55 protein-coding genes (1 of these 55 cut by a window edge) are annotated in these 54,832 nt (G+C 71.6%); 23 read left to right on the top strand and 32 right to left on the bottom strand.

Annotated elements, in window-relative coordinates; translation table 11 throughout:
* Positions 1-90 precede the first annotated feature (90 nt).
* From ACWCPF_RS16385 to ACWCPF_RS16365, 5 genes are read right to left on the bottom strand one after another with little or no spacing between them, the layout of a single operon-like run.
* On the bottom strand, positions 91-888 hold the full coding sequence (locus ACWCPF_RS16385) for a type III pantothenate kinase (protein ID WP_451045685.1): 798 nt from the start codon (positions 886-888) through the stop codon (positions 91-93).
* Between the two features lie 16 nt (positions 889-904).
* Positions 905-1,897: a carboxylating nicotinate-nucleotide diphosphorylase gene (gene nadC / locus ACWCPF_RS16380; protein ID WP_451045684.1), complete on the bottom strand. Its 993-nt coding sequence runs from the start codon at positions 1,895-1,897 to the stop codon at positions 905-907.
* A 5-nt stretch (positions 1,898-1,902) separates the two neighbouring features.
* Complete coding sequence (locus ACWCPF_RS16375) at positions 1,903-3,618, bottom strand: L-aspartate oxidase (RefSeq protein WP_451045683.1); 1,716 nt, start codon at positions 3,616-3,618, stop codon at positions 1,903-1,905.
* Positions 3,615-4,607, bottom strand: coding sequence for a pantoate--beta-alanine ligase (gene panC / locus ACWCPF_RS16370; RefSeq protein ID WP_451045682.1), 993 nt, complete (start codon positions 4,605-4,607; stop codon positions 3,615-3,617). The genes ACWCPF_RS16375 and panC overlap by 4 nt, the downstream gene beginning before the upstream one ends.
* On the bottom strand, positions 4,604-5,569 hold the full coding sequence (locus ACWCPF_RS16365; RefSeq protein ID WP_451045681.1) for a Rossmann-like and DUF2520 domain-containing protein: 966 nt from the start codon (positions 5,567-5,569) through the stop codon (positions 4,604-4,606). Before ACWCPF_RS16365 ends, panC begins: the two co-directional genes overlap by 4 nt.
* Positions 5,570-5,755: 186 nt before the next feature.
* On the opposite strand from ACWCPF_RS16365, the gene ACWCPF_RS16360 reads away from it, so the two are divergent.
* Complete coding sequence (locus ACWCPF_RS16360) at positions 5,756-6,970, top strand: threonine aldolase family protein (protein ID WP_451045680.1); 1,215 nt, start codon at positions 5,756-5,758, stop codon at positions 6,968-6,970.
* A gap of 51 nt (positions 6,971-7,021) precedes the next feature.
* On the opposite strand, the gene ACWCPF_RS16355 is transcribed toward ACWCPF_RS16360, so the two are convergent.
* Entirely contained in the window at positions 7,022-7,237 is a 216-nt protein-coding gene (locus ACWCPF_RS16355) for a hypothetical protein (protein ID WP_451045679.1), read from the bottom strand.
* Between the two features lie 214 nt (positions 7,238-7,451).
* On the opposite strand from ACWCPF_RS16355, the gene ACWCPF_RS16350 reads away from it, so the two are divergent.
* Positions 7,452-8,558, top strand: a complete 1,107-nt coding sequence (locus ACWCPF_RS16350) for a DUF5937 family protein (RefSeq protein ID WP_451045678.1) — start codon at positions 7,452-7,454, stop codon at positions 8,556-8,558.
* A 172-nt stretch (positions 8,559-8,730) separates the two neighbouring features.
* On the opposite strand, the gene ACWCPF_RS16345 is transcribed toward ACWCPF_RS16350, so the two are convergent.
* The 3 genes from ACWCPF_RS16345 to ACWCPF_RS16335 form a co-directional block, all read right to left on the bottom strand.
* The gene (locus ACWCPF_RS16345) at positions 8,731-9,363 is read right to left on the bottom strand and encodes an AAA family ATPase (protein WP_451045677.1); all 633 of its coding nucleotides are present in this window, start codon (positions 9,361-9,363) and stop codon (positions 8,731-8,733) included.
* A gap of 96 nt (positions 9,364-9,459) precedes the next feature.
* Positions 9,460-10,128 carry a response regulator gene (locus tag ACWCPF_RS16340; RefSeq protein WP_451045676.1) on the bottom strand — a complete coding sequence of 223 codons (669 nt, stop codon included), beginning with the start codon at positions 10,126-10,128 and terminating at the stop codon, positions 9,460-9,462.
* Positions 10,129-10,238: 110 nt separating this feature from the next.
* On the bottom strand, positions 10,239-11,441 hold the full coding sequence (locus tag ACWCPF_RS16335; protein ID WP_451045675.1) for a DUF7134 domain-containing protein: 1,203 nt from the start codon (positions 11,439-11,441) through the stop codon (positions 10,239-10,241).
* A 130-nt stretch (positions 11,442-11,571) separates the two neighbouring features.
* Between ACWCPF_RS16335 and ACWCPF_RS16330 the strand changes: the two genes are divergently transcribed.
* Positions 11,572-12,726, top strand: coding sequence for an SAM-dependent methyltransferase (locus tag ACWCPF_RS16330; RefSeq protein ID WP_451045727.1), 1,155 nt, complete (start codon positions 11,572-11,574; stop codon positions 12,724-12,726).
* 3 nt (positions 12,727-12,729) lie between these two features.
* On the opposite strand, the gene ACWCPF_RS16325 is transcribed toward ACWCPF_RS16330, so the two are convergent.
* Positions 12,730-13,881, bottom strand: coding sequence for an NADH-quinone oxidoreductase subunit D (locus tag ACWCPF_RS16325; RefSeq protein WP_363172373.1), 1,152 nt, complete (start codon positions 13,879-13,881; stop codon positions 12,730-12,732).
* A gap of 32 nt (positions 13,882-13,913) precedes the next feature.
* On the opposite strand from ACWCPF_RS16325, the gene ACWCPF_RS16320 reads away from it, so the two are divergent.
* Both ACWCPF_RS16320 and ACWCPF_RS16315 read left to right on the top strand, forming a co-directional pair.
* Positions 13,914-14,417, top strand: coding sequence for a PH domain-containing protein (locus tag ACWCPF_RS16320; RefSeq protein WP_451045674.1), 504 nt, complete (start codon positions 13,914-13,916; stop codon positions 14,415-14,417).
* 158 nt (positions 14,418-14,575) lie between these two features.
* On the top strand, positions 14,576-15,868 hold the full coding sequence (locus ACWCPF_RS16315; protein ID WP_451045726.1) for a PH domain-containing protein: 1,293 nt from the start codon (positions 14,576-14,578) through the stop codon (positions 15,866-15,868).
* Positions 15,869-15,872: 4 nt separating this feature from the next.
* Here ACWCPF_RS16315 and ACWCPF_RS16310 read toward each other — a convergent pair whose 3' ends face one another.
* Both ACWCPF_RS16310 and ACWCPF_RS16305 read right to left on the bottom strand, forming a co-directional pair.
* A complete protein-coding gene (locus tag ACWCPF_RS16310; protein WP_451045673.1) occupies positions 15,873-17,327 on the bottom strand; it encodes a hypothetical protein in 1,455 nt (484 codons plus the stop codon).
* 163 nt (positions 17,328-17,490) lie between these two features.
* Complete coding sequence (locus ACWCPF_RS16305; RefSeq protein ID WP_451045672.1) at positions 17,491-18,615, bottom strand: alpha/beta hydrolase; 1,125 nt, start codon at positions 18,613-18,615, stop codon at positions 17,491-17,493.
* Positions 18,616-18,850: 235 nt separating this feature from the next.
* Here ACWCPF_RS16305 and ACWCPF_RS16300 point away from each other — a divergent pair, with 235 nt between their 5' ends.
* From ACWCPF_RS16300 to ACWCPF_RS16275, 6 genes are all read left to right on the top strand, one after another.
* Positions 18,851-20,662, top strand: coding sequence for a phosphatidylglycerol lysyltransferase domain-containing protein (locus ACWCPF_RS16300; protein ID WP_451045725.1), 1,812 nt, complete (start codon positions 18,851-18,853; stop codon positions 20,660-20,662).
* Positions 20,663-20,995: 333 nt separating this feature from the next.
* Positions 20,996-21,922 (top strand): dihydropteroate synthase, encoded by a 927-nt coding sequence (folP, locus tag ACWCPF_RS16295; protein ID WP_451045671.1) that lies wholly within the window; start codon positions 20,996-20,998, stop codon positions 21,920-21,922.
* Positions 21,919-22,431 (top strand): nuclear transport factor 2 family protein, encoded by a 513-nt coding sequence (locus ACWCPF_RS16290; RefSeq protein WP_451045670.1) that lies wholly within the window; start codon positions 21,919-21,921, stop codon positions 22,429-22,431. Before folP ends, ACWCPF_RS16290 begins: the two co-directional genes overlap by 4 nt.
* A gap of 237 nt (positions 22,432-22,668) precedes the next feature.
* On the top strand, positions 22,669-23,028 hold the full coding sequence (folB, locus tag ACWCPF_RS16285) for a dihydroneopterin aldolase (RefSeq protein WP_451045669.1): 360 nt from the start codon (positions 22,669-22,671) through the stop codon (positions 23,026-23,028).
* A complete protein-coding gene (folK, locus tag ACWCPF_RS16280; protein ID WP_451045668.1) occupies positions 23,025-23,636 on the top strand; it encodes a 2-amino-4-hydroxy-6-hydroxymethyldihydropteridine diphosphokinase in 612 nt (203 codons plus the stop codon). The genes folB and folK overlap by 4 nt, the downstream gene beginning before the upstream one ends.
* Before the next feature lie 97 nt (positions 23,637-23,733).
* Positions 23,734-24,222, top strand: coding sequence for a DUF3180 domain-containing protein (locus tag ACWCPF_RS16275; RefSeq protein ID WP_451045667.1), 489 nt, complete (start codon positions 23,734-23,736; stop codon positions 24,220-24,222).
* A 31-nt stretch (positions 24,223-24,253) separates the two neighbouring features.
* On the opposite strand, the gene folE is transcribed toward ACWCPF_RS16275, so the two are convergent.
* From folE to dacB, 6 genes are all read right to left on the bottom strand, one after another.
* The gene (gene folE, locus ACWCPF_RS16270; RefSeq protein WP_451045666.1) at positions 24,254-24,859 is read right to left on the bottom strand and encodes a GTP cyclohydrolase I FolE; all 606 of its coding nucleotides are present in this window, start codon (positions 24,857-24,859) and stop codon (positions 24,254-24,256) included.
* Positions 24,860-25,011: 152 nt separating this feature from the next.
* Positions 25,012-27,051: an ATP-dependent zinc metalloprotease FtsH gene (ftsH, locus tag ACWCPF_RS16265; protein WP_451045665.1), complete on the bottom strand. Its 2,040-nt coding sequence runs from the start codon at positions 27,049-27,051 to the stop codon at positions 25,012-25,014.
* A 186-nt stretch (positions 27,052-27,237) separates the two neighbouring features.
* Entirely contained in the window at positions 27,238-27,798 is a 561-nt protein-coding gene (hpt, locus tag ACWCPF_RS16260; protein ID WP_451045724.1) for a hypoxanthine phosphoribosyltransferase, read from the bottom strand.
* A 72-nt stretch (positions 27,799-27,870) separates the two neighbouring features.
* Positions 27,871-28,893 (bottom strand): tRNA lysidine(34) synthetase TilS, encoded by a 1,023-nt coding sequence (gene tilS, locus ACWCPF_RS16255; protein WP_451045664.1) that lies wholly within the window; start codon positions 28,891-28,893, stop codon positions 27,871-27,873.
* Between the two features lie 193 nt (positions 28,894-29,086).
* Positions 29,087-30,220, bottom strand: coding sequence for a zinc-dependent metalloprotease (locus ACWCPF_RS16250; RefSeq protein WP_451045663.1), 1,134 nt, complete (start codon positions 30,218-30,220; stop codon positions 29,087-29,089).
* Positions 30,221-30,327: 107 nt separating this feature from the next.
* The gene (gene dacB, locus ACWCPF_RS16245; protein ID WP_451045662.1) at positions 30,328-31,989 is read right to left on the bottom strand and encodes a D-alanyl-D-alanine carboxypeptidase/D-alanyl-D-alanine endopeptidase; all 1,662 of its coding nucleotides are present in this window, start codon (positions 31,987-31,989) and stop codon (positions 30,328-30,330) included.
* Between the two features lie 79 nt (positions 31,990-32,068).
* Here dacB and ACWCPF_RS16240 point away from each other — a divergent pair, with 79 nt between their 5' ends.
* Both ACWCPF_RS16240 and ACWCPF_RS16235 read left to right on the top strand, forming a co-directional pair.
* Entirely contained in the window at positions 32,069-32,560 is a 492-nt protein-coding gene (locus tag ACWCPF_RS16240; protein WP_363172377.1) for an inorganic diphosphatase, read from the top strand.
* A gap of 113 nt (positions 32,561-32,673) precedes the next feature.
* Positions 32,674-34,335 carry a threonine/serine ThrE exporter family protein gene (locus tag ACWCPF_RS16235; RefSeq protein ID WP_451045661.1) on the top strand — a complete coding sequence of 554 codons (1,662 nt, stop codon included), beginning with the start codon at positions 32,674-32,676 and terminating at the stop codon, positions 34,333-34,335.
* 28 nt (positions 34,336-34,363) lie between these two features.
* On the opposite strand, the gene ACWCPF_RS16230 is transcribed toward ACWCPF_RS16235, so the two are convergent.
* Positions 34,364-35,368 (bottom strand): DedA family protein, encoded by a 1,005-nt coding sequence (locus ACWCPF_RS16230; RefSeq protein WP_451045660.1) that lies wholly within the window; start codon positions 35,366-35,368, stop codon positions 34,364-34,366.
* 139 nt (positions 35,369-35,507) lie between these two features.
* On the opposite strand from ACWCPF_RS16230, the gene ACWCPF_RS16225 reads away from it, so the two are divergent.
* The gene (locus ACWCPF_RS16225) at positions 35,508-35,873 is read left to right on the top strand and encodes a YbjQ family protein (protein WP_451045659.1); all 366 of its coding nucleotides are present in this window, start codon (positions 35,508-35,510) and stop codon (positions 35,871-35,873) included.
* A gap of 51 nt (positions 35,874-35,924) precedes the next feature.
* Here the strand turns inward: ACWCPF_RS16225 and ACWCPF_RS16220 are convergent, their stop codons facing one another.
* Positions 35,925-36,686, bottom strand: coding sequence for a MerR family transcriptional regulator (locus tag ACWCPF_RS16220; protein WP_451045658.1), 762 nt, complete (start codon positions 36,684-36,686; stop codon positions 35,925-35,927).
* 201 nt (positions 36,687-36,887) lie between these two features.
* Between ACWCPF_RS16220 and ACWCPF_RS16215 the strand changes: the two genes are divergently transcribed.
* Together ACWCPF_RS16215 and ACWCPF_RS16210 are read left to right on the top strand one after the other, a co-directional pair.
* Positions 36,888-38,171 (top strand): ion channel protein, encoded by a 1,284-nt coding sequence (locus tag ACWCPF_RS16215; RefSeq protein WP_451045657.1) that lies wholly within the window; start codon positions 36,888-36,890, stop codon positions 38,169-38,171.
* Positions 38,172-38,262: 91 nt separating this feature from the next.
* Entirely contained in the window at positions 38,263-39,669 is a 1,407-nt protein-coding gene (locus ACWCPF_RS16210; protein ID WP_451045656.1) for a glutamate decarboxylase, read from the top strand.
* A 144-nt stretch (positions 39,670-39,813) separates the two neighbouring features.
* Here ACWCPF_RS16210 and ACWCPF_RS16205 read toward each other — a convergent pair whose 3' ends face one another.
* From ACWCPF_RS16205 to ACWCPF_RS16185, 5 genes are all read right to left on the bottom strand, one after another.
* Positions 39,814-40,575, bottom strand: coding sequence for an ABC transporter permease (locus ACWCPF_RS16205; RefSeq protein WP_451045655.1), 762 nt, complete (start codon positions 40,573-40,575; stop codon positions 39,814-39,816).
* Entirely contained in the window at positions 40,572-41,555 is a 984-nt protein-coding gene (locus tag ACWCPF_RS16200) for an ATP-binding cassette domain-containing protein (protein ID WP_451045654.1), read from the bottom strand. Before ACWCPF_RS16200 ends, ACWCPF_RS16205 begins: the two co-directional genes overlap by 4 nt.
* Positions 41,556-41,678: 123 nt before the next feature.
* A complete protein-coding gene (locus tag ACWCPF_RS16195; RefSeq protein ID WP_451045653.1) occupies positions 41,679-42,320 on the bottom strand; it encodes a PadR family transcriptional regulator in 642 nt (213 codons plus the stop codon).
* 72 nt (positions 42,321-42,392) lie between these two features.
* On the bottom strand, positions 42,393-43,853 hold the full coding sequence (locus ACWCPF_RS16190; protein ID WP_451045652.1) for an aldehyde dehydrogenase family protein: 1,461 nt from the start codon (positions 43,851-43,853) through the stop codon (positions 42,393-42,395).
* A 164-nt stretch (positions 43,854-44,017) separates the two neighbouring features.
* Positions 44,018-44,842, bottom strand: a complete 825-nt coding sequence (locus tag ACWCPF_RS16185; RefSeq protein WP_451045723.1) for a helix-turn-helix domain-containing protein — start codon at positions 44,840-44,842, stop codon at positions 44,018-44,020.
* Between the two features lie 373 nt (positions 44,843-45,215).
* Here ACWCPF_RS16185 and ACWCPF_RS16180 point away from each other — a divergent pair, with 373 nt between their 5' ends.
* Positions 45,216-45,761: an ATP-binding protein gene (locus tag ACWCPF_RS16180; RefSeq protein ID WP_451045651.1), complete on the top strand. Its 546-nt coding sequence runs from the start codon at positions 45,216-45,218 to the stop codon at positions 45,759-45,761.
* A 160-nt stretch (positions 45,762-45,921) separates the two neighbouring features.
* Here the strand turns inward: ACWCPF_RS16180 and ACWCPF_RS16175 are convergent, their stop codons facing one another.
* The 5 genes from ACWCPF_RS16175 to rpmG form a co-directional block, all read right to left on the bottom strand.
* Positions 45,922-46,140 carry a DUF397 domain-containing protein gene (locus ACWCPF_RS16175; RefSeq protein ID WP_052183895.1) on the bottom strand — a complete coding sequence of 73 codons (219 nt, stop codon included), beginning with the start codon at positions 46,138-46,140 and terminating at the stop codon, positions 45,922-45,924.
* Positions 46,141-47,009: 869 nt separating this feature from the next.
* Positions 47,010-47,252, bottom strand: a complete 243-nt coding sequence (rpsR, locus tag ACWCPF_RS16170) for a 30S ribosomal protein S18 (protein ID WP_451045650.1) — start codon at positions 47,250-47,252, stop codon at positions 47,010-47,012.
* Positions 47,253-47,257: 5 nt separating this feature from the next.
* Complete coding sequence (locus ACWCPF_RS16165; RefSeq protein WP_451045649.1) at positions 47,258-48,478, bottom strand: CobW family GTP-binding protein; 1,221 nt, start codon at positions 48,476-48,478, stop codon at positions 47,258-47,260.
* Positions 48,475-48,729, bottom strand: a complete 255-nt coding sequence (locus ACWCPF_RS16160) for a type B 50S ribosomal protein L31 (protein ID WP_451045648.1) — start codon at positions 48,727-48,729, stop codon at positions 48,475-48,477. The genes ACWCPF_RS16165 and ACWCPF_RS16160 overlap by 4 nt, the downstream gene beginning before the upstream one ends.
* A gap of 9 nt (positions 48,730-48,738) precedes the next feature.
* Positions 48,739-48,903 (bottom strand): 50S ribosomal protein L33, encoded by a 165-nt coding sequence (gene rpmG / locus ACWCPF_RS16155; RefSeq protein ID WP_351915463.1) that lies wholly within the window; start codon positions 48,901-48,903, stop codon positions 48,739-48,741.
* Between the two features lie 74 nt (positions 48,904-48,977).
* Here rpmG and rpmB point away from each other — a divergent pair, with 74 nt between their 5' ends.
* The 4 genes from rpmB (at position 48,978) to ACWCPF_RS16135 (ending at position 50,972) form a co-directional block, all read left to right on the top strand.
* Positions 48,978-49,214 (top strand): 50S ribosomal protein L28, encoded by a 237-nt coding sequence (rpmB, locus tag ACWCPF_RS16150; protein WP_451045647.1) that lies wholly within the window; start codon positions 48,978-48,980, stop codon positions 49,212-49,214.
* The gene (rpsN, locus tag ACWCPF_RS16145) at positions 49,214-49,519 is read left to right on the top strand and encodes a 30S ribosomal protein S14 (protein ID WP_451045646.1); all 306 of its coding nucleotides are present in this window, start codon (positions 49,214-49,216) and stop codon (positions 49,517-49,519) included. Before rpmB ends, rpsN begins: the two co-directional genes overlap by 1 nt.
* Positions 49,520-49,701: 182 nt before the next feature.
* On the top strand, positions 49,702-50,247 hold the full coding sequence (locus tag ACWCPF_RS16140; protein WP_451045645.1) for a hypothetical protein: 546 nt from the start codon (positions 49,702-49,704) through the stop codon (positions 50,245-50,247).
* A 161-nt stretch (positions 50,248-50,408) separates the two neighbouring features.
* Entirely contained in the window at positions 50,409-50,972 is a 564-nt protein-coding gene (locus tag ACWCPF_RS16135; protein ID WP_451045644.1) for a DUF4232 domain-containing protein, read from the top strand.
* A gap of 34 nt (positions 50,973-51,006) precedes the next feature.
* Here ACWCPF_RS16135 and ACWCPF_RS16130 read toward each other — a convergent pair whose 3' ends face one another.
* Entirely contained in the window at positions 51,007-52,143 is a 1,137-nt protein-coding gene (locus tag ACWCPF_RS16130; protein WP_451045643.1) for a DUF2786 domain-containing protein, read from the bottom strand.
* 79 nt (positions 52,144-52,222) lie between these two features.
* Here ACWCPF_RS16130 and ACWCPF_RS16125 point away from each other — a divergent pair, with 79 nt between their 5' ends.
* Entirely contained in the window at positions 52,223-52,981 is a 759-nt protein-coding gene (locus ACWCPF_RS16125) for a Clp protease N-terminal domain-containing protein (protein WP_451045642.1), read from the top strand.
* Positions 52,982-53,061: 80 nt separating this feature from the next.
* A complete protein-coding gene (locus tag ACWCPF_RS16120) occupies positions 53,062-54,765 on the top strand; it encodes a bifunctional 3'-5' exonuclease/DNA polymerase (RefSeq protein WP_451045641.1) in 1,704 nt (567 codons plus the stop codon).
* Here ACWCPF_RS16120 and ACWCPF_RS16115 read toward each other — a convergent pair whose 3' ends face one another.
* Positions 54,766-54,832 carry the end of a BTAD domain-containing putative transcriptional regulator gene (locus tag ACWCPF_RS16115; RefSeq protein WP_451045640.1) on the bottom strand. It continues 3,278 nt past the right edge of the window, so only the last 67 of its 3,345 coding nucleotides appear in the window; its start codon lies beyond the right edge, outside the window — the gene reads right to left on this strand; the stop codon is at positions 54,766-54,768.

The following is a 54,832-nucleotide window of genomic DNA, read 5'->3' as shown; positions in this document are numbered from 1 at the left end:
CCCGGATCCGCCCTGGTGGCCCCGTCGGCGGTCGGCCCCCGCCCGCCTCCGCCGGCCTCGGTCGGCCCCGTCCGCTTCAGGATTCCCCGGTCACATGCGTGACACGTTCCGCTCGTAGACCAGGCGCAGCCCGATCAGCGTCAGCCAGGGCTCGTGCTCGTCGATCACCGAGGACTCGCCGAGCACCATCGGCGCCAGTCCGCCCGTGGCGATGACCGTCACGTCCTCCGGCTCGTCCGCCAGTTCGCGGGCCATCCGGGTGACGACGCCGTCGACCTGGCCGGCGAAACCGTAGACGATCCCGGACTGCATCGCCTCGACCGTGTTCTTGCCGATCACGCTCCGGGGCCGGGCGACCTCGATCTTGCGGAGCATCGCGGCCCTGACGCCCAGTGCCTCGACCGAGATCTCGATGCCGGGGGCGATGACCCCGCCGACGTACTCCCCGCGCGCGGAGACCGCGTCGAACGTCGTCGCCGTGCCGAAGTCGACGACGATCGCCGGGCCGCCGTAGAGCTCGTTCGCCGCGACCGCGTTGATGATGCGGTCGGCGCCGACCTCCTTGGGGTTGTCGAACAGGATCGGCACGCCCGTCTTCACGCCGGGTTCGACGAGCACGGCGGGCACGTCGCCGTAGTAGCGCCGTGTCACCTCGCGCAGCTCGTGCAGCACGGAGGGCACGGTCGCGCAGATCGCGATCCCGTCGATGCCGTCGCCCAGTTCGTCCCCGAGGAGCGGGTGCATGCCCATGAGGCCGTGCAGCAGCACGGCCAGTTCGTCCGCGGTGCGGCGGGCGTCGGTGGAGATCCGCCAGTGCTCGACGATGTCCTCACCGTCGAACAGGCCGAGCACGGTGTGCGTGTTGCCCACGTCGATCGTCAGCAGCATGGCCGGTCCCCGTTCCCTACTCAGCCGCTCGCAGATCCAGACCGATGTCCAGGATCGGCGAGGAGTGGGTCAGGGCCCCCACGGCGAGGAAGTCCACGCCGGTGTCGGCGTACGCCTTGGCGTTCTCCAGCGTCAGCCGGCCCGACGCCTCCAGCAGGGCGCGTCCGCCGACGACGCCCACGGCCTCGGCGCACTCCCCGGGCGTGAAGTTGTCCAGCAGTATCAGGTCGGCGCCCGCGTCGAGGACCTCGCGCAGCTGGTGCAGAGTGTCGACCTCGACCTCGATCGGCACCTCCGGGAAGGTCTCCCGGACGGCCTCGAAGGCGCGGGCGACGCCGCCCGCGGCGACCACGTGGTTGTCCTTGACGAGGGCCGCGTCGGACAGCGACATCCGGTGGTTGACGCCGCCGCCGCAGCGGACGGCGAACTTCTCCAGGGAGCGCAGTCCCGGCGTCGTCTTGCGGGTGTCACGCACGCGTGCGTTCGTGCCCTCCAGGACGTCGGCCCACGCGCGCGTGGCGGTGGCGATGCCGGACAGCCGGCAGATCAGGTTGAGCGCGCTGCGCTCGGCGGTGAGGAGGTCACGCGTGCGCGTGGTGACCGACAGCAGCTTCTGTCCGGCCTCCACGCGGTCGCCGTCCTCCACGTGCCGCTCGACCTCGAACTCGTCCGTGCAGACGACCGAGACGACCGCCTCGGCGATCCTGAGGCCCGCGACCACGCCCGCCTCGCGCGCGGTGAAGTCGGCGGTGGCGACCGCGTCCTCGGGGATGGTCGCGACCGTCGTCACGTCGACGCCGTGGTCCAGGTCCTCCTGGATGGCGACGTTGGCGATGTCCTCGACCTCGACGGGGTCGAGGCCGGCGTCGATCAGGAGCTGGGCGAGCGCGGGGTCGAGCCCGCACTCCAGGTACTCCGCGTCGGTGAAGTCCGCGTCTGCGTCGGCGCCACAGGCACAGCCGTCGCCGCAGCCGCCGCTCTGGGCGAGGGGAAGGTCGGGGGTGCTCACGTCTGTCACTGCTCCTGGTGATGCTGCCGGGTAGGGGGGAAGTCTGCGGTATCGGTGGTGTGTACGGCGAGCGTGCGGTCCGGATTCAGCCTGACGACGATGTGGCGGCGCCAGTTCGCGTCGTCGCGGTCGGCGTGGTCCTCGCGCCAGTGGCAGCCGCGGGTCTCCTCGCGCTGCCGGGCGGCGGCGACCAGCACGCGCGCGACGCACAGGAGGTTGGTGGCCTCCCAGGTGTCGACGCCGGGCTCGGCCGTCTTGCCGTTCTCGTCCAGGGCGCCGCGGGCCTCGGTGTGCAGCCGTTGCAGCTGGTCGGCGGCCTTCTCCAGGGACTCGGCGGAGCGCAGGACGCCTGCGCCCTCCGTCATCACCCGCTGGATGGCGAACCGGGCCTCGGGGGCGAGGAGCGGGTGCGCGGGCCGCTCGGGGTGCTCGACGGGCGCGGGCACGCGCGCGTGGAGCCGGTCGTCCGCCCGGCTCGCGGCGATGTCGGCGACGATGCGCTCGGCGTAGACGAGGCCTTCCAGGAGCGAGTTCGACGCGAGCCGGTTCGCGCCGTGCACGCCGGTGCAGGCGACCTCCCCGCACGCGTACAGGCCCGGCACGGTCGTCCGGCCGCGGGAGTCGGTGCGCACGCCTCCGGAGGCGTAGTGGGCGGCCGGGGCGACCGGGACGGGCTCGGTGACCGGGTCGATGCCGTGGCTGCGGCAGGCGGCGAGGATCGTCGGGAAGCGGTGCGCCCACATGTGCGCGCCGAAGTGCCGGGCGTCGAGGAACATGTGCTCAGCGTCCTGCTCCTGCATGCGGCGCATGATGCCCTTGGCGACGATGTCCCGGGGCGCGAGCTCGGCCAGCTCGTGCTGGCCGACCATGAAGCGCACGCCGTCCGCGTCGACCAGGTGGGCGCCCTCGCCGCGCACGGCCTCGGAGACGAGGGGCTGCTGGCCCTCGGCGTCCGCGCCGAGGAACAGCACGGTCGGGTGGAACTGGACGAACTCCAGGTCGGAGACCTCCGCGCCGGCGCGCAGGGCTAGCGCCACGCCGTCGCCGGTGGACACGGACGGGTTGGTGGTGGCGGAGAACACCTGGCCCATGCCGCCGGTCGCCAGGACGACCGCGGGGGCGTGCACGGCGCCGACGCCGTCGTGCTGGCCCTCGCCCATGACGTGCAGGGTGACGCCGGCGGTGCGGCCGTCGGCGTCCGTGAGGAGGTCCAGGACGAGCGCGTTCTCGACCGTGCGCACGCCACGCGCGCGTACCGCCTCGACGAGCGCCCGGGAGATCTCCGCGCCGGTCGCGTCGCCGCCCGCGTGCGCAATCCGGCGGCGGTGGTGGCCGCCCTCGCGGGTCAGCTCCAGGCCGCCTTCCTCGGACTCGTCGAAGTGCGCGCCGGTCTCGATCAGGCGGCGCACCGCGTCGGGGCCCTCGGTGACGAGGATCCGTACCGCGTCCTCGTCGCACAGGCCCGCACCCGCCACCAGCGTGTCGTCCAGGTGCTGTTCCGGTGTGTCGCCCTCGCCCAGGGCCGCGGCTATGCCGCCCTGCGCCCAGCGGGTGGAGCCGTCGTCGAGGCGGGCCTTGGTGACGACGACGGTCTTCAGGCCGGCGGCCTCGCAGCGCAGGGCCGCGGTCAGACCGGCGACGCCGGAACCGACTACCACCACGTCCGCGGCGATGCTCCACCCGGGCGCGGGCGCGTGCAGTCGTATGCCTGTGCTGGTCACGAGGCGGCTCCGAAGGTGAGGGGGAGGTTGTCGATCAGCCGGGTCGTGCCGACCCGGGCGGCGACGGCGAGGACGGCCTCGCCGGTGAAGTCGTCGTCGATCTCGGTGAAGTCGGAGGGGTCGACGAGGGCGAGGTAGTCCAGCCGCAGCGGCGGGTCGTGGCGGACGGCCTCGTCCAGGACCAGACGGGCGGCCGCGCGGACGGCGGCGGGGTTGCCGGGGGCGGCCTTGGCGACGGCGTGCGCGTCGGCGGCGGCGCGGGACTCCCCTATGGCGCTGAGCGCCTCGGCACGCGCGCGCGTCGCGGGCACTTCACGCGCGCGTGCCCGCAGCGCCTCCTGAGCGGCATGCCGGTCGCGGCCCGCGAACAGCGCCTGGGAGAGCGCGAGCGCGGCATGCCGCTCCCGGGCGGACAGAAAGCGGTTGCGGCTGGACAGGGCCAGGCCGTCCTCCTCGCGCACCGTCGGCACGGCGACGATCTCCACGCCGAAGTTCAGGTCGCGGGTCATGCGGCGGATCAGGGCGAGCTGCTGTGCGTCCTTCTGCCCGAACAGGGCGGCGTCGGGCCGGGTGAGGTGCAGCAGCTTGGCGACGACGGTGAGCATGCCGTCGAAGTGCCCCGGGCGGGAGCTGCCCTCCAGGCGGCCGCCCATGGGGCCCGCGGTGATGCGCACCTGGGGCTCGCCGCCCGGGTAGACCTCGTCCACGGACGGGGCGAACACGACGTCCGCGCCGGCCTGCTCGGCGATCTTGAGGTCCGCGTCCAGGGTGCGCGGGTAGCGGTCGAGGTCCTCGCCCTCGCCGAACTGCAGCGGGTTGACGAAGACCGTGACGACGACCTCGCCGTCCGGCCCGGCGAGCTCGCGAGCGGTGCGGACGAGCGTGGCGTGACCCTCGTGGAGGGCGCCCATCGTCATCACGACGGTCCGGCGGCCGCCACGCGCGCGTGCGTGGAGTTCGTCGGCGGTGCGCAGCAGGGTGGTGGTCATCCGGCATCTCCTTCGGTGCCGTGCGTACCGGGCGTACCGGGGGCGCCAGGGGTGCCGCGGGTCTCCTCGGCGAGTACCCCGAGGAGGTCCTCGGCGAGTTCGGGCTTGAGGAGTCCGTGGGCGAGCGCGCGGTCGGCGGTCGCGCGGGCCATCGCCAGGTAGCCGGCGACGGCCTGGGGGGCGTGCTCGCGCAGCTGTGCGACGTGCGCGGCGACCGTGCCCGCGTCCCCGCGCGCGACGGGGCCCGTGAGCGCGCCGTCACCGGAGCGCAGCGCGTTGTCGAGAGCGGCGCCGAGCAGCGGGCCGAGCATCCGGTCGGGGGCCTCGACGCCGGCCGCGCGGAGCAGCTCCATGGACTGGGCGACCAGCGTGACCAGGTGGTTGGCTCCCAGGGCGAGGGCCGCGTGGTAGAGCGGGCGGCTCTCCTCGGCGATCCACTCCGGCTCGCCGCCCATCTCGATCACGAGGGCCTCGGCGGCCAGCCGCAGCTCGTCGGGCGCGGTGACGCCGAAGGCGCAGCCGGCCAGCCGCTGGACGTCCACGGGGGTGCCCGTGAAGGTCATCGCCGGGTGCAGGGCCAGCGGCAGCGCGCCCGCGCGCAGGGCGGGGTCGAGGACCTTCGCGCCGTACCGCCCGGACGTGTGCACCAGCAGCTGGCCCGGCCGCACGGCACCGGTCTCCGCGAGGCCCTCGACGAGACCGGGCAGGCTGTCGTCGGGGACGGTCAGCAGCACCAGGTCGGAACGCCGCAGGACCTCGGCGGGCGGGAGCAGGGGCACGTCGGGCAGCAGCAGCGCGGCGCGTCGCCTGGAGGCGTCGGAGACGCCGGAGACGGCGACCGGGCGGTGCCCGGCGAGTTGGAGGGACGCGGCCAGGGCCGGCCCGACCCGGCCCGCGCCGACGACGCCGACGGCGAGCCGCGCGGGGCGGTCCCTGGGGTCTGGCTGTTGGGCTGTACTCACGCGACGACGGCCTTCCGTTCCAGTCCGCTCCGGGTACCGGACGATTTCTCGTCATGTTAACGCGATTGGTTCGAGGGGAGTCCGGTCGTCCACAGGCTGTGGGCTTTCCCACGCACTCCCCGGGGGTGGCCCGGGGAGCTGAAATGCGCGTGCCCGCGCGAGTCGCCGCACGGCATCATCCGGAGCATGACGAACACGGCGGAGCAGGACGAGGAGAAGTCGACGCAGCAGCGCCTGCGGGAGCGGCGGGCGGCCGCCTCCCGGACGGCGGAACGCGTGCTCGCGCGCGGGGGGTTCCAAGGCACGCTGCGTGACCGGCTCACGCTGCTGCTCGAAGCGGCGCCCCCGGTCTACGACCTGGACGAACCCGCCGACATCTACGGCGACGGCGTCGTCGAGGCCCTGGAGAAGCGGGTCGCCGAGCTGCTGGGGACGGAGGCCTGCGCGTTCTTCCCGACCGGCACGATGGCCCAGCAGATCGCCCTGCGCTGCTGGGCGGGCCGCACCGGCAACCCGACGGTCGCGCTGCATGCGCTGAGCCACCCCGAGGTGTGGGAGCGGGGCGCGTTCACCACCGTCAGCGAGCTGCGCACGGTCCAGGTGACGCGCGAGCCCCGACCGCCCACGGCGGAGGAGGTGCGCGACTTCGAGGAGCCCTTCGGGGCGCTGATGCTGGAACTGCCCCTGAGGGACGCCGGTTTCGTGCTCCCCACCTGGGAGGAGCTGACCGAGGTCGTCGAGGCGGCACGCGAGCGCGATGCGGTCGTGCACTTCGACGGCGCACGCCTGTGGGAGACGACCCACCACTTCGGCCGCCCCCTGCGGGACATCGCGGCTCTGGCGGACAGCGTCTACGTATCGTTCTACAAGTCCCTCGACGGCTTCGGCGGCGCGGCGCTCGCCGGCCCGAGGACGCTGGTGGAGGAGGCGAAGACCTGGCGGCACCGCTACGGCGGAATGATCTTCCAGCAGTTCCCCACCGCGCTGTCGGCACTCGTCGGGCTGGAGCGGGAACTGCCCCGGCTGCCCGAATACGTGGCCCACGCGCACGTGGTGGCCGCCGCGCTGCGCGAGGGGTTCGCCGAGACGGACGTCCCCTGGGCGCGCGTGCACCCGGAGGTGCCGCACACGCACCAGTTCCAGGTCTGGCTGCCGTACGAGGCGGATCTGCTCGCCGAGGCGGCGGCGCTGCAGGCCGAGGAGACGGGCACCATGCTCTTCGCGGGCGCCTGGGCCCGCGGCGGGCCCGGGCTGGCCCTCACCGAGGTCACCGTCCGGGCCGCAGGCCTGACATGGACGGCGGACGACGTGAAGGCGGCGGTCGCGGACTTCGCGACCCGGCTGACCCGGCTGGCCCGGGTGACCGAGGCGGCCGGGGCGGCCAGGGCTGCCGAGGGGTAGAGGCGGCCCAGGGGTGGGGGCGGCAGCGGCGGTAGCGGCTCGCAGAGGCGGTCAGCAGGTAGGGCGGGGGCGCAGGTGCAGCCGACGGGCCAGCGCCCGCCACAACCGCCCGTGGGCGGGGCGGCCCGCGACCACCGCGCGGAACTGCTGGTAGTCGCGCAGTTCACGCATCACCTGCCAGTCGTGGGCGCCCGGCGCGGGAACGACGGGCTCGCCGTGCTGCCGGGCGCGGTAGGCGTCGAGGGCGTACTGCTGAGTGATGCTCATGGCCGATCCCTCTCGGAACGAACGTGATCAGGACATAGGTGATCAGGACATGGGAAGCGGTACGGGAAGCGGTACGGGAAGCGGTACGGGAAGGGGGCTCCGCGGCTGCCCCGGCCTCTTCAGACTGCGCCCGGCGGCCGCCCCGCGTCGCGTCGATTGACGGCGGCCGTCAATCGGCAATCGCGTTGTCAGTGGCGGAGTGCACCATGAGGACATGAGCCTGAGCATCGACATCGCGGGGCTGCGGCCGGAGAGGGTCGCCGTCGTGCCCTCGCCCCTGGCCGAGCTCGGCACGGCGCTGCACGCGCTGGCCGAGCCGGGGCACCATCCCGGCCTGCAGGGCTGGGTCACCGGCGTCACCGCTCGGCTCGACCCCTATCTGGCCGACCGGATGTGCGAGGCCGACTTCCTGTGGCGGACGACGTTCTCGGACGTCTTCCTGCCCTACGCGGGCCTTCCGGGCCGAGACACGCTCCCCGGGGCCACGCTCGCCGAGGAACTCGACCTCCTCGACAAGCTGACGGACGAACAGTTCGTCGACCTGTCCCTGGAGTTCACCTGTTCCTCCGGCTACGAACTGCCGAGCAACAACGTCCTCACCGACCCGGAGCTGCGCCGCCGCGCCTTCGAGCTGGCCGCCGCGCGCGGGCCACGCCAGTTGCGGTTCGCCCAACGGCTGCTCGACGACCCGCCACGCGTGCGTGCGTGGCTCAGGCAGTTCCTGGAGGACTGCGACGAGGCGTTCTTCGCCGACGTCTGGGCCCGGGTGCGCATCCCGCTCGCCGCCGACGCCCGTCACAAAACGGACCTGCTGCGCCACAAGGGGCTTGCGGAGACGCTCGCCGCCGTGTCGTCGGCGGTCACGCTCGACGAGGCCGGGGCGCGCATCAGGGTGGACAAGCTGGTCCAGGCCCGAACCACCACCGGGGACGGCGGCCTGCTGCTCGTGCCGACGAGCCTCGGCTGGCCCCACCTGATGGTGCTGTACCGGTACGGCTGGCAGCCCGTGCTGCACTACCCGGTCAGCTCTCCGGAGCTGGCCTCGCCGCCCTCGGTGGAGCAGCTGACGCTACGGATGACCGCGCTGTCCCATCCCGTCCGGATGCGGCTCTGCCGGCTGCTGGCCCGCAGCGCGTACACGACGACCGAGCTGGCCCAGGCCCAGGGCATGACGGCCCCCGAGATATCCCGGCACCTCGCCGTCCTGAAGAAGGCGGGCCTGCTCAGCACCCGCCGGCGCGGCCGGTACGTGCTGCACCAGCTCGACGTGACGGTCGTGGCCCGGCTGGGCAGCGACTTCCTGGAAGGGATACTCCGCTAGGCGCTCCGCTGGAAGTGCGCGATGTGCCGCAATGTGCCGCGATATGCCGTCCTTCCGCTGCGGCGCCGTCGTGGCTGGTCGCGCCCGCGCGGCGGAGCCGCATATGTCAGCGTCCCGCGCCCCTTCGGGGCGCTGCCGGCTTCGCCTGACCTGCTCCGGTCCGGTCGGTGGGTCAGTCGAAGCGGATGTGTTTGAGGCCGACGCCGGCCTGCCGCAGCCTCGTCCGCAACGGGCCCTCGGTGTTGGGCCTGAGCGTCAGCCCGGCGAGGACGGCGATGCGGTCGGCGGTCTTGGGCACGGTCGAGTGGTCCGTCCACAGGTGCTCGGCGAACTCGGGCTCGCTCAGTCGTTCGAGGCAGTGGTCGAGCTTCTGGACGGCCCAGCTCTCCCGGCGCAGCCCCGCGCGCTTTCCGGCGACGAACCGGAGGAGGTGTCCCAGGCCCCGCTCGCGCAGCCGCCTCAGCACCGTCTCGCGTTCGGCGAGGAGCGTGAAGTGGCGTACGTCGTGGCCGAGTTCGCGCAGCCTGCCGACGGTCTCCCCGAAGTACCCGGAGTCGGTCACGGTCATGGGCACGATCACCACGCCGTCGTGCTGGTCGAGCGCCAGGTCGAGGACCTCGACGACGCCCTGCCGCCAGGAGGTCAGGTCCTGGAAGTCCCCCCGAAGGCCGGGCGGCAGCATGCGGCGCAGGCCGAAGCCGGCGTGCTCGGGGTCGCAGACGACGCTGCCGGGCAGCCGGCGCCGTATCTCGTGTGCGGTCTGTGTCTTGCCGCCCCCGAAAGGGCCGTTGATCCACAGGAGCATGCGCAGACCCTAGTGGAGCGGCCGCAGCTCGGTGGCCGAACTCGGCGACCGAACTCGGCGACCGAACTCGGTGGCCGAAGTGGAGCGGCCCGCCGGTCAGTGGCCGCCCGCCCGCACCAGCCCGGTCTCGTACGCCAGAACCACCACCTGGACGCGGTCGCGCAGCCCCAGCTTGGTCAGGATGCGGCCCACATGAGTCTTGACGGTCGCCTCGGACAGCACCAGCCGGGCCGCGATCTCCCCGTTGGAGAGCCCCTGGGCGACCAGCACCATGACCTCGCGTTCCCGCTCCGTGAGCCGCTCCAGCTCCTTGTGCTGGGCCTCCTTGCCGGTGGCGGGCAGCATCGGCGCGAACCGGTCGAGGAGCCGGCGCGTGGTGGACGGGGCGACGACCGCGTCACCGCTGTGCACGGAGCGGATGGCGGCCAGCAGCTCGCCCGGCGGGACGTCCTTCAGCATGAAGCCGGAGGCGCCCGCCTTCAGGCCGGAGAACGCGTACTCGTCCAGGTCGAAGGTGGTCAGGATCAGCACCTTCGGCGCGTCGGGCTCCGCGCAGATGCGCCGGGTGGCCTCCACGCCGTCCAGCTTCGGCATACGGACGTCCATGAGCACGACGTCGACCTCCGTGGCGCGCACCACCTGCAGGGCCTCGACACCGTCGCCCGCCTCCGCCACGACCTCCATGTCCGGCTGGGCGGCGAGCACCATCCGGAACCCGGTGCGCAGCAGCACCTGGTCGTCGACGAGCATCACGCGGATCGCCATCGAGTCCTCTTCCGTTTCTTCTGTCCGTTGTCCGTCAGGTGGTTCAAGTGACTGTTCGGGGGGGGGTCTTAGGGGGCGTGACAGGTGTCAGTAGGGGGCGTGCGTCGGTGTCAATGCGCGGGTTTGAGCGGGAGCAGGGCGCTGATGCGGAATCCTCCGCCGGGTCGCGGGCCCGCGTCCAGGGTGCCGCCCACCATGCCGACCCGCTCGCGCATGCCGATCAGCCCGTGGCCCGCGCCGTCGGCGCCGCCCTCCTCGTACAGCTCGTGCGGGGCGCCCTTGCCGTCGTCCTCGACGAGCAGGCCGAGGCCGTCGTCGAAGTAGACCAGGCGCACGCTCGCGCCCGCGTTCGGTCCGCCGTGCTTGCGCGTGTTCGTGAGCGCCTCCTGCACGATGCGGTACGCCGTCAGCTCCACACCGCTGGGCAGCGGCCGCGCGGTGCCCTCGACCTTGAAGTCCACCGGCAGACCCGAGCCGCGGCACTGCTCTACAAGGTCCTCGATCTGCTCGACGTCCGGCTGCGGCACATACTCGCCGCCCTCTTGGTGCTCGCCCGTGCGCAGCACGCCCAGCAGGCGGCGCATCTCGGCGAGCGCCTGGCGGCCGGTGGACGAGATCGTCTCCAGGGCCTTCTTCGCCTGGTCGGGCGCGGCGTCGAGGACATAGGCGGCGCCGTCGGCCTGCACCACCATCACCGACACGTTGTGCGCGACGACGTCGTGCAGCTCCCGCGCGATCCGGGCGCGCTCGGCGGCGACCGCGACCTTCGCCTGCGCCTCGCGCTCCTTCTCCAGGCGGGCCGCACGCTCCTCCAACTGCGCGAAGTACGCGCGGCGGGTGCGAATGGAGTCGCCCAGCACCCAGGCGAGGGCGAACGGCACCGTCTGGAAGACGATGACCGCGACCTGGCCCGGCACGCTGGCGTTCTCGTGCGGCCAGCGCAGCTGCGCCAGGGTGGCCGCGCACAGGGCCATGACCAGTGCGAGCCGGGAGGCCCAGCGGGCGCCGGTCGCGGCGACGGTGTAGACGATCACCAGCAGGGCGAAGTCGGCCGCCGTGACGCCGACGTTCAGCACCAGCTGAGCCAGTCCGAGCCCGGCGGCGAGGACGAGCATCTGCTCGGGCATACGCCGACGCAAGGCGATGACCAGGCACAACAGGAACACCACCGGCACCAGCAGCGCCATGGAGTCGGTGCCGCCGCGGTCCTGCCCGGCGGTTCCGGCAGCCGCGGAGATCCCGAACAGGACGAGGGCCCAGAAGCCGTCGACCCCGGTCGGGTGTCTGCGGAGGAAGTCATAGAGGCGCTGCACGTAACCCAGCGTAGGGAAGCCGCATGTGTGCCCGGGTCAACCGGAGGACCGATCCGGTCCGGGCGCGTGTACTCCGCAAGGTGGATGCCGTGATCACCTGTACGCCTAATCTGGCCGAGTGGTGGACGAGATGCCCGGCTCGGGCGAATGGCGCGGCTGGCGGGCGGCGACCCAGTCCGCACTGTACGGAACGGACGGGACGGACGGCAGGGACGGCACCGCGGACAGTGCACGCGGCACAGGCGGCACACGCGGCACAGGCGGCTTCTATCGGCGGGCCGGGGGCCCGGCCGCACACTTCCGTACGTCCGTGCACGCCTCGCCGCTGTTCGCCGCGGCCGTGGCCCGGCTGCTGTGCCGGGTCGACGAGGCTCTGGGCCGGCCCGCGTCGCTCGACTTCGTCGACATGGCCGCCGGCCGGGGCGAGCTGGTCACCGCAGTCCTGGTCGCGCTCCCCGCCGACGTGGCCGCACGCACACGCGCGTGCGCCGTCGAGATCGCCGACCGCCCCGAGGGCCTCGCCCACCGGATCGAGTGGCTGCCCGAGCCTCCGCGAGAGATCACCGGGCTGTTGTTCGCCAACGAGTGGCTCGACAACGTCCCCGTCGACGTCGCGGAGGTCGACTCCGCGGGGGTGGCTCGGCTGCTGCTCGTCCGCGACGACGGGGCCGAGCGGCCCGGGGAGCCGGTGTCGGGCGCGCAGGCGCAGTGGCTCGCGCGGTGGTGGCCGCTGGCGGACGAGGAGGGGCTGCGGGCGGAGATCGGATTGCCCCGGGACACCGCGTGGGCGTCCATCGTGGCGTGCGTCGTACGGGGGCTCGCGGTCGCGGTGGACTACGCGCACTCGGCGGACGCGCGCCCCCCGTTCGGAACGCTCACCGGCTTCCGCGAGGGACGCGAGACGGCGCCGGTGCCGGACGGAACCTGCGACATCACGTCCCATGTCGCGCTGGACGCGTGCGCGGAGGCGGGTGAGACGGCGGTTGGTATGACGGCCGCGGGCAAGTCGGCGACGGGCGAAACCGAGGCGGGTGAGACGGCGGCGGGCCGGTCGGGCCTGCCCGCGTGCCTGCTCACGCAGCGCGCTGCCCTGCGCACCCTCGGCCTCACCGGCGCACGCCCCCCGCTCTCGCTCGCCTCCACCGACCCCGCCGGTTATGTGCGCGCCCTCGCGAGCGCCGGGGAGGCCGCCGAGCTCACCGCGCCGGGCGGACTGGGCGACTTCGGCTGGCTGCTCCAGCCGGTGGGCATCGCGAACCCGCTCGCCGACGCCGCCGTCCCGTGACGCCTACTTGTCGATGTCCCCGACCACGAAGAACATCGAGCCCAGGATCGCCACCATGTCCGCGACGAGCGTGCCCGGCAGCAGCTCGGTGAGCGCCTGGATGTTGTTGTACGACGCCGAGCGCAGCTTGAGCCGGTACGGCGTCTTCTCCCCCTTGCTGACGAGGTAGTAGCCGTTGATCCCGAGAGGATTCTCGGTCCACGCGTACGTGTGCCCCTCGGGCGCCTTGAGGACCTTCGGGAGCCGCTGGTTGATCGGGCCGGGCGGCAGGTCCGCGAGGCGGTCCAGGCAGGCGTCCGCGAGGTCGAGCGCGTTGTGCGTCTGCTCCAGGAGGCACTCGAAGCGGGCGAGGCAGTCGCCCTCGGTCCGGGTCACGACCTTCAGGGTGTCCTGGAGCTCCCCGTACGCGAGGTAGGGCTCGTCGCGGCGCAGGTCGAAGTCGACGCCCGAGCCGCGCGCGATCGGCCCGCTCACGCCGTACGCGTGGACGTGCTCCGGCGCGAGGGTGCCCACGTCCCGCGTGCGGCCCCGGAAGATCTCGTTGCCGAGCACGAGGTCGTCGAAGACGTCCATGCGGGAGCGCACGGCGGCGACGGCGGCACGCGCACGCGTGGACCATCCGGCCGGCAGGTCCTCCTTGAGGCCGCCGACGCGGTTGAACATGTAGTGCATGCGCCCGCCGGAGACCTCCTCCATGACGTTCTGGAGCACCTCGCGCTCACGGAAGGCGTAGAAGACCGGCGTGATGCCGCCCAGCTCCAGGGGGTAGGACCCCAGGAACATCAGGTGGTTGAGCACCCGGTTCAGCTCGGCGAGCAGCGTGCGCGTCCACACCGCGCGCGGGGGGACCTCCATGCCGAGCATCCGCTCCACCGCAAGGACCACGCCCAGCTCGTTGGAGAACGCCGACAGCCAGTCGTGACGGTTGGCCAGCATGACGATCTGGCGGTAGTCGCGCGCCTCGAACAACTTCTCCGCGCCGCGGTGCATATAGCCGATCACCGGCTCCGCGTGCCGGATGCGCTCGCCGTCCAGGACGAGCCGCAGCCGCAGCACGCCGTGCGTGGAGGGATGCTGGGGGCCGATGTTGAGCACCATGTCGGTGCTCTCCGCGGCACCGCCGATCCCGACCGTGGTCTCCGTCATAGGAGTCATGGGCAACAGTCTCTCCTACGTACGCTGGCCGTATGGAAACGGGGAGCCCGGCGGGCGCGCAGACGGCAGGGGCCGAACCGGTGTGGACGGGGCTGCCGCCAGGACTGCTGCGGATGCGGCGACTGCTGCTGGTGGTGTGGCTGGGGCTGGCGGCCGTCGGCGCCGGGCTGCTGCTCGGTCTGCTGGTCGGCCCCGCGTGGGCCGCGTTCGCGCTGCTGCCGCTGGCCGGCATCGGCTGGGGCTGGGTGCTGCTCGGCCGCAACTGGCACTCCTGGCGGTACGCCGAGCGCGCCGACGACCTGCTGATCAGCCGGGGCGTGCTGTGGCGCGAGGAGACCGTCGTGCCGTACGGGAGGATGCAGCTCGTCGAGGTCGCCTCCGGTCCCGTGGAGCGCCACTTCGGGCTGGCGAGCGTCCAGCTGCACACCGCGGCCGCCGCGACCGACGCGACCATCCCGGGCCTCGACCCGGCCGAGGCGGAACGGCTGCGCGACCGGCTCACCAAACTCGGCGAGGCCCGATCGGCGGGGCTGTGACCACGCCGGGCGTCGAGGACGGCGTAGACGGCGTACCGGACGTGCCTGACGCACTTCAACAGGCACCCGAAGACGCACCCGAAGACGCACGGGAGGACGTCCGGGAGGAGGACGTCCGGGAGGACGAGCCCGAGGCGTCCGCCGCCCGTTCGCAGCGGCTGGTCGCCGAGCGTCGGCTGCACCCCATAACGCCGTTCCGGCGGGCCTGGGCGCCCATCGCGGTCGTCGTCGGGTGGGCCGTCCACGATCCGAACCAGGCGCAGGAGCAGCTGACCCGGCTGACCACGACCACCCTGCTGATCGCGCTCGCCGTCGTCGTCCCCGCGGCCTCCCTCTACGGCTTCCTGACCTGGTGGTTCACCCACTTCGCCGTGACGGACAGCGAGCTGCGTATCCGGACCGGGCTGCTGTTCCGGCGCACCGCTCACATCCGCCTGGAACGCATCCAGGCGATCGACGTCAGTCAGCCGCTGCTGGCCCGGATCGCGGGCGTCGCCAAGCTGCGGCTAGACGTGGTCGGCGCCGAGAAGAAGGACGAACTCGCCTTCCTGGGCGAGGAAGAGGCCCGCTCACTGCGGGCGGAGCTGCTCGCGCGGGCGGCCGGTTTCGCTCCGGAGACGGCGCACGAAGTCGGCGAAGCACCCGCGCGCGAGCTGTTGCGGGTGCCGGCGGGCAAGCTCGCGCTCGCGTTGGTGCTGACCGGTGCGACCTGGGGCGCGCTCGCCGCCGCGCTCGTCGTGCCGCCCGTGCTGTGGCTGGCCACCCACAGCGTGTGGACGGTCCTCGCGACCGGGGTGCCGCTGCTCGGCGCGGCGGGCGCGAGCAGCGTGGGCCGGTTCGTCGCCGAGTACGACTGGACGGTGGGCGAGTCGCCGGACGGGCTGCGGATCGACCACGGGCTGCTGGACCGTACGCACGAGACGGTGCCGCCCGGCCGGGTGCAGACCGTGCGGATCGTCCAGCCGCTGCTGTGGCGCCGGCTCGGCTGGGTGCGCGTCGAGCTGGACGTCGCCGGCTCGGCGAACTCGGTTCTCGTGCCGGTCGCGCCGCGCGAGGCCGCGGAAGGCGTCGTCGCGCGCGTGCTGCCGGGAGTGACCGTCCCGGCCGAGTCCTCGCTGTCGCGTCCGCCGCGTGGGGCCGGTCGGTGTGTGCCGGTGTGGTGGCGGGGCTACGGAATCGCCGTCACAGACGCCGTGTTCGCCTCCCGGCACGGACTGCTGCGGCGGAGGCTGTCGCTCGTGCCGCACGCGAAGGTGCAGAGCGTACGGCTGACGCAGGGGCCCTGGCAGCGCCTCTGGCGCCTCGCGGACGTCCATGTGGACACGGGGGCCGGAAAGACCGTCACAGCCCGGCTGCGGGACGCACAGGAGGCCGCGGAGCTGCTCCGGGGCCAGGCGGAGCGGTCGAGGACCGGGCGCCTGGACGCCCGGCCCGACCGGTGGATGGCGTAGCGCGTCAGGAAGCGGCGCTGCGCAGCCCTTGGAGGTCGATGTGCTCGGTCTCGTCGTGGGCGGTCAGGTCGATGACCTGGCCCACCCCGCGCGAAGCCTCGTCCAGCGGCTTGAACTCCGCCTCGGACTCGGCCTTGTGCAGCGCGAGGGCCTCCTGGCCGACGACGTCGGCGAGGTCCTCGTTCTGCACCGCGTCCAGGGCCTCGGAGGTCGACGCGGCCTTCGTTCCGAAGAAGTCGAACCCGCCCTCTGTCGTCGGCCGCCGCACGGGCTGCGCGGCCGGCACGTAGGCGACGGCGGTCGGCACGGCGAAGTGGCCGGAGGGGCGCTGCACGGGACCGGCGGGACGGCGGACGATCGCCGCGGCCTGGGCGGGGACGGATGCGGGTGCCGGCACCGGGGCGCCACCGGGGCCGCGGTCCAGGGGCGGCTCGGGCCGCACGGTCTCGGCGTCGGCGTCGACGCCGTCCGTCTTCGCGGCGGCCGGGACCTCCTCCGGAACGTCCGCTTCCACGTCGTCCGCTTCCTCGCTGCCCGCTTCCACGTCTTCGGCCTCCGGAGCGGGGGCCTCGTTCGCCGGGTCCGTGTCCTCCGGGGTCTCGTCGTCCTCGGCGGCCTGGTGGGGGGCGGCCACGCGCGCGTGCTCGTCAGCCGCCTCGGGCTTCCCCCGTACCTCGTCCTCCTGCGCGGCCTCCGCGTCGGCGTCGGCGGGGTCGTCGCTCTTCGCCGCCTTGACGCCGTCCACGTCGAACCGCGCGAGGGCCGCCTGCGCCCGCAGGAACAGCTTGGACCCCTCGGGGGAGAAGGCCGCCGGAGCCTTCGGCTCCTCGTCAGCGGAATCGTCGGACTCGACGGCCTCGGCGGCGGACCCGTCGGACTCGTCGACGGACTCGGTCGAGTCGGTCGACTCGGCCGTCTCCTCAGCGTCGTCCGACACCTGGGTCTCGTCCGGCGCCTGGGCTTCGTCCTCCGCCGTGCGGGCGGCCGGGAGCGCCGGTGAGGGCGCCGCCTCTATCTCGAGGAGACGACGGCCCTCCAGGGCGGTGGCCCGCTCGGTCTCGGCGGTGGCGTAGCGGCGCAGCAGCGCGGCGTGCTCGTTGCGCAGGCCCGCCAGCTCGGCGCGCTTGGCCCTCAGCCGCTGCTCCAGCTTGACCCGCAGCTCACGCGATTCGTCGAGGTCGCTCTCCAGCTCGGCGACGCGTTCCTCGAAGCGCCACTCGTCACCGGCACGCGCGCGCGTGAGGTCGGCGACCTGTTTGCCTGCCTGAATGTCCCAGTGGCGCATCACGACCGCGCCGACGACAGCCGTCGCCGCGGCGGCCGCGGCCAGAACTCGGAGCAGTGTCTGCTCCGTGAACACCCAGGGGCCGAGGGCGCAGACAAGGGAAACTCCTGCGATCGCCGTGGGAGGCAGCAGCCTGTGCAAAGGCGGGGAATGGCGGTGACGTCCACGTGGCATGGCCAGAAACTTACCGCGCGTAGGCGATTGTTGGCGCCCCGCCCCGCAAAAACACAGTCATACCGAAGCCTTCACAGGGCATCAGGAAAGCGAGCGGTCGCCGAATTCGACAAGAGGCAAGATCATTTCCGGGCAGGGGCGCCGGCCGGGAGGACCGCGGCGCTCACCGGCCGCTCAGCCGCCCGCTGATCCACTCCAGCGTCGGCGGGATCTCCCGCCGCCAGGTGTTGAAGTTGTGCCCGCCGCTTTCCAGGATGATCGACGAGATCCTCGTCCGGCCCGTCTCCTTCGCCAGCCCGATGAACTTCAGCGTGGCCTTGTAGTTGGATTCGCCCTGCTTGCTGCTGGTGACGAGCAGCGAGGTCTTGGGGGCCGAACGGTTCTTCAGATACCAGAGGAGATCCGCCTCGTTGCGCAGCTCCTTGTTCCCGTGGAAGAGGTCCCCCGTCGTGGGGTCGATCGGTGCCTTGTAGTAAGCCGACAGACCCGCGCCCGCCGCATAGACCTCCGGGTGGTGCATCGCGAGCTTCAGCGCGCAGTAACCGCCCGTGGAGTCCCCGATGATGCCCCAGCTGCCGGGCTTCTTGCCCACCCGGTAATGGGCCGTCACGGCGTCCGGCAGATCCTTGGCGAAGAACGACTCGGTCTGCGGGCCGCCCGGGATGTCCACGCACTCCGTGTCCCGCGGCGGCGCCACGGTCGGCCGCATCATCACCAGGATCATCGGCTGCATGCGGCCGTCCTCGGCGAGCTGCCGCGCGGTGCGCGGGTAGTGCAGCTTGTCCACCAACGCCTCTGCCGTACCGGGGTAGCCCGTGAGGACTACGGCCGCCGGGAACGTGCGCGTGCGGTACTCCGGGGCGAAGTACTCGGGCGGCAGATACACGTACGCGGGCGTGGCGATGCGCGTCGTGCGCCCCTGGACGGCGATCTTCTGGATCTGACCGCCGATCCGCGGCTGCCCGCCACTGCCGTCCACGCGCCGCGTGTCGACCACCTGGAGCAGCCCCGCCGGGGCGCCGCCCGCCGCATGGTCGACGACCACGCCCTGGTCCGTCTCCTGACCGAACAGGTCCGCCCAGCTGGCGTAGAAGCCGAACGCCTGATTGGCGGAGAGGCCTATGGACGCGAAAAGCGCCAACTGGGTGGCGAGCAGCAGCCCGATCCGCCCGCTGACGGCCCGCCAGCCGCGCTTGGCCAGCCGCGGCCACAGCCACACCGTGCCGACGAACAGCAGTAAGGCGAACAGCACTGACAGCAGCAGCACTTTGTTGCTCGTGAGACCCATGCGTTGGTTTCCTGCCTGCTCTCCGTCCGGGACCACGCGCGCTCCCCCGGCTCCTGCGCGAGGGCTTGTCCCGGACTTTCCTTCGCCTTTTCAGTGGCTTTGAGGACCTGAGTGAACCTCACTCCCCAAGACACCGTCCTAGAGGGCGCAATGTCGCCGGATGCCCGAATCGGCACCGGATCCAAAGTCTCTCGCGGAACTACGGGATGCGATGTCTGTCACGGAAGATGCGGAAATGTCGGGCGGGGTTCCGCGCGGATCAAGCCGGGTGCGGCGGTTAGTACGAGGTCCGCGCCCTGAGTCCGTTCCCGCCCTGGTCGCCAGGGCCTGTGCCGTCGTGGGCCTGCTCGATGTCGCGGCGGGCGTCTTCCCCCGGTTCCGGCACAGCCGTATGCACACCGTCGCCGAGGTGCTGCCCGGTGCGTTCGGGCCGTTCGCGGCCGCGCTGTCGCTCAGCGCCGGCGTCCTGTTGCTGCTGCTGGCGCACGGCCTCCGGCGCGGCAAGCGGCGCGCGTGGCGGGCCGCCGTGGTGCTGCTCCCGGCGGGCGCGATGGCGCAGTTCGTGTACCGGCACTCGGTCGTGGGCGCGCTCATCTCGGTGGCGATCCTGGTGCCGCTGCTGGTGCACCGCGACCAGTTCGCCGCGCTGCCCGACCCGCGCAGCCGCTGGCGCGCGGTCGCCAACTTCGTCCTCATGGGCGCCGGTTCCCTCGGTCTCGGACTGGTCATCGTCAGCGTCCACCCGAACCGCGTGATCGGCGACCCGAGCCTGGCCGATCGCATTACGCACGTCCTGTACGGCCTCTTCGGCTTCGAGGGCCCGGTCGACTACGCGGGCAACACGTCGTGGACCGTCGCCTTCTCCCTGGGCGCGCTGGGCTGGATCACCGCGGTCACCACGATCTACCTCGCCTTCCGCCCCGAGCACCCGGCCGCCCGTCTCACCGAGGAGGACGAGACGCGTCTGCGCGCCCTGCTGGACAAGCACGGCCGCCGCGACTCCCTCGGCCACTTCGCGCTGCGCCGCGACAAGGCCGTCGTCTTCTCCCCCAGCGGCAAGGCGGCGGTGACCTACCGCGTCGTCTCCGGCGTGATGCTCGCCAGCGGCGACCCCATCGGCGACGTCGAGGCCTGGCCCGGCGCCATCGAGCGCTTCATGGACGAGGCCAAGGCCCACTCCTGGACGCCCGCCGTCATGGGCTGCTCGGAGACGGGCGGCGAGGTCTGGACCCGGGAGACCGGCCTGGACGCCCTCGAACTGGGCGACGAGGCGGTGGTGGACGTGGCGGATTTCTCCCTCGCCGGCCGCGCGATGCGCAATGTGCGCCAGATGGTCAAGCGCATCGAACGCGCCGGTTACGAGACCCGGGTGCGGCGCGTCCGTGACCTCGGCGACGCCGAACTGGAGCGCATCCGGCGGGCCGCGGAGGACTGGCGCGGCACCGACACCGAGCGCGGCTTCTCGATGGCCCTGGGCCGGGTCGGCGACGCCGCCGACGGCGACTGCCTCATCGCCACCGCCCACAAGGCCGACCCCGAGCCCGGCGAGTACGGCGATCTGAAGGCGATCCTGCACTTCGTGCCCTGGGGCCCGGACGGCGCCTCCCTGGACCTGATGCGCCGGGACCGCTCGGCCGACCCGGGCATGAACGAACTGCTGATCGTCGCCGCCCTCCAGGCGGCCCCGAAGTTCGGCATCGCGCGCGTGTCGCTGAACTTCGCCATGTTCCGCTCGGCGCTGGCCCGCGGCGAGAAGATCGGCGCCGGCCCGGTGCTGCGCGCCTGGCGCGGACTGCTCGTGTTCCTCTCGCGCTGGTTCCAGATCGAGTCGCTGTACAAGTTCAACGCCAAGTTCCAGCCCCGCTGGGAGCCCCGCTTCGTCGTCTACCGGGCCTCCGGCGACCTCCCCCGTATCGGCTTCGCCGCCATGCAGGCCGAGGGCTTCGTCAACCTCGCCGTGCCCATGCCCCGTTTCCTGCGCCGTCGCTCCAGGCCGGCACGCGTGTGTGCGCACGCGGTGGTGGAACACGGCGTACGGGCGGCCTGAGCGGGTCGGGCGAAGCCGGCTGCGGTGCGGCAGCGCCCCGAAGGGGCGCGGGGCACTGATATCCGCGGCTCCGCCTCCGCCGCGCGGGCGCAACCAGCCATGACGGCGGCGCACCGGAACAACGGCACAGCGCGACACATCGCAGCACCTTGCGGCGCATCGCAGCACATCGCGGCACCTCCAGCGGAGCGCCCAGCCGCAGCCGTCCCGGTCCGACAGGAATCGGGCCCGGCCCGCAGAGACCGGTCCGGGCGGAAGCCCAGCCCCCCAGCCCTGGGGCTTCCGCCCGGGCCGCACCACGGCTCGGCCCCGCGCGGGGCCTACGCTGAACGTATGAGCAAGCAGAGCGGACGCGGGCGTGTGGTCGGCCTTCCGGAATGGGACCGCTGCGCGGTCATGGGGGTCGTCAACGTGACCCCCGACTCCTTCTCCGACGGCGGCCGCTGGTTCGACACGACGGCCGCCGTCAAACACGGCCTTCAGCTCGTCGCCGAGGGCGCGGACCTGGTCGACGTCGGCGGGGAGTCCACCCGCCCCGGCGCCACCCGCGTCGACGAGGCCGAGGAGCTGCGCCGGGTCATCCCCGTCGTCCGCGGCCTGGCCTCCGAGGGCGTGGTGGTCTCCGTCGACACGATGCGCGCCTCTGTCGCCGCCCAGTCCCTCGCGGCCGGCGCCGCCCTCGTCAACGACGTCAGCGGCGGCCTCGCCGACCCGGCGATGATCCCGGCCGTCGCGGACTCGGGCGCCCCCTTCGTCGTCATGCACTGGCGCGGCTTCCTCGAAGGCGGCAACGTCAAGGGCGTCTACGCCGATGTGGTCGCCGAGGTCGTGGACGAACTGCACGCGCGCGTGGACGCCGTCCTGGCCGGCGGCATCTCCCCCGACCGCATCGTCGTCGACCCGGGCCTCGGCTTCAGCAAGGAGGCCGACCACGACCTCCATCTGCTGGCCCACCTCGACCGGCTGCACTCCCTCGGGCACCCCTTGCTCGTCGCCGCCTCCCGCAAGCGCTTTCTCGGCCGGGTTCTGGCCGACCCCAAGGGCGCACCGCCGCCCGCACGCGAGCGCGACGCCGCCACGGCCGCCGTCTCCGCCCTCGCGGCGCAGGCGGGCGCCTGGGCGGTCCGCGTGCACGAGGTCCGCGCGACGGCGGACGCGGTACGGGTCGCCCGCGCGGTCGAGTGGGCGCGCGAAGGGGCCGCCGGACCGGGCGACACGCGGATCGCGACCGAGACCCCCCGCGCGGAAGGAGCCCGGTGAGCGCCCCCCATACCGACGTCGAGCAGGTAGAGGCCGCCAACACGTCCTTCTACGAGGCACTGGAGCGGGGCGACTTCGAAGGGGTGTCCTCCCACTGGCTCACCCCGGCCGACCTGGGCGTGGACGAGACGTACCACGATCCGGCGGACGTCGGCGTGATCTCCTGCGTGCACCCCGGCTGGCCGGTGCTCACCGGCCGGGGCGAGGTCCTCAGGTCGTACGCGCTGATCATGGCGAACACCGACTACATCCAGTTCTTCCTCACCGACGTGCATGTCTCCGTCACCGGCGACACCGCGCTGGTGACCTGCACCGAGAACATCCTCAGCGGCGGCCCGGCGCCGGAGGACGGCGAGGAGCTCGGCCCGCTCGTCGGCCAGCTGGTGGTCGCCACGAACGTGTTCCGGCGCACCTCGGAGGGCTGGAAGCTGTGGTCGCACCACGCCTCCCCGGTGCTGACCGAAACCGATGAGCCCGAGGACGCCGAGGACGAGGACCCCGCGTCCTGAGCCCGCAGGAGCAAGAAGTGGTTGGAATCACGAACCCGTGGGTAGGGGCGGCTACCGACCCGTGGGCCGCCGGGTTCCCCAAGGGAAACACCTGGTGAAAATTCCCGGCTCCGGCCCGGGCCACCGCGGTCGGGGCCGGGGGCTGTCAGTGCTCGCAGGTAGATTCGTTCCAGGCCGGGGTGCCGTCCGCACCCGGTACGCACCGGCCGAAAACCGACGATTGCAGGAGTGATTCGCGTGGATCGTGTCGCGCTGCGCGGCCTCAAGGCCCGTGGGTACCACGGCGTGTTCCCCAAGGAACGCGAAGAGGGCCAGACCTTCATCGTGGACGTCGTCCTGGGCCTGGACACCCGACCGGCCGCGGCCGACGACGACCTGGCGAAGACCGTGCACTACGGCATCGTGGCGGAGGAGGTCGTCGCCGTCGTCCAGGGCGAGCCCGTCGACCTCATCGAGACGCTCGCCGAGCGCATCGCCCAGGCCTGTCTGAAGCACGAGGGGGTACAGGAGGTCGAGGTCTGCGTCCACAAGCCGGACGCACCGATCACCGTCCCCTTCGACGACGTGACCGTCACCATCACCCGGAGCCGAGTATGACCGCATTCTTCACCGAGGGTCAGAGCGACCCGACCGTACAGCCGGTACCCGCCTCCGTCGTCGAGAAGGTCGACGCCGCCGACACCACCCTGCACAACCCCCAGCGGGCCGTGATCGCCCTCGGCTCCAACCTCGGCAACCGTCTGGAGACCCTCCAGGGCGCCATCGACGCCCTGGAGGACACCCCCGGCGTCCGCATCAAGGCCGTCTCCCCGGTGTACGAGACCGAGCCGTGGGGCGTCGAGCCCGGCAGCCAGCCGTCGTACTTCAACGCGGTGGTCCTGTTGAAGACGACCCTGCCGCCGTCCTCCCTCCTGGAGCGCGCCCACGCCGTCGAGGAGGCCTTCCACCGGGTACGGGAGGAGCGCTGGGGCGCGCGCACGCTGGACGTCGACATCGTCGCCTACGCGGACGTCGTCGACGACGACCCGCACCTCACGCTCCCTCACCCCCGCGCGCACGAGCGCGCCTTCGTCCTGGCGCCCTGGCGCGACGTGGAGCCCGAGGCCCAACTGCCCGGCCGGGGCCCGGTCGCCGCCCTCCTCGACACCCTTCCCCAGGAAGGCGTCGCGGCCCGCCAGGACCTGGAACTCCACCTGCCCGACTAGTCGTTAAGGTCAGGAAGAAGGCCGGGAAGACCAGCCGAGAAGACCACTGCCCGCGTGAGGTTCGTGCCCGCGGGCTCGGGGGAGTTGAAGGGACACCGTGAGAGAGCTGCGCATCAGGGTGCTGGCCGGCGTGTTCGTCGTGGCCGCGATCCTGTCCTGGGCGGGGGCCCGCCTGTGGAACTCGGTCGGGACCCTCCCCAGCGTCCCGCTGGCCGCCCCCATCGTCCTCGCGCTGATCGCCGTGGTCCTGCTGGCGACGGCGCTCTCCTTGCGGGCCCGTCTCAAGGCCCAGCGCGAGCGCCGCCCCGAGGCCAAGGGCGTCGACCCCCTGATGGCCGCCCGCGCGGTCGTCTTCGGCCAGGCCAGCGCCCTGGTGGCCGCCCTCGTCTCCGGCATGTACGGAGGCACGGGCGTCTTCCTGCTGGAGTCCCTCGACATCCCCGCCCGCCGCGACCAGGCCATCTACGCCGGCTTCTCGGTCCTGGCGGGCATCGCGGTGATAGCGGCGGCGATCTTCCTGGAACGCGTGTGCAAGCTCCCGGAGGACGACAACAACCACGAGAACGGCGCGGCCTCGGCGGCCTGACGACCGCCCCTGCCGAGCGCCGCCACGCAGGTCAGCGGGCGAGTATCAGGCTCATCGCCTCGGCCCGGGTCGTGGCGTCCCGGAGCTGGCCGCGCACGGCCGACGTCGTGGTCTTGGCGCCGGGCTTGCGGATCCCCCGCACCGACATGCACATGTGCTCGGCCTCGATGACGACGATCACGCCCCGGGCCTCGAGGATCTGCATCAGGGAGTCCGCGATCTGCGTGGTGAGACGTTCCTGCACCTGCAGACGACGGGCGAACACTTCGACCAGCCGCGCGAGCTTCGACAGCCCCGTGATCTTGCCGTTGTCCGCCGGGATGTAGCCGACATGAGCCACACCGTGGAACGGCAGCATGTGATGCTCGCACAGACTGACGATCTCGATGTCCTTCACCAGGACCATCTCGTCATGGCCGAGATCGAACGTCGTCGTCAGGACGTCCTCGGGCTTCTGCGTCAGCCCCGCCAGGAGTTCCCGATACGCCCGCGCCACCCGCGCCGGAGTCTCCCGCAGGCCCTCGCGGTCCGGGTCCTCCCCGACCGCGATCAGCAACTCGCGTACGGCGTTCTCGGCGCGCTTCTCGTCGAACTCGCCGATAGAGCCCTCGCCGGCCAGCGTCACGGGGTCGGTCATCTGATGCCTCGTTCCTGTGCGGGTCGCGCGTATGGGTCACGCGCCTCATCTGCGGCATTAAAACCAGACATACGGAAATGCCGCGCCCCCCAGGCTAGAACCTTGGGGGGCGCGGCTTCCATTCCGGGCCGGTGGGGCCTACCGGAGCCGGGTCAGCTCTCGGGACGGTCCTCCGGGCTGGGCTCGGCCACCGGGCTGGGCTCCACCGCGGTGGACTTCGCGGTCGAGATCGCCGGCGTCGCGCCGTTGGCGCCGTTCGTCAGTGCGAGCTCCTTGGGGGAGAGCACCGGCGGACGGGTGGAGGGGGTGCGGCGCGAGGAGCCGGTCCAGGCGGGCCGGGCCGGGCGCTTGACGATCGCGGAGAAGACCTCGGCGATCTGCTCCTTGTTCAGCGTCTCCTTCTCGAGCAGCTGAAGCACCAGGTTGTCGAGGACGTCGCGGTTCTCGACCAGGATCTCCCAGGCCTCGTTGTGCGCGTTCTCGATGAGCTTCTTGACTTCCTCGTCCACCAGCGCGGCGACCTCTTCCGAGTAGTCGCGCTGGTGAGCCATCTCACGGCCGAGGAACGGCTCGGTGTTGTCGCCGCCGAACTTGATCGCGCCCAGCCGCTCGGTCATGCCGTACTGGGTGACCATCGCCCGCGCGGTCGCCGTGGCCTTCTCGATGTCGTTCGCCGCGCCGGTGGTCGGGTCGTGGAAGACCAGTTCCTCCGCCGCACGACCGCCCAGCATGTAGGCCAGCTGGTCGAGCATCTCGTTGCGGGTGGTCGAGTACTTGTCCTCGTCCGGGAGCACCATCGTGTAACCGAGCGCACGGCCGCGGGACAGGATGGTGATCTTGTGGACCGGGTCGGAGTTCGGAGACGCCGCCGCGACCAGGGCGTGACCGCCCTCGTGGTACGCGGTGATCTTCTTCTCCTTGTCCGACATGATCCGGGTCCGCTTCTGCGGGCCCGCGACCACACGGTCGATCGCCTCGTCCAGCATGTGGTTGTCGATCAGCTTCAGGTCCGAGCGGGCCGTCAGCAGAGCGGCCTCGTTCAGCACGTTGGAGAGATCGGCACCCGTGAAGCCGGGGGTGCGGCGGGCGACGGCGGACAGGTCGACGTCGGGCGCGACCGGCTTGCCCTTCTGGTGGACCTTGAGGATCTCCAGACGGCCCTGCATGTCCGGGCGGTCGACCGCGATCTGGCGGTCGAAGCGGCCGGGGCGCAGCAGCGCGGGGTCGAGGATGTCGGGGCGGTTCGTGGCGGCGATGAGGATCACGCCGCCCTTCACGTCGAAGCCGTCCATCTCGACGAGCAGCTGGTTCAGCGTCTGCTCGCGCTCGTCGTGACCGCCGCCGAGGCCGGCGCCGCGGTGGCGGCCGACCGCGTCGATCTCGTCGACGAAGACGATCGCCGGGGCGTTCGCCTTGGCCTGCTCGAACAGGTCACGGACTCGCGAGGCGCCGACGCCGACGAACATCTCGACGAAGTCGGACCCGGAGATCGAGTAGAAGGGGACGCCCGCCTCGCCGGCGACGGCGCGTGCGAGCAGGGTCTTGCCGGTGCCGGGCGGCCCGTACAGGAGCACACCCTTGGGGATCTTGGCGCCGACGGCCTGGAACTTCGCCGGCTCCTGCAGGAACTCCTTGATCTCGTGGAGTTCCTCGACGGCCTCGTCCGAACCGGCGACGTCGGCGAACGTCGTCTTCGGCGTGTCCTTGGTGATGAGCTTGGCCTTGGACTTCCCGAACTGCATGACTCGGGAGCCGCCGCCCTGCATCTGGTTCATCAGGAACAGGAAGACGACCACGATGAGGACGAAGGGGAGCAGGGACAGCAGGATCCCGACGAAGGCGTTCTGCTTCGTCGGCGAGACCGTGTACCCGTCCGGAATCTGCTTGTCCTGGTACTTGGTCTGCAGCGTGTTGGCAATGGTCACGCCCTGATCGCCGATGTAGCTCGCCTGGATCTTCGAGCTGCCCTCGATCTTTGTGCCGTCCTTGAGCGTCGCCTTGATGGTCTGCTCGTCACCGGTGGTGAGTTTGGCCGACTCGACCTTGTTGTCGTTGATCGCTGCAATGACCTGGCCGGTGTCCACCGTCTTGTAGCCGCCGGACGAGCCGACGACCTGCATCAACACGACCACGGCAAGGACGGCCAGCACGATCCACATGACCGGCCCACGGAAGTATCGCTTCACGTCCATCCATACGGAGCGGTGTCGCCCCGTCCCTCCTGCCATAGTGAGTTTGATAAAGACAGTTCTTCTGACGGTACCCCAGCTTTGTCGGGCGAAGCCGCACGGGACGGCTGGGGCACCCGTCTGCATGCTCCAACGGCGCGAGGCCCGTCGGGGTTCCCGATCTTCGTACGGAGCTTGAGCCCTTCGGGTTCAGCCGCCGTAGACGTGAGGCGCGAGCGTACCGACGAACGGGAGGTTGCGGTACTTCTCGGCGTAGTCGAGGCCGTAGCCGACGACGAACTCGTTGGGGATGTCGAAGCCGACCCACTCGACGTCGATGGCGACCTTCGCCGCGTCGGGCTTGCGCAGCAGCGTGCACACCTTGAGGGAGGCGGGCTCGCGCGAGCCGAGGTTGGAGAGCAGCCAGGACAGGGTCAGGCCGGAGTCGATGATGTCCTCGACGATGAGGACGTGCTTGCCCTTGATGTCGGTGTCGAGGTCCTTGAGGATCCGCACCACGCCGGAGGACTGGGTGCCCGCGCCGTAGGAGGACACGGCCATCCAGTCCATGGTGACGGGGGTGGACAGCGCTCGTGCGAGATCGGCCATGACCATCACGGCGCCCTTGAGGACGCCGACGATGAGCAGGTCCTTGCCCGCGTACTCCGCGTCGATCTTCGCGGCAAGCTCTACCAGCTTCGCGTCGATCTCTTCCTTGGTGATGAGCACCTCTTTGAGGTCGGTGCCCATGTCTTTCGCGTCCACCCGCATCACTTTCGGTTGTCCCACCGGCCACCGGAACCGCCCGGAGCCACGCTAACGGTCCTGCCGGAGGGCCCGGATTCAGCCTTGCCGAATCACCAGTCTGCCACCCTGGCGCTGAGCGACGACTTTGCCCGGGAGATTGATGACCCCCTGGCCGCGCCAGCCGGTGATCAGCCGGTCGACCTCCTCGATGTGCCGGGCGAAGAGGGAACCGGCCGGAGCGCCCGCCTCGATGGCGGCGCGGCGCAGGATCCGACGGCGTACAGCGGGCGGCAGGGCGTAGAGCTTGGCGCACTCCAGGAGGCCTGCGGCGTCCCGTACGGAGGACTCGGCCTGGCCGGCCCAGGCGTCGAGGGCGTCGGCGTCGTCGCGGGAGAGCTGGGCCGTGCGGGCGAGGGCTTCGACGACGCCCTTGCCGAGGGCTTTCTCCAGGGCGGGCAGACCCTCATGGCGCAGCCGGGAGCGGGTGTAGGCCGGGTCCGCGTTGTGCGGATCGTCCCAGACGGGCAGGGACTGGACCATGCAGGCCTTGCGGGCGGTCTGCCGGTCGAGCTGCAGGAAGGGGCGGCGGTAGCGGCCGTCGGCCCCCGAGACCGCGGCCATGCCCGACAGGGAGCGGATGCCGGAGCCGCGGGCGAGGCCGAGCAGGACTGTTTCGGCCTGGTCGTCCCGGGTGTGGCCGAGCAGGACGGCGGCGGCGCCGTGGCGGTCGGCCGCGGCGTCGAGGGCGGCGTAGCGCGCGTCACGGGCGGCGGCCTCGGGTCCGCCTTCGCGGCCGACGGTCACGGGGGCGGACTCGACGGGGTCGAGGCCGAGTTCGCGCAGGCGCAGGACGACTTCCGCGGCGCGCAGGTCGGAACCGCTCTGCAGGCCGTGGTCGACGGTGACGCCGCCGGCCCGGATGCCGAGCCGGGGGGCCTCGAACGCGAGGGCGGAGGCGAGCGCCATGGAGTCGGCGCCGCCGGAGCACGCCACGAGCACGAGCGGTGCCGGGGGGCGCTCGTGCGGGCTCGCTTCGGGGGTGTGGTGGTCGTTGAGGATGTCGTGAAGTACGCGGCGGACCGCCAGGCGTATCGCCGCGACCGCAGGATGGGGACCCATTGTCCGGTTCCCTTCATGAAGTTTTCGGGGGTGAGCCCGAGGTTCGGTCACTCAGAGTGTGTAGATGGTGACAGAACCGGGCCGTTCCCTGAGCATTGCACGCCTGCACGAGCCTCACGGTCCCTCGGACGGGTGATTGCGGGGGCGTTCGCCTGCCGACGGCCGGATTCGGTTCACCACCCTTGTCGGGCGTTCACGACTCGGCCTTGCGGTGCACCCTCGCGACCCAGTCCGCCGGTTTGGCGATCTCGGTCTTGGTCGGAAGTGTGTTCGGGGAGGTCCATACCCGGTTGAAGCCGTCCATGCCGACCTGGTCGACGACGGCCCGTACGAAGCGTTCGCCGTCCCGGTACTGCTTGAGTTTGGCGTCCAGGCCCAGCAACTTGCGCAGCGCGAGGTCCAGTCGGGAGGCTCCCTTGGCCCGGCGCTGCTGGAATTTCTCGCGGATCTCGGCGACGCTCGCGACGACTTCCGGTCCGACTCCGTCCATGACGAAGTCGGCGTGGCCCTCCAGGAGGGACATCACGGCGGTGAGGCGGGCGAGGATCTCGCGCTGTGCGGGCGTCTGCACGAGTTCGACCAGGGAGCGCCCGCCGTCGTCCTCCTCGCCCTCGGGGCGGCCGCCGGCGAGGGACTGGGCGGCTTCCCGGATCCGCTCCAGGAACGTCATGGGGTCGACGTCGGTCTCGCCCAAGAACGACTGGATTTCGCCCTCCAGGTGGTCGCGCAGCCAGGGCACGGCGGAGAACTGGGTGCGGTGCGTCTCCTCGTGGAGACACACCCACAGGCGGAAGTCGTGGGGCTCCACGTCGAGTTCGCGTTCCACGTGGACGATGTTCGGCGCGACGAGCAGCAGCCGGCCGCCGCCGTTGGCGCCGGCCGGGAGTTCGCGGGTGGCGGGGGCGAAGGTCTCGTACTGGCCGAGGACCCGGGAGGACAGGAACGAGAGCAGCATGCCGAGTTCGACGCCGGTGACCTTGCCGCCGACGGCGCCGAGGACCGCGCCGCCGGGGGTGCTCCCGCGGCGTTCCTGCATCTTGTCCAGAAGGGGTTTGAGGATCTCCCGGAAGCCCGCCACGTTCGCCCGCACCCAGCCCGGGCGGTCGACGACGAGGATCGGGGTGTCGTGGGTGTCGTCGCTGCCCATACGAGTGAAGCCCCGGACGTGTCCCTCCGAGGCTTTGGCGTGTCGGCGCAGTTCCGCGACGACGGCACGCGCCTCGTCACGGCTGACCTCGGGTCCCGGCCGTACGAGCCGGGTCGCGGTCGCCACCGCGAGATTCCAGTCGACCATCCCCGAAGAAGCAGCGCCACCGATGCTCGTCATGCGTCAACCGTACGTGAGCGCCGCCGTTGCGGGCAGGTCGCAGGCGGCCGGTCAGGGAGATGTCAGGGTCGGCGGTGGGGATGGCTCAGGGGTGGTGGGCCCGGCCCTCAGCGGCAGCCGCACGCCGCGAGCGCCGTGGCCGCCCGGTCCAGCGCCGCCTGGGCCGCCGCCGGGTCGGTCGTGTCGGCGGCCAGAAGGGCGAAGGCGAGGAGCCGGCCGTCCTGGTCGACGACCGTGCCGGCGAGGGCGTTCACCCCGGTCAGGGTGCCGGTCTTGGCGCGGACGACGCCGGCCGCGCCGTCGGCGTAGCGGCTGGTGAGGGTGCCGGTGAAGCCTGCGACGGGGAGGCCGGTGAGGACGGGGCGCAGGTCGGGGCGGGCGGGGTCGCTCGCCTTGACCAGCAGGGCGGTCAGCAGGTTCGCCGTCAGCCGGTTCGTGCGGTCGAGGCCGCTGCCGTCCTTGAACCGGGCTCCGGTCGTGGGCAGTCCGAGCTTCTTCAGCTGCGCCTGGACGGCCTTGCCGGCCCCGGAGAAGTCGGCGCGGACGCCGGTCGCGAGGGCGGTCTGGCGGGCGAGGGCCTCGGCGATGTCGTTGTCGCTGTTGGTCAGCATCCGTTCGACCAGGGTGGACAGCGGGGGCGAGGAGACCGTGGCGAGTCGCTGCGCGCGCGTGGTCGCCTTCGAGGGGCCGGGGGCCGTGGTCGTGATGCCGGCGGCCTTCAGGAACTTCGCGAACTTGACCGTGGCGTCGGCCGCCGGGTCGCTCACGCGGGTCGTCGGGCCGCTGGTGGAGTCGTCGGTGCGGCCCTCGTCGGCGGACAGCGCGGTGACGCGGGCGAGGTTGGGGTTGACCCCGATGGGGTGAACTTCGGTTCCGGCGTACAGGGTCGTGTCGTACGAGAGCGTCACCTTGGTGATGCCGCGCTTCTTCAGGGCGGCCGCGGTGGCGTCCGCGAGGGTGTGCAGGCTTGCCCAGCCCTCGGCGTCCTTGCGGGCCGTGAGGGTGGGGTCGCCGCCGCCGACGAGGACGAGCTCCTTGGTGTCGGGTTCCAGCACCGCGCGGGTGGTGAGACGGTGCTCGGCGCCCATGGCGGAGAGGGCGGCGACCGCGGTGGCGATCTTCGTGGTGGACGCCGGAGTCAGCGCGTCGCCGCCCCCCACGCCGTACAGGCGCTTTCCGGTGGCCACGTCGACGACCGCGGCGGTGTGCCGGGCACCCAGGGCCGCATCGCTCAGGAGGGGGTCCAGGACGCCCGCGAGGCCCGGCCCGGTCGGAAGGGCGTCGGGGGCCGACTTCACGGCGTTGGCGGTGCCGCCGAGGCCCGCCAGGACGGGGGCGGCGCTGGGGGCGGGCCGGGGCGCTCCGGCCGCCGTGTCGGACGTCCCGGACGAATCGTCCGAGCGTCCGTGATCTGTGCCACCCGTCCGCTCCAGTGCGACGGCCCGCTCCCGCTCGGCCGTACGCTGACCGGTGGCGTCCCAGGGGCCGGCGGCGACCGCCGCACCGGCGGCCAGCGCCAGCCCGGCGGTCGCCGCACCCGCGGTGTACCGCCAGGACCTGATGTCCGGACCGGCCGTCGTGATCCGCGCGAGCTGCGGTTTCGCCGCCCGGGCGATCCGTGCGAGCTGCGGTTTCGCGGTCGCCGTCACGCGCGCGAGAGGGGGCCGTACGATGCCTGCGGCCCGTGCCAGACGCGGTCGTACGGCGTCCGTGACCCGCACCACGTGCGGTCTCGCGGCCCGCCAAAGCCTCAGCTCTGGCACGAACACCAGCCCCTTTCGCGATCACACACCTGCGTGAGGGACACTTAACCACCAGAACTATGTGTTGATCATGGAGGAGCCACCGGTGGAGTTCGACGTCACGATCGAGATCCCGAAGGGTTCGCGGAACAAGTACGAGGTGGACCACGAGACCGGTCGGATCCGCCTGGACCGTCGACTCTTCACCTCGACCGCCTACCCGACCGACTACGGCTTCGTCGAGAACACTCTCGGCGAGGACGGCGACCCGCTGGACGCGCTGGTCATCCTGGACGAGCCGACGTTCCCCGGCTGTCTGATCCGCTGCCGCGCGATCGGCATGTTCCGGATGACGGACGAGGCCGGCGGCGACGACAAGCTGCTGTGCGTCCCGGCGACCGACCCGCGCGTGGAGCACCTGCGCGACATCCACCACGTGTCGGAGTTCGACCGCCTGGAGATCCAGCACTTCTTCGAGGTCTACAAGGACCTGGAGCCCGGCAAGTCCGTCGAGGGCGCCGACTGGGTCGGTCGTACCGACGCCGAGGCCGAGATCGAGCGGTCCTACAAGCGCTTCAAGGACGAGGGCGGCCACTGAGGCTTGGCTCTGTAGAGGTGTGTAAAGGGCCGCACGCGTACGCGTGCGGCCCTTTCGCGTGTCTGTGCGCATACTGAGGCCTACGGAAGGTGTCGTTCAGGGAGCGTTGCGAGGTGTCGGAGGCGGAGGCGCGCAAGCCGCAGTCGGACGAGGCGAGGAGTGCCTTCGACCCTGAGATCACGTCCGAGTTCGCGATCCCGGCCGGACTGGCCGTCCCGAAGACCGGCGGCGAGTCGGAGACCACGTCCGAGTTCGCCGTTCCACAGGGGCTGGACGTGGGCCCGCAGGCCGCCGGAGAGACCGAGGGATCGGCGTTCAGCCTGCCTCGCACGTACAGCGTGCGGGACGCCCCGGCCGCGTTCACACCGCCCGACGGCGTGCCGATGGTGAGTCTGACCAAGGACGTGCCCTGGCAGGACCGGATGCGCACGATGCTGCGGATGCCGGTGACCGAGCGGCCCGCGCCCGAGCCGGGGCCGAAGGCGGAGGAGGGCGCTCCGGCCGTCCCGCGCGTGCTCGACCTCACGCTGCGCATCGGCGAGTTGCTCCTCGCGGGCGGGGAAGGCGCCGAGGACGTGGAGGCCGCGATGTTCGCGGTCTGCCGCTCCTACGGGCTGGACCGCTGCGAGCCGACCGTCACCTTCACGCTGCTGTCGATCTCGTACCAGCCGTCCCTGGTGGAGGACCCGGTCACGGCCTCGCGGACGGTGCGCCGGCGGGGCACCGACTACACGCGCCTGGCGGCCGTCTTCCAGCTCGTCGACGACCTGAGCGACCCGGAGACCCATCTCTCCCTCGAAGAGGCCTACGGGCGGCTCGCAGCGATGCGCCGCAACCGGCACCCGTACCCGACCTGGGTGCTGACCTCGGCGAGCGGGCTGCTCGCGGGCGCGGCCTCGGTGCTGGTCGGCGGTGACCTGGTGGTGTTCGTGGCGGCGGCGCTCGGCGCGATGCTCGGCGACCGGCTGGCCTGGCTGTGCGCGGGGCGCGGGCTGCCGGAGTTCTACCAGTTCCTGGTCGCCGCCATGCCGCCGGCCGCCATAGGCGTCGCGCTGACCGTCGCGGACGTCGATGTGAAGGCGTCCGCGGTCATCACCGGCGGGCTGTTCGCGCTGCTGCCCGGACGGGCGCTGGTGGCGGGCGTCCAGGACGGCCTGACCGGCTTCTACATCACCGCTGCCGCGCGGCTGCTGGAGGTCATGTACTTCTTCGTCGGCATCGTCGTCGGGGTGCTGGTGATGCTCTACGTCGGCGTGCAGCTCGGGGCGCATCTCAACCCCGACGCGGCCCTGGGCATCACCAAGCGGCCGTTGTGGCAGATCGGCGCCTCGATGCTGCTGTCGTTGACCTTCGCGGTGCTGCTCCAGCAGGAACGATCCACCGTGCTGGCCGTCACCTTGAACGGCGGAGTCGCCTGGTCGGTGTACGGCGCGATGCACTACGCCGGCGAGATCTCGCCGGTCGCCTCCACGGCCGTCGCGGCGGGCGTCGTGGGGCTGTTCGGGCAGCTGCTCTCGCGCTACCGGTTCGCTTCCGCCCTGCCGTACACCACCGCCGCGATCGGGCCCCTGCTGCCGGGGTCGGCCACGTATTTCGGGCTGCTGGCGATCGCGCAGAACGAGGTGGACGAGGGGCTGGTGTCGCTCACCAAGGCCGCTGCGTTGGCCATGGCCATCGCCATCGGGGTGAACCTGGGATCCGAGGTGTCGCGGTTGTTCCTGCGGGTCGGCTCCCCCGAGAAGCGGCGGGCCGCGAAGCGGACGCGGGGGTTCTGACGGCCCCGCGCCCTTGGGGCAGACTCGGTCAGTAACCGCGGCTGTCGTCGTACGGGTACTGGCCGTTCTGCTGGGCGCCGTACGGCTGCTGCTGGGGCTGCTCCTGCCACTCCTGGGGGTACTGCTGCTGCGGGTACGGCTGCCGGCCGTAGTAGTCGTAGTCGTTCTCGTAGGCCTGACCCTGGGTCTGCCCCTGCTGACCCTGCTGACCCTGCTGCGCATGCTGGGCGTTCTGCCCGTGCTGGCCGTTCTGGCCGTGCTGGTTGTGCTGGTTGTACTGGTTGTGGTGACCCTGCTGGCCGTACGGGTCGTGCTGGTCGATCCGGCGGAGCTGGGTCGTCGCGTCGTCCATGACCGGGGCCTGCTGCTGGTGCGGCTGCGGCTGGTGGGGCTGCTGCTGCTCCGGAGGCGCGTTGCGGGCTTCCTTGCGGGCCTTGAGAACCTCGATGATCACCGGGACGACCGAGATGACGACGATCAGGACGAGGATCGCCTCGACATTGTTCTTGATGAGGTCGATCTGGCCGAGGAAGTAGCCCGCGACCGTCACACCCGTGCCCCAGAGGATGCCGCCGATCACGTTGTACGTGATGAAGGTGCGGTACTTCATACGGCCGGCGCCGGCGACGATCGGCGCAAAGGTGCGCACGATGGGGACGAAGCGGGCCAGGACGATCGCCTTGGGGCCGAACTTGTCCATGAACTCGTGCGCTTTCTCCAGGTTCTCCTGCTTGAAGAGCTTGGAGTTGGGGCGGTTGAACAGCTTGGGCCCGAAGAACTTGCCGATCAGGTAACCGACCTGGTCGCCGAGGACGGCCGCGATCACGATCAGGGTGCACACCAGCCACAGCGGCTGGTGGATCCACTTGCCGTCGGCGACCAGCAGGCCCGCCGTGAACAGCAGGGAGTCACCGGGGAGGAAGGCGAACAGGCCCGACTCGGCGAACACGATGACCAGGATGCCGATCAGGCCGAACGTCGAGATCAGATAGTCCGGAGTAATCCACTCGGGGCCGAGGGCGAGGGTAGTCACGGGTTCCGGGCTCCTGAGGGGTGAAAGGCGGCGGTGCGGCGGCGGGACCGCCCCAAGCTATCAACGCGGCGCCACAGAACCAGGTTCCCAGGGCCTCCCCCAGGATGCACTGTGCTCCCGCTTGGTCAAACCTGTGAACATGGGCATCGATGATTACGGCGGCGGGCAGGGCCCCCACCCGGACGTACTGGTCGTCACCACGAACGACGCACCCGGGTTCCGGGTGCAACAGGTCATCGGCGAGGTCTTCGGGCTGACGGTGCGCTCACGGCACCTGGGCAGTCAGATCGGCGCCGGCCTGAAGTCGATGATCGGCGGCGAGCTCAAGGGGTTGACGAAGACCCTCGTGGAGACCCGCAACCAGGCCATGGAACGGCTCGTCGAGCAGGCACACGCGCGGGGAGCCAACGGCGTGCTGATGTTCCGCTTCGACGTGTCGGAGGCGGCGGACGTGGGCACCGAGGTGTGCGCCTACGGCACCGCGGTGATCCTGGTCCGGGAGTAGCCCCGGACCAGGCCGCCCCACACGCGTGTGGGCCTGCGAGATCTGCCGGACCTACGACGTGTGCCGGGCCGCGTTCGCCTTGATCGCCGCGTTGAGGTGCTCGGCGAGGCCCGCGCGCGTGGAGTCGTAGTACGCCTTGAAGCGCTCGTCGGACACGTACATGTCCCCGAGGCTCTGGTGGAACGTGTACGACGCGTCATAGAACCAGGTGCACAGGTGCTGCCGGTGCGCCTCGGCCAGGTCCATCGCCCGGTCGCCGGTCGGCGGTTCACCGGCGTCCATCAACTCGCCGTACCGCGCGTTCCAGGCGTCGATCTCCGCCTGCATGCGCTTCCAGTCGTCCTTGGTGTAGGTGGCGGCGCGGCGCTGCGACTCGGCGTACAGCTCCGTGTCGCCCCAGCGCCGCTCCGCCTCTTCGGCGTACTGCTCGGGGTCCTTGTCGCCGAAGACCTCGAAGCGCTCCTCGGGTGTCAGGTCGATGCCCATCGTGCGTGCCTCCATGGCGTGCTCCACGGCCGCCGCCATCCTCTGCAGCTTCTCGATCCGGGCGGTCAGCAACTCGTGCTGGCGGCGCAGGTGCCCGCGCGGGTCCGCGGCCGGGTCGGCGAGCAGGGCGGCGACCTCGTCGAGCGGGAAGCCGAGCTCCCGGTAGAACAGGATCTGCTGCAGCCGGTCGAGGTCGGCGTCGCTGTAGCGCCGGTGGCCCGCGTGGCTGCGCCCGCCCGGAACGAGCAGGCCGATGTCGTCGTAGTGGTGCAATGTGCGCACCGTGACCCCGGCGAATCCGGCGACCTGTCCTACTGAGTAGCTCACTTCGTCCGCTCCCTTCTCGGTACGCGCTCCACGGTGGGCCCTCACGTCGCGTGAGGTGCAAGCGCGATTCCTCTCCGCCCGTGTGCGCGTTCCCGCCCGTCCGCGCCCCCGCCCGCTCCCGGCCGTCCACGTCCGTTCCGGGCCGTCCACGTCCGCCGCCGTCCGGATGTCGTGTCCGTTTCATCCGCTTATCGTGACCCCGTGGCCCAGGACACCGCGCAGCAGCCGCCCGCCGCTCCGGCGACCCCGGCACGTGCCCTGCTGCCGTTGATCCTGCCCGCCCTCGTCGTCGGCGTGCTGGCGAGCCTGCTGTTCGTGCTGGTGAGCGAGTTGGCCGAGCTGTTGCAGGACGTGCTGTGGGAGACCCTGCCGGACGCGCTGGGCGTGGGCCGGTACTCGGTGCTGTGGATGCTCGTCATGCTCACCTCGACCGGGGTGCTGGTGGGGCTGGTGGTGTGGAAGGTGCCCGGGCACGCGGGGCCCGATCCGGCCACGCTGGGGCTGGACGCGCGCGTGCTGCCGCCGGCCGTGCTCCCCGGGCTGCTGGTGGCGGCCACGCTGATGCTGGCGGGCGGGCCGAGTCTGGGCCCGGAGAACCCGATCATCGCCGTGAACGTCGGGCTCGCTTTCTGGCTGGGACACCGGCTGCTGCCCCGGGCGCCGGGCGGGCTGTGGTCCGTGCTCGCGGAGGCGGCGACGATCGGCGCGCTGTTCGGGACGCCGGTGGCGGCGGCGCTGCTGATCTCCGAGGCGCTGGCGGCGCGGCAGACGAAGGGACCGCTGTGGGACAACGTCTTCGCTCCGCTGGTCGCCGCAGCGGTCGGCTCGATGACGACCACCCTGGTGGACCATCCGACCTTCGACCTCGACCTGCCCGCGTTCGGGCAGCCCGGGTGGAGCGATCTGCTGGCGGTGCTCGTGATCGCGTCGGTGGGCGCGCTGCTCGCCCTGTGCGCCGTCTGCGCCTTCCCGTACGTCCACGGCGCGTTCGCGCGCCTGGGACACCCGATGCTGGCGCTGCCGGCCGGCGGGCTCGTCCTGGGGCTGCTGGCGGCTCTGGGCGGCCATCTGACGCTGTTCAAGGGCCTGGACGAGATCGGGGAGCTCGCGGCCGATCCCGACGGCTGGTCGGCCGGCGAGTTCGCCACGATGACGGTGGTGAAACTGGCGGCGCTGCTCGTCGCCGCGTCCTGCGGTTTCCGGGGCGGCCGGATCTTCCCGGCCGTGTTCGTCGGCGTCGCCCTCGGTCTCACCGCCCATGCCCTCGTGCCCGGCGTGCACCCGGCGGTGGGTGTGGCGGCGGGCGTGTTGGGCGTGCTCCTCGCCATCACCCGGCAGGGTTGGCTGAGCCTGTTCACGGCCGCCGCGCTGGTCGCCTCGCCCGCGATCATCGCGCTGCTCTGCTTCGCCTCGCTGCCTGCCTGGCTGCTGGTGACGGGACGGCCGCAGATGCAGCTGCGGGACGATGGAACGGCGGTGCGGTGAGCGTGTGAACCGAACAGGCCCCTCGATCCGATGAAGCGGCAGAACGTCACTCGGCGCTCGCCGCTCCGCCAGTTGGGAGAAAGAACCAGCCATGCCACTCCACAAAGGCCCGCAGAAGCCCGACGAGCGCCCTCTGTCCGTGAATCCCTTCTTCGGCGAGGCGAACCCGGTCGGCGGAATGACCGAGGCACCGCCCAAACACCAGCTGCCGGAATCGCCGATGCCGCCGTCGACGGCCTATCAGCTGGTGCACGACGAACTGATGCTGGACGGCAATTCGCGGCTCAACCTGGCCACCTTCGTCACCACGTGGATGGAGCCCCAGGCCGGGGTGCTGATGGCGGACTGCCGGGACAAGAACATGATCGACAAGGACGAGTATCCGCGCACCGCCGAGCTGGAGCGGCGCTGTGTGGCGATGCTCGCCGACCTGTGGAACGCGCCCGATCCCTCGGCGGCCGTGGGCTGTTCGACGACCGGGTCGAGCGAGGCCTGCATGCTCGCGGGCATGGCGCTGAAGCGGCGGTGGTCGCTGCGCAACGCCGACCGCTACCCCGCTGCCCGTCCGAACCTCGTGATGGGGATCAACGTCCAGGTCTGCTGGGAGAAGTTCTGCAACTTCTGGGAGGTGGAGGCCCGTCAGGTCCCCATGGAGGGGGACCGGTTCCATCTCGACCCGCAGGCGGCGGCCGAGCTGTGCGACGAGAACACGATCGGGGTCGTCGGCATCCTCGGCTCCACGTTCGACGGGTCCTACGAGCCGATCGCCGAGCTGTGCGCGGCGCTGGACGCGCTCCAGGAGCGGACCGGCCTCGACGTCCCGGTGCATGTGGACGGCGCGTCCGGCGCGATGATCGCGCCTTTCCTCGACGAGGACCTGGTGTGGGACTTCCGTCTCCCGCGCGTGACGTCCATCAACACCTCGGGGCACAAGTACGGGCTCGTGTACCCGGGGGTGGGCTGGGCGCTGTGGCGGGACAAGGAGGCCCTGCCGGAGGAGCTCGTGTTCCGCGTGAACTACCTGGGCGGCGACATGCCGACCTTCGCGCTCAACTTCTCCCGGCCGGGCGCGCAGGTCGTCGCGCAGTACTACACGCTGCTGCGGCTGGGCCGCGAGGGCTACCGGGCCGTGCAGCAGTCCACGCGGGACGTGGCCCGGGGCATCGCCGACCGGGTGGAGGCGCTCGGCGACTTCCGACTCCTCACGCGGGGCGACGAACTGCCGGTGTTCGCCTTCACCACGGTGCCGGACGTGAACTCGTACGACGTCTTCGACGTCTCCCGGCGGCTGCGCGAGAGCGGGTGGCTGGTGCCCGCGTACACCTTCCCGGCGAATCGGCAGGATCTGTCCGTGCTGCGGGTGGTCTGCAGAAACGGCTTCTCGGAGGACCTCGCCGAGCTGTTCGTGGAGGACCTGACCCGACTGCTGCCGGAACTCCGGCAACAGTCGGAGCCGTTCACGAGGGACAAGGGGGCGGCGACCGGGTTCCACCACTAGGCGCTTCGCGCTCCGCTGGACGTGCCGCGATGTGTCGTCGTTTCGGTGCGGCGCCGTCGTGGCTGGTCGCGCCCGCGCGGCGGAGCCGCATATGTCAGCGCCCCGCGCCCCTAAAGGGGCGCTGCCGAACCGCAGCCGGGGGCTTCAGTGGCTCATGTGGCTGAACTTTCTTACTGCGAGGGGGAAGAAGACTGCCAGCAATGCCAGGGGCCAGCCGATCGCCGCCCAGACGTGGGCCGGGTCGGCGCCCAGGCCGCCGAAGAGGTCGCGTACCGCGGTCGCCGTACGGGACATCGGGTTCCACTCCACGGCCGTGCCCAGCCAGCCGGGCATGGCGGCGGGGGTGGCGAGGGCGTTGGACAGGAAGCCGACCGGCCAGACCAGGATCTGCACGGCCTGCACCATCTCCGGTTTCCCGGCCACGAGGGCCAGGTGAATGCCGATCCACAACATCGCGAAGCGGAAGAGGAGGAGGAGACCCACCGCGCCCAGGAAGGCGCCCGGCCCGCCCTGGGGGTGCCAGCCGAGGGCGAGTCCGACGACGATCAGCACGGCCAGGCCCAGGACCGACTGGAGCATGTCGGCCGCCGAACGGCCCACCAGGACCGCGCCGTCGGCCATCGGCATCGCCCGGAAGCGGTCGATGACGCCCTTGTTGATGTCCTGGGTGACGGCGAGCATCGTGCCCTCCAGGCCGAAGGCCATGGTGAGCGCGAGCATGCCGGGCATCAGGTAGTCGAGGTAGTCGCCGCTCACCCCGCGGCCGCCGCCGATCAGGTAGCCGAACATCAGCAGCAGCATCACAGGGAAAACAAGCCCGACGACCACCCGGCCCGGATGCCTGGCCCAGTGGGCGAGTTCGCGCCGGGTCATCGTCCAGGAATCGGTCAGCGCGTATGTGTTCACACGGCCTCCTTCGCGAGATCGTCAGAGCGGTCGTCGTGGCCGGTCAGGTGGAGGAAGGCCTCGTCCAGGGTGGGGCGGCGCAGGGCCACGTCCTCGGCCTCGACGCCGGCCTCCGCCAGGGCGCGGACGACGGCGGAGAGCGCGGCCATGCGGTCGGTGACAGGAGCGCTGAGCAGTCGGCGGTCGGGGTCGACGGTGACGTCCTCCTTGGGCAGGGGCAGCAGGGCGAGGGCCGCGCCCAGGTGGCCGGCGTCGCGCAGGACGACGTCGATGCGGTCGCCGCCGGTCAGCGTCTTCAGCTCGTCCGCCGTGCCGTCGGCGATCACCCGGCCCCGGTCGACGACGGAGATGCGGTCGGCGAGCTGGTCGGCCTCCTCCAGGTACTGGGTGGTGAGCACGACCGTCGTGCCGCCGCCGACCAGGGTGCGGACGGCGGACCAGACCTCGGCGCGCCCGCGCGGGTCGAGGCCGGTGGTCGGCTCGTCCAGGAAGAGCACCTCCGGGTCGGTGCCGTGCCGGTTGCCGATGAGGGAGGCGGCGAGGTCCAGGCGGCGGCGCATGCCTCCGCTGTAGGCGCTGACGGGCTTGCGGCCGGTGGCGGTGAGGTCGAAACGCTCCAGGAGCTCGGCGGCGCGCCCGCGCGCGGGGCGGGCGCCCAGGTGGTGGAGGCGGCCGAACATCTCCAGGTTCTGCCGGCCGCTCAGCTCCTCGTCGAGGGCCGCGTGCTGGCCGAGCAGGCCGATGCGCAGGCGGACCTCCTGGGCCTGGCGCAGCACGTCGTGGCCGGCCACCTCGACGTGTCCGGAGTCCGGTCGCAGCAGCGTGGACAGGATCCTGACCAGGGTCGTCTTGCCCGCGCCGTTCGGTCCGAGGACGCCGTGGACGGTGCCTTTGGCAACGGTGAGATCGAGCCCGTCCAGCGCCTGGGTGTCGCCGTACCTCTTGCGTACTCCTTCGACGGTGATCGCCCTGTCGGCCATGACAGTCCCCCTGCTCTTCCTGCTCCTCAACTAATCAAACTTGACTACTGACCCAGACTAACTCCGCGCACAGCACTCGTCAAACTTGATTACTCGATGGGCCGACCCGGTCGGCCGACTTGGTCAGCGGGAGTCGCCCGGATGCCGCTCCCGCGTCGCGTACGGGTTCTCCGCGCCCTCCGGCAGCACGCCGACGAACGGCTCGCCCTCCCCCGCGAAGGTGTACGCGCCGCCCTCGATCCGCGCGATCAGGCCCTGGGCCCACTCGGCCTCGGCGTCGGCGGTGCGGATCCAGAGGTTCATGATCTCCCAGATGTGGCCCAGCTGTTCGGGGCCGTCCTCGGGGACGTAGTGCTCGGTGACGGCCGCGCGCCACGCCTCGATGCCGCGGATGCGGTCCTCCAGGAGCGACACCGCCTCCGCGCGCGGGAGGTCGACGACGAAGCCGATGGCCGCCGACTTCACATCCGTCTTCTGGTCGTAGGAGGTCAGCGCCTCGCGGAGCAGCCTGAAGTACTCCTCGGCGCCCGCCTCGGTGATCTCGTACTCGGTGCGCGGCGGGCCGCCCGCGGTGGACGGCGCCGTCTCGTGCTCACGCAGCAGTCCCTGCTTGGCCATCTGCTTCAGGGCGTGGTAGATCGAGCCCGGCTTGGCGTTGGACCACTCGTGGGCGCCCCAGTACTCCAGGTCGCCGCGCACCTGGTAGCCGTGGGCCCGCCCGTGCTGGCGCACGGCGCCCAGCACGAGAAGACGGATCGCTGACATGCGCCCAGGTTATGACCTCGGGGTGGCGCCCTTGACGCGTGGCCCCACCCCGTGCCCCTGCCTCGCGGACGCTCAGAAGGGGAAGCCGCTGCGGCCGTGCTGGACCGAGATCCACTTGGTGGTGGTGAAGGCCTCGACGGTCGTCTCGCCGTTGAGGCGGCCGACGCCGGAGTTCTTCTCGCCGCCGAAGGGGACGAGCGGCTCGTCGTGGACGGTGGCGTCGTTCACATGGAACATGCCGGTGACGATCTGCCGGGCGAAGGCGACGCCCCGCTCGGTGTCGGCGGTGTGGACGGCGCCGCTCAGGCCGTACGGGGTGTCGTTGACCAGGCGTACGGCCTCCGCCTCGTCGTCGAAGGTGTTGAGGAAGACGACGGGGCCGAAGACCTCCTGCCGGAGCAGCGCGGAGTCGGCGGGAAGGTCCGCCAGGACGGACGGCTCGACGAGGTTGTCGGTGGTCGTGCCGTGCACGAGGGGGCTCGCGCCCTGGGCTATCGCCTGTTCGACGACGCTCGAGACCGCCTCCGCCTGCGAGGGGTTGATCATCGGGCCGATGGTGGTCTGCGGGTCGCGCGGGTCGCCGGCCTTGAGGGTCTTGACCTTGGCGACGAACTTCTCGGTGAACTCGTCGGCGAGCGAGCGGTCGACCAGGATGCGGTTGGCGGCCATGCAGACCTGGCCCTGGTGGACGAAGCGGCTGAAGACGGCCGCGTCGACCGCGTAGTCGACGTCGGCGTCGTCGAGGACGACGAACGCGCTGTTGCCGCCGAGTTCGATGACGGCCCGCTTGAAGTGCGAGGCGGCGACGGTGGCGACGTGCCGGCCGACCTTGTCGGAGCCGGTGAAGGAGATGACCCGCGGGACGGGGTGCTCCAGGAAGGCGTCGCCGATCTCGGCGATGTCGGTCACGACGACGTTCAGCAGGCCCGGCGGCAGCCCGGCGTCCTCGAAGAGCTTGGCGATCACGGTGCCGCCGGAGAGCGGGGTGTTCTGGTGAGGCTTGAGCACGACGCCGTTGCCGAGGGCGAGGGCCGGGGCGACGGACTTCAGCGACAGCAGGAACGGCACGTTGAAGGGGCTGATCACACCGACCACGCCGACCGGCTCGCGGTAGACGCGGTTCTCCTTGCCGTCGACCGGCGAGGGGAGGAGGCTGCCCTCGGTGCGCAGCGCCAGGTGGACCGACTCGCGCAGGAACTCCTTGGCGAGGTGGAGTTCGAAGGCGGCCTTGCCGATCGTGCCGCCGGCCTCGGTGACGAGGATCTCGCTGATCTGCGCCTCGCGCTCCTCGACCAGCCGCAGCACCTTCTCGAACACCGCGCGGCGGGCGAAGGCGTTGGTCGCGGCCCACTCCTTCTGGGCGCGGGCGGAGGCACGGTAGGCCTCGTCGACCTCGCCGACGGTGGCTATCGTGATCGAGGCGAGCTTCTCGCCGTCATAGGGATTGCAGACGATGATGTCCCAGTCGCCCGTCCCCGGACGCCATTCACCGTCGATGTACTGCTGGGCCAGGTCGGTGAAGTACGACGACATGCGATCCCTCAATCCCCTGCTGCGATCGGCCGCGATCGATCGGGATCACGGTCTGACCCGATCTGATCTGATCACACGTCATCGTACGGGTGACTCAAGGGAGTTGGGGAGCGAGTTGAGGAGCATCGCGGCTCCTGTAGGGGAATCCCTAGGTATGTGCGGGGCTAGGACAGCTGGATCAGGCCACGCAGCAGATCGCGGCTCTCGTCCGGGCCGGGGCTGTCCTGCTGGAGTTCCTTCAGCGCCTGCTCGTACTGGGCGACGTCCTCGCGCTTGTCCAGATAGAGCGCACTGGTGAGCTGTTCCAGATAGACGACGTCCTGGAGGTCGGACTCCGGGAAGCTCAGGATCGTGAAGGCGCCGGACTCGCCGGAGTGGCCGCCGAAGCTGAACGGCATGACCTGAAGCCGTACGTTGGGACGCTCGGAGACCTCGATCAGATGCTGGAGCTGCCCGCGCATCACCTCGCGGTCGCCGTACGGCCGGCGCAGGGCGGCCTCGTCGAGGACGATGTGGAAGTCGGGGGCGTTCTCGGCGACGAGGTACTTCTGCCGCTCCAGGCGCAGCGCCACGCGCCGGTCGACGTCGGCGGTGTTCGCGCCCTTCATGCCACGGCTGACGACGGCGTGGGCGTACGCCTCGGTCTGCAGCAGGCCGTGCACGAACTGGACCTCGTAGGCGCGGATCAGCGCGGCCGCGCCCTCCAGGCCGACGTAGGTGGGGAACCAGTTGGGCAGGACGTCCGAGTAACTGTGCCACCAGCCGGCCACGTTGGCCTCGCGGGCGAGTCCGACGAGCGACTGGCGCTCCGCGTCGTCCGCGATGCCGTAGAGCGTGAGGAGGTCCTCCACGTCCCGGGTCTTGAAGCTGACCCGGCCCAGTTCCATCCTGCTGATCTTCGACTCCGACGCTCTGATCGAGTAACCCGCCGCCTCGCGCGTGATGCCTCGGGCCTCACGCAGCCGCCGTAGTTGCGAGCCGAGCAGCATCCGCCGCACCACCGATCCGGGCTCTCCCGCGCTCACGTTCGCCAGCCTCCCCAACCGTCTTAGGGGCCGCAGTCTGCCACTAAAACACTTCGAGCAGTACTCGTCCGATTACAGAGATGGAAAGAAGCCAAAGGATACGCACAGACCAGCGCGAGGGAAGAGTGTAGGAAAGCAAGAGAAGTGCTCGCGATGAGCGAGAAGTTGGCGGAAAAAATGGCCAAGAAGCGGTACGGGCAGGTCCATTTCGGTCACGTGCACGTGCATCTGCCCTTGCATCCGCAGTGCGCATCAGAAACCATGGTCCCGCGCCACCGCTGCATCGCAACGACCGCGAATCCCGGGAGTGCCTCGCATGGGGACGAATGGATCGACCATGCTCGAGCCGTTACGGCAGGGCCTTCCGCCGCTGGATCCCGCGGCCGTGTCCAACGCTGCCTCCTGCGCTCTGCCCGCCCGCCTCGAAGCGGTGCGCGAAGCACGACAGTTCACCAAGAGGACCCTCGGCCAGTGGGACGTCGGCGACCGTTTCGACGATGTCTGTCTGGTCGTCTCGGAGTTGGTGACCAACGCGCTGAGACACGGACTGCCGTCCCCCGAGGACGGCGACCCGTGCCCGCTCGATCACGCGCGCGTGCCCGATCAGTTGCGCGCGTCCGATCACTCGCGCACGCCTGATCAGCAGCATCCGCCCGTGCGGCTGCATCTGATGCGGTGGACCGAGCGGTTGGTGTGCGCGGTGCGCGACCCCAGCCAGGACAGTCCCCTGCCCCGGGACAGCGAGGACTTCTCGGCCGAGTCGGGGCGCGGGCTCTTCCTCGTCGACTCCTTCGCCGACAGCTGGGGCTGGCACCCGCTGTCGGGCAGCCTGGGCGGGAAGGTCGTCTGGGCGCTGTTCCGGCTGCACACTCCGGCCGAATGACGAACCGCGGCGTTTCTTGACGCCGCGGTTCTACGCGCGTTGTGGTCGTTTTCCCGCAAGGTGCACGAAACATGCACGAAATGCACGGTGACGGCGGCGACTGCCGGGGCGTCGCGGACGTCGAGTGACGTGGAGGAACGCCGAGGAGCGTCGAGGGACGTCAGCTCGCGATCAGGTGGTCGAACTCGCCGTCCTTGATGCCCAGCAGCATCGCCTCGATCTCGGCGCGGGTGTAGACGAGCGCGGGGCCGTCCGGGAACCGCGAGTTGCGCACGGCCACGTCTCCGCCCGGCAGTCGCGCGAACTCCACGCAGGAACCCTGCGAATTGCTGTGCCGGCTCTTCTGCCAGGCAACCCCGTACAGCTGTGTGGCCGTCATGCCGTTGTACACGTCGTGCCCCCCGTCAACGTGGTGGTCCACAGGTCGCTCCCTGGTGGTGCACTGGCTGTTGTGGCCATTGGTGCCGTGGTCAACTGTCCCGGATCATAACCCCGTTCACGTGCAGTCGCATGAGCAGATGCACGTGCACGCGGGGTACTTGCGCGGTTACAGCTTTGACGCCCGCTTTACCCGACTCGTTCGGCTCGCCGACCGTCGTGCGGCCCAGGTGAAAGTCGTCCGGATCGAAACCACTCGTGTACTAGGAACAGACGCATGACACGGCCGTCCTGTTCCGTCGGCGCGGCAACGGATCGGCGCAGGGAAGGGCGGGGGCGCCGCCGGAGCCGTCCCGAAAGAGGCGGTTCCGGCGGACGCCCGGCATCCGCTCGGTGCGGTAGGCGGCACCTCCGGATGTGGGGCCGCGCCGCCTGCGCCAGGAGCGATCGGCGGCGGACGGGCCGGGACCCCGGGCCGCTTTCGCGGTCTCCCGCCGACAGCCAGAACCCCGGGCACCTGTCGGTCCGACGACGACGCGTCCCGTACCGGCGGACACGGTCCGCTCCGGGGACACCGCATGCCCCGACCACGGAAGACGACAACCGCCACCCCCCGCGTACGACGATGAGATCGGCGACGCGGATCGGGTGGCGGCGGCTGTCCGCATGAGGCCGGGGTCGGCTCTTCGTCGGGGAGGCGACGGAGGCGAGCGGCCAGGGATCAGTGGACGTGATGTTCGATTGTGCTCGTACAGATGACAGGGGTTCCGTACGGAGACAGCCGGGCCGAATCTACGGACGGCGGCGCGGCCGGGCGGGGGACGGGTGGACAGCGTAGGCGCGTATCGGACACGCGCGCGTGGCGTGGGGTCAGCGGGTCGGGGCGTACGGGAGGAGGGCCATTTCCCGGGCGTTCTTGATCGCTCGGGAGAGTTGGCGTTGCTGCTGGGCGGAGACGCGGGTCACCCGGCGGCTGCGGATCTTGCCCCGGTCGGAGAGGAACTTCCGCAGGAGGTCGGTGTCCTTGTAGTCGACGTAGGTGATGTCCGCCTGGTCGAGGGGGTTGGGCCGGGGCTTGGCGGGCCTGCGCTCGGGCTTGCGGGACGGGGACATGGGTGTCAGACCTCCAGGAGGGTGTCGAAGGCGGGCGGCAGCCGCTTCCAGGCGGCCCGTCCCGCGGCGTACTCGGCGTCCGTGAGCAGGCAGGACTCCAGGAGCCGCGCCAGGCCGTCGCGGTCGAGGCCCGGGGACGTGAAGACCAGGTGCTGGCAGCAGTCGCCGTGCTCGGGGTGCCAGTCCAGCGCGGCGGCGGCGCGGCGCACCGGCGGGACCAGGTCCCAGGCCGCGTCGGGGAGGGACGCCAGCCAGGGGCCGGCCGACTCCACGCACAGGGCGCCGCCGGCCGCGTCCCAGTGCAGCAGCACGTCGGGTTTGTCGGCGAGCCAGAACCTGCCCCGGCTGCGGGCGGCCGCGCAGGTCAGGTCCTCCAGCGCCGCGTACAGCCGCTCCGGGTGGAACGGGCGGCGCCGGCGCCAGACGAACGTGCTCACGCCGTGTCCGTCGGCCTCGGCGGGCAGCAGCGCGCAGGCCGGATGCTGGGCCGCGGCGGCCGACTCGACGTCGAAGCCCGCGAGCACGGCGCGAGCGAGCGGCGACTGCGCGTACGACAGTTCCGCTGACTGCACATAGGACAGTTCTGGTGGCTGCACATACGACTGTTCCGGTGACCGTGCATCCGCACGGGCGGGCGGCGGGATCCTGACCTGGCGGGCCGTCGGATGCAGTTGCGCCAGCAGCTCGCGGTCCTCGTCGTCGGCCTCATCGGAGTCGACGACGGCCAGGACGGGGGCGTACTCCAGCTGCCGCGCGAAGGTGTCGGCGACGGTGCGCTGGTCGGTGGCGGCCGCGGCGAGGCCGACGTCGGCGAGGTCGTCGCCGTTGCCGAGACACGGCAGGAGCAGCGCCGGGTCGACGGCGGTGACGACGCCGGTGACCGTGAGCCCGCCGGCCACGACCACCTCGGCCATGGCCTTGGGCTCGACGGAGTCCCACAGCTCGACCACGGCGAGGCGCGTGGCGCCGTCGTCCGCCAGCCGGAGCAGCTCGGGCACCAGGTCCTCGCGCAGCGCGCAGCAGGCGCAGTCGTTGACCAGGGGCGCCTCGCCGGCCGAGCGGATGCCGGCGGCGTCGCTGACGGTCCGCACGACCGTGCCCGCCACGGCCGTCGCGAGGTCGTGGTGCAGGGCGACGCTGCCGGGGACGTCGGCGAGCAGCCGCGCGACCGTGGCCCGGCGGGCGTCGGCGTGCAGCCCGCCGACGATCACGACCGACAGGCTCACGCCCCGCCCCGCTTCCCGTAGCGGCGCTCGAAGCGCTCGACGCGGCCGGCCGTGTCCAGAACGCGGGCGGTGCCGGTGTAGAAGGGGTGGCTGACGTCGGAGATCTCGACGTCGACGACGGGGTAGGTGGTGCCGTCCACCCACTCGATCGTCTTGTCGCCGCTCATGGTGGAGCGGGTGAGGAAGGCGTGGTTCGCGGCGCGGTCACGGAAGACGACGAGACCGTAGGCCGGGTGGATTCCCTTGCGCATGGCGGTGGTTCAGCGCTCCTCTCGGAAGTCGACGTGCCGGCCGACGACGGGGTCGTACTTGCGCAGAGTCAGGCGGTCCGGGTCGTTGCGGCGGTTCTTGCGGGTCACATAGGTGAAGCCCGTGCCCACCGTGGACCGGAGCTTGATGACCGGGCGGAGTTCGTTGCGTGCCATGCTGCTATCTTACTGAAAATGAATTCCATTAGCACTATCGATCCTGGCATCGACCGAGGAGAGGTACGTCACCCGTGTCCGCGCACTGCATGCTGACCGGCGCCCAGCCGGGCTTCGGCAACCGCATCTCCCACTCCCACCGGCGCACTTCACGCCGCTTCGACCCGAACGTCCAGAGCAAGCGGTACTGGCTGGCGAGCGAGGGCCGCCAGGTACGGCTGCGGCTGAGCACGAAGGGGATCAAGACCGTCGACGTGATCGGCGTCGAGGCGGCCGTGGCGCGCATCCGCGCGCGGGGGGTGCGGATCTGATGGCGAAGAAGAGCAAGATCGCGAAGAACGACAGGCGGCAGGAGGTCGTCGCGCGGTACGCGGCGCGGCGGGCCGAACTGAAGGAGATCGTCCGGCGGCCGTCGTCGACGCAGGCCGAGCGGGAGGCGGCGCAGCGGGAGTTGCGCGCACAGCCGCGCGACGCGAGCGCGACGCGCGTCCGCAACCGGGACCAGGTGGACGGCCGCCCGCGCGGGTACTTCCGCACCTTCGGGCTCTCCCGGGTGGGTCTGCGGAAGCAGGCGCACGCGGGGTACCTGCCCGGCGTCCGAAAGTCGTCCTGGTAGTCCCCTGGTCCCTTGGTCCCGTAGTCCCCGGGTGCCCAAGTTCCCAGGTGCCCAAGTGCCTGAAGATCACAGGCTGTCCCCAGGGTTCTGCTGAGGCTTGCTGGTAGCTTGCTGCGGTCCTTCCCGGTCGACCGGGCTCCTCCCGTCGACCGAGCCGGCCGGCTACAGCTTGGGAGCTTGCAGTGACTTCGGCGATCTTCTCGCGAGGCATGTCCCGTCGGCCGGTGCGGGCCGCGGCCGTGGCCGCCGCCGCGCTGGCGGGCATGCTCGTGCTGACCGCGTGCAGCGACGACGGGGGGTCTGGCGACGGCTCGTCGGCCACGCCCACGACGGCGTCCACGGCCACGTCGACGTCGACCGCGGGCGCCGGGGCGACGAGCGGCGCGACGGAGTCCTCGTCCGTCACCGCCTCCCCCGAGCTGGAGGGCAGCTGGCTGGCCACGACGGACGGCAAGGCCGTCGCCCTGATCGTCACCGGCAAGCAGGCCGCGCTCTTCGTGACCGGCGGGACCGTGTGCAGCGGGGCCGCCGGCAAGGAGGCGGGCATGCAGATGATCCACCTCAAGTGCACCGCCGGGACGGACGGCGAACGGAAGACCGGCATGGTCGACTCCGTCGACGCGAAGTCCCTCGCGGTCACCTGGACCGGCGCGGTCGGCAAGGAGACCTTCACCAAGGCGGAGGGCGGACAGTGGCCGTCCGGACTCCCGACGCCCGGCCTCGGGTGACGACGGGCTCCCGTGGCACCCGGCCCAGGGTGACGACGGGCTCCCGGTCGACGCCCGGCCTCGGGTAGCGAAGCGGTCACGAGGGCGGGGGCGCGCGAGAATTCGCCGCACGCGTGCGTGATGATCCTTTGAGCACCGTCACGAAACCCTAGGGATCACTCATGCGCGCCCTTCCCCTCTCCGTCGCCGCCCTCGCCGCGGCCCTGCTCCTCACCGCCTGCGGCGGCGGGGACGACAGCGACTCCGGCGGCGACGAGAGCAAGTCCGCCGAAACCGCGGCCGCTTCCAAGACCGCGGGCCCCAACGGCACCACCTGCGCCGCCGGCGACCTCGGCCAGGAGGTCGGCCCGGTCAACGCCGCGCCGGCCGCCGGAGACAGCGGCAACGTCACCGTCACGCTCACCAACAAGGGCGAGGAGTGCATCCTGGAGGGCTTCCCCAAGGTCGAGCTCCAGGCCGGCGACAGCTCCGCGACCGTGGCGATCGACGCGGCCGCCGAGGGCCAGGCGCTGACCCTCGCGGCGCAGGGCACCGCGACCTTCACGATCACCTACGTGCGCGGCGAGGACGGCGGCGACGACAGCCTCGCCGTCAAGACGGTGCAGTACGGGGTGCCGAACGCCTCGGCCACCCAGAGCTTCGCGTGGTCGTACGGCGAGGTCGCCCTGAAGAGCGCGGGCGTGGCGGACGCGACCGTCAGCGCCTTCCAGCAGGCCGGCGACTGACCTGCCGTCAGATCGCCGACCTACGGTCAGGGCGTCACGGCAGCCGGGGCCGGGAGTGCATCCTGGCCCGGTCCGCCGCTTCGGCGCCCTCGGTCCAGCCCGCCTCGTCGGTGACGCCGCGCAGGCGGGTGGAGACCGTCTCCGGGAACATCCGGTCCATGGCCGCGGTGACCGCGACCTCACGTGAGGCGAGCACCGGCAGCAGGTCGTCGGTCACCTGGGTCCCGGCGGCGGCCGCGATCTCGCCGAGCCGGGCGCCGATGCGGTGGGCGTAGGCGGCGAGGAAGGACTGCCGGAAGGACTTGGTCCGTCGGCGGCCGCCGGCCCGCTGGGCCGCCTCCGCCTTCGCCATCGCGGACTGCGCCTGCACCAGCAGCGAGGTGTAGAGCAGCTCCACCGCCGCCAGGTCGGCCTCGAAGCCGACGACCGTGGAGAAGGCGAAGGGTTCGTTCCACACCGCCCGGCAGTGGTTGGCGTCGGCGACCGCGTCCAGCAGCACCGCCTTCGCCTGCTCGTACGGCGGCTCGACGCCGATCCGGCAGGCGCCGGGCGCATCCGGGTCCGGGGCCTGGGCGTCGAGCAGCGCCTCGTCGACGCTGTGCCGGGCCATCAGCTCCTGCGCCTTCGCCGTGAGGGCCTCCGCCTCCTGGGGGAACCCGGTCGCCTCGGCCTTGGCGAGCAGCGCGCGGATGCGGGTGAGCATGCGGGAGTCCGACGGGCGGCCCGACCGGAGGTCCGACCGGAGACTCGGCCCGCGCTCCTGCAGCGGTTCGAGGGTGGGCAGCCGCAGCAGCAGGCGGTACAGCTCCAGGACGGTGGTGGCGTGCGAGAAGCGGTCGGCGCGGGGCAAGGGCGCCGCGGCGAGTTCGTCGAGCTCTTCGAGCTGCGCGGACCAGCGGGGGCCGCGCGGACGGTCGTCGGCCGACTGCGCCTGGATCAGCGACGCGAGCACGCGCGCGTGGACGACGTCCAGGTCGCGCCGGACGATCCGCGCCACGTCCGCGGGCTGCCAGCCGCGCCGCCAGAGTGCCGCCACGAACTCCGCGCCCCGGCGGGCGAGCTCGGCGTCCGCCGCGGGGTCGGCGGCGAGGACCGACGCACCGGTGTCGAGGGCCGCGTCGGCGGTTTCGTAGAGGGCGGCCTGGAAGGCTCGTTCGACTGTGCTGCTCACGGGTCGATCGTGCCATGCGCGCGTGCACGAGTGACAACCTTGGGTTGACACCCTTCTACTGTCAACCTAGGGTTGACATATGACGACTCCACGACCCGGCACGTCCGGCCCTGGTACCTCCATCCGCCTCGACGACCTCATCGACGCCATCAAGAAGGTCCACAACGAGCCGCTCGACCAGCTCCAGGACGCCGTCATCGCCGCCGACCACCTCGGCGACGTCGCGGACCACCTCATCGGTCACTTCGTCGACCAGGCCCGCCGCTCCGGCGCGTCCTGGACCGACATCGGCCGGAGCATGGGCGTCACCCGGCAGGCCGCTCAGAAGCGGTTCGTGCCCAAGGAGTCGGCCGACCTCGACCCCAGTCAGGGCTTCTCCCGGTACACCCCGCGCGCGCGGAGCGCGGTGATGGCCGCCCACAGCGCCTCCAAGGCGGCCGGGAACGTCGAGATCGTGCCCGCGCACCTCGTCCTCGGCCTGCTCGCCGAGCCGGAGGGCCTCGCGGCGAAGGCGATCGTCGAGCAGGGCGTCTCCCTGGAGGCGCTCAACGAGGCCGCGACCGCCGCGCTGCCGCCGAGCGCCGGGGAGGCGCCGGAGCTGATCCCCTTCGGCCCGGACGCCAAGAAGGCCCTGGAACTCACCTTCCGCGAGGCGCTCCGCCTCGGCCACAACTACGTCGGCACCGAGCATGTCCTGCTGGCCCTGCTGGAGCACGAGAACGGCGAGGGCGTGCTCAGCGGCCTCGGCGTCGACAAGTCGGAGACCGAGAGGTACGTGGCGAAGGCACTGGCGGAGCTGGTGCGGGCGCGTGCGGAGGAGACGCAGGAGGGTTCCTGAGCCACGGGCGTCGGGCGTCCGGTCCGTTCCTGGCGGGTTCGTTCGGGGCCGTTGTCAGACCCCCCTGCGACACTCGCAGCATGGCCGACCGGTGGGCACTCGCTCCGGCCGAGGACGGTGGCGTGGAACTCGCCCCCCTCGGTCCGGCAGGGCTGCCCGCCGGCCCGGTGCTGCGGGAGGCGGACCTGACGCGGGCCGTGCGCGAGCGGCCCGACGTCACCCGCTGGGTCTGGCGTTCCACGGCCGAGGTGTATCCGCGTCTGCTCGCCACGGGGGTGCGAGTCGAGCGGTGCTACGACGTCGAGGACGCCGAGACCCTCCTCCTGGGCCACGAGGGGCGCTCCGGCGAGCCCCGTTCGGCGGCCGCCGCGCTGGCCCGGCTGCGCGGCGGCCCCGTACCGCCGGATCCGCCGCTGCGCGCCGCCGCGCCCGGCGCGCAGTCCTCGCTGTTCGAGGCGCAGGACACCGCCGTGCGGCTGCCGCTGGACGACCTCCTCGCCGTCTACGCCGAGCAGCAGCGGCGGCAGGAGCGGGCCGAACACCCCGCGCGGATGCGGCTGCTGACGGCAGCGGAGTCGGCGGGGATGCTGGTGGCCGCCGAGATGAACCGGGCCGGGCTGCCCTGGAGCGCGGAAGTGCACCGCGCGGTCCTGCACGACCTGCTCGGCGAGCGGTACGCGGGCGGCGGCGAGCCCCGGCGGCTGGCCGAGCTGGCCGACGAGGTGTCCGCCGCGTTCGGGCGCCGGGTCCGCCCCGACCTGCCCGCCGATGTCGTCAAGGCCTTCGGGCAGGCGGGCATCCGGATCAAGTCGACCCGGCGCTGGGAGATCGAGAGCCTCGACCACCCGGCCGTGAAGCCCCTGATCGAGTACAAGAAGCTGTATCGCATCTGGGTGGCCCATGGCTGGTCCTGGCTCCAGGACTGGGTGCGGGACGGGCGGTTCCGGCCGGAGTTCCTCGCGCACGGCACGGTCACCGGGCGCTGGGTGACCAACGGCGGGGGCGCCCTGCAGATCCCGAAGATCATCCGGCGGGCCGTGGTCGCCGACCCCGGCTGGCGGCTCGTCGTCGCGGACGCCGACCAGATGGAGCCGCGCGTGCTGGCCGCGATCTCCCGCGACCCCGGGCTGATGGAGGTGGCGGGCCGGGAGACCGACCTCTACCAGTCCGTCTCCGACCGCGCCTTCTCCGGCGACCGGGACCAGGCCAAGCTCGCCGTCCTGGGCGCGGTCTACGGCCAGACCTCCGGGGACGGCCTGAAGAACCTCGCCGCGCTGCGCCGCCGCTTCCCGCGCGCGGTGGCGTACGTCGACGACGCGGCCAAGGCCGGCGAGGAGGGCCGGCTCGTACGGACCTGGCTGGGGCGGACCTGCCCGCCGGCGGCGGGAGCGGGCGGCGAGGCAACGGAGGAGGCCGGCATCCCGATCACCCCGGAGGAGGACGGCGCACCGCCTACGGGCCAGGAATGGGTGCCGGGGTACGCGTCGACCAACGCACGCGCGCGTGGCCGCTTCGCCCGCAACTTCGTCGTCCAGGGCAGCGCCGCCGACTGGACGCTGCTGCTGCTCGCCGCGCTGCGGCAGACCTGTGCGGGGATGGCGGCCGAACTGGTCTTCTTCCAGCACGACGAAGTGATCGTGCACTGCCCGCAGGAGGAGGCCGAGACGGTCGTCGCCGCGATCCGGGAGGCCTCCGACCTGGCCGGACGCCTGACGTTCGGGGATACGCCGGTGCGGTTTCCGTTCACTACGGCCGTGGTGGAGTGCTATGCCGACGCGAAGTGATCAGTCCGATCCGCCCAATCCGCTGCCCGGCCCGCCGATCAGCTCCCTGAGCTCCCGGACGACGGCC

Source organism: Streptomyces sp. NPDC001858 (assembly GCF_053594615.1).
The sequence above is the reverse complement of the archived record's forward strand: the minus strand, read 5'-3'. Positions and strand labels throughout refer to the sequence as shown.

What these genes read in the sequence shown, in the direction of transcription:
- ACWCPF_RS16385 (WP_451045685.1), bottom strand. Translation starts at nt 888, where the DNA reads ATGCTGCTGACGATCGACGTGGGCAACACGCACACCGTGCTCGGCCTG.
- panC (WP_451045682.1), bottom strand. Translation starts at nt 4,607, where the DNA reads ATGACCACCACCCTGCTGCGCACCGCCGACGAACTCCACGCACGCGCG.
- ACWCPF_RS16360 (WP_451045680.1), top strand. Translation starts at nt 5,756, where the DNA reads ATGACGAACACGGCGGAGCAGGACGAGGAGAAGTCGACGCAGCAGCGC.
- ACWCPF_RS16355 (WP_451045679.1), bottom strand. Translation starts at nt 7,237, where the DNA reads ATGAGCATCACTCAGCAGTACGCCCTCGACGCCTACCGCGCCCGGCAG.
- ACWCPF_RS16350 (WP_451045678.1), top strand. Translation starts at nt 7,452, where the DNA reads ATGAGCCTGAGCATCGACATCGCGGGGCTGCGGCCGGAGAGGGTCGCC.
- ACWCPF_RS16345 (WP_451045677.1), bottom strand. Translation starts at nt 9,363, where the DNA reads ATGCTCCTGTGGATCAACGGCCCTTTCGGGGGCGGCAAGACACAGACC.
- ACWCPF_RS16340 (WP_451045676.1), bottom strand. Translation starts at nt 10,128, where the DNA reads ATGGCGATCCGCGTGATGCTCGTCGACGACCAGGTGCTGCTGCGCACC.
- ACWCPF_RS16330 (WP_451045727.1), top strand. Translation starts at nt 11,572, where the DNA reads ATGCCCGGCTCGGGCGAATGGCGCGGCTGGCGGGCGGCGACCCAGTCC.
- ACWCPF_RS16325 (WP_363172373.1), bottom strand. Translation starts at nt 13,881, where the DNA reads ATGACTCCTATGACGGAGACCACGGTCGGGATCGGCGGTGCCGCGGAG.
- ACWCPF_RS16320 (WP_451045674.1), top strand. Translation starts at nt 13,914, where the DNA reads ATGGAAACGGGGAGCCCGGCGGGCGCGCAGACGGCAGGGGCCGAACCG.
- ACWCPF_RS16310 (WP_451045673.1), bottom strand. Translation starts at nt 17,327, where the DNA reads ATGCCACGTGGACGTCACCGCCATTCCCCGCCTTTGCACAGGCTGCTG.
- ACWCPF_RS16305 (WP_451045672.1), bottom strand. Translation starts at nt 18,615, where the DNA reads ATGGGTCTCACGAGCAACAAAGTGCTGCTGCTGTCAGTGCTGTTCGCC.
- ACWCPF_RS16300 (WP_451045725.1), top strand. Translation starts at nt 18,851, where the DNA reads ATGTCGGGCGGGGTTCCGCGCGGATCAAGCCGGGTGCGGCGGTTAGTA.
- folP (WP_451045671.1), top strand. Translation starts at nt 20,996, where the DNA reads ATGAGCAAGCAGAGCGGACGCGGGCGTGTGGTCGGCCTTCCGGAATGG.
- folK (WP_451045668.1), top strand. Translation starts at nt 23,025, where the DNA reads ATGACCGCATTCTTCACCGAGGGTCAGAGCGACCCGACCGTACAGCCG.
- folE (WP_451045666.1), bottom strand. Translation starts at nt 24,859, where the DNA reads ATGACCGACCCCGTGACGCTGGCCGGCGAGGGCTCTATCGGCGAGTTC.
- ftsH (WP_451045665.1), bottom strand. Translation starts at nt 27,051, where the DNA reads ATGGACGTGAAGCGATACTTCCGTGGGCCGGTCATGTGGATCGTGCTG.
- hpt (WP_451045724.1), bottom strand. Translation starts at nt 27,798, where the DNA reads ATGCGGGTGGACGCGAAAGACATGGGCACCGACCTCAAAGAGGTGCTC.
- tilS (WP_451045664.1), bottom strand. Translation starts at nt 28,893, where the DNA reads ATGGGTCCCCATCCTGCGGTCGCGGCGATACGCCTGGCGGTCCGCCGC.
- ACWCPF_RS16250 (WP_451045663.1), bottom strand. Translation starts at nt 30,220, where the DNA reads ATGACGAGCATCGGTGGCGCTGCTTCTTCGGGGATGGTCGACTGGAAT.
- ACWCPF_RS16225 (WP_451045659.1), top strand. Translation starts at nt 35,508, where the DNA reads ATGGGCATCGATGATTACGGCGGCGGGCAGGGCCCCCACCCGGACGTA.
- ACWCPF_RS16210 (WP_451045656.1), top strand. Translation starts at nt 38,263, where the DNA reads ATGCCACTCCACAAAGGCCCGCAGAAGCCCGACGAGCGCCCTCTGTCC.
- ACWCPF_RS16200 (WP_451045654.1), bottom strand. Translation starts at nt 41,555, where the DNA reads ATGGCCGACAGGGCGATCACCGTCGAAGGAGTACGCAAGAGGTACGGC.
- ACWCPF_RS16195 (WP_451045653.1), bottom strand. Translation starts at nt 42,320, where the DNA reads ATGTCAGCGATCCGTCTTCTCGTGCTGGGCGCCGTGCGCCAGCACGGG.
- ACWCPF_RS16190 (WP_451045652.1), bottom strand. Translation starts at nt 43,853, where the DNA reads ATGTCGTCGTACTTCACCGACCTGGCCCAGCAGTACATCGACGGTGAA.
- ACWCPF_RS16185 (WP_451045723.1), bottom strand. Translation starts at nt 44,842, where the DNA reads ATGCTGCTCGGCTCGCAACTACGGCGGCTGCGTGAGGCCCGAGGCATC.
- ACWCPF_RS16180 (WP_451045651.1), top strand. Translation starts at nt 45,216, where the DNA reads ATGCTCGAGCCGTTACGGCAGGGCCTTCCGCCGCTGGATCCCGCGGCC.
- ACWCPF_RS16175 (WP_052183895.1), bottom strand. Translation starts at nt 46,140, where the DNA reads ATGACGGCCACACAGCTGTACGGGGTTGCCTGGCAGAAGAGCCGGCAC.
- rpsR (WP_451045650.1), bottom strand. Translation starts at nt 47,252, where the DNA reads ATGTCCCCGTCCCGCAAGCCCGAGCGCAGGCCCGCCAAGCCCCGGCCC.
- ACWCPF_RS16160 (WP_451045648.1), bottom strand. Translation starts at nt 48,729, where the DNA reads ATGCGCAAGGGAATCCACCCGGCCTACGGTCTCGTCGTCTTCCGTGAC.
- rpmG (WP_351915463.1), bottom strand. Translation starts at nt 48,903, where the DNA reads ATGGCACGCAACGAACTCCGCCCGGTCATCAAGCTCCGGTCCACGGTG.
- rpsN (WP_451045646.1), top strand. Translation starts at nt 49,214, where the DNA reads ATGGCGAAGAAGAGCAAGATCGCGAAGAACGACAGGCGGCAGGAGGTC.
- ACWCPF_RS16135 (WP_451045644.1), top strand. Translation starts at nt 50,409, where the DNA reads ATGCGCGCCCTTCCCCTCTCCGTCGCCGCCCTCGCCGCGGCCCTGCTC.
- ACWCPF_RS16125 (WP_451045642.1), top strand. Translation starts at nt 52,223, where the DNA reads ATGACGACTCCACGACCCGGCACGTCCGGCCCTGGTACCTCCATCCGC.
- ACWCPF_RS16120 (WP_451045641.1), top strand. Translation starts at nt 53,062, where the DNA reads ATGGCCGACCGGTGGGCACTCGCTCCGGCCGAGGACGGTGGCGTGGAA.